General features: G+C 62.7%; 41 protein-coding genes, 1 tRNA gene and 4 pseudogenes. 31 read left to right on the forward strand and 15 right to left on the reverse strand.

The annotated features are described in order from the left end of the window. The 4 genes from NKH23_RS31470 to NKH23_RS31485 all read right to left on the reverse strand — a co-directional run. Positions 1-447, reverse strand: a 447-nt coding sequence (locus NKH23_RS31470) for an ABC transporter permease subunit (RefSeq protein WP_352916686.1), incomplete at its 3' end; no start/stop codon positions are given. Further along, positions 447-1178: an ABC transporter permease gene (locus NKH23_RS31475; protein ID WP_352916684.1), complete on the reverse strand. Its 732-nt coding sequence runs from the start codon at positions 1176-1178 to the stop codon at positions 447-449. The genes NKH23_RS31475 and NKH23_RS31470, both read right to left, overlap by 1 nt. A 125-nt stretch (positions 1179-1303) precedes the next feature. Beyond that, complete coding sequence (locus NKH23_RS31480) at positions 1304-2098, reverse strand: transporter substrate-binding domain-containing protein (protein WP_352721547.1); 795 nt, start codon at positions 2096-2098, stop codon at positions 1304-1306. A gap of 55 nt (positions 2099-2153) precedes the next feature. After that, a complete protein-coding gene (locus NKH23_RS31485; RefSeq protein WP_352721545.1) occupies positions 2154-2963 on the reverse strand; it encodes an ABC transporter ATP-binding protein in 810 nt (269 codons plus the stop codon). Between the two features lie 217 nt (positions 2964-3180). Here NKH23_RS31485 and NKH23_RS31490 point away from each other — a divergent pair, with 217 nt between their 5' ends. Genes NKH23_RS31490 through NKH23_RS31500 form a run of 3 tightly spaced genes read left to right on the forward strand, consistent with a single transcriptional unit; the run spans position 3181 to position 6371 of the window. Further along, positions 3181-4029: a dimethylarginine dimethylaminohydrolase family protein gene (locus NKH23_RS31490; RefSeq protein WP_352721559.1), complete on the forward strand. Its 849-nt coding sequence runs from the start codon at positions 3181-3183 to the stop codon at positions 4027-4029. Then, entirely contained in the window at positions 4026-5606 is a 1581-nt protein-coding gene (locus NKH23_RS31495) for a 5-guanidino-2-oxopentanoate decarboxylase (RefSeq protein ID WP_352721544.1), read from the forward strand. The genes NKH23_RS31490 and NKH23_RS31495 overlap by 4 nt, the downstream gene beginning before the upstream one ends. Before the next feature lie 57 nt (positions 5607-5663). Further along, positions 5664-6371: an SDR family NAD(P)-dependent oxidoreductase gene (locus NKH23_RS31500; protein ID WP_352721542.1), complete on the forward strand. Its 708-nt coding sequence runs from the start codon at positions 5664-5666 to the stop codon at positions 6369-6371. 105 nt (positions 6372-6476) lie between these two features. Here the strand turns inward: NKH23_RS31500 and rpsA are convergent, their stop codons facing one another. The 3 genes from rpsA to aroA all read right to left on the reverse strand — a co-directional run bounded on the left by rpsA (position 6477) and on the right by aroA (position 10661). Next, positions 6477-8174, reverse strand: a complete 1698-nt coding sequence (rpsA, locus tag NKH23_RS31505) for a 30S ribosomal protein S1 (protein WP_023676278.1) — start codon at positions 8172-8174, stop codon at positions 6477-6479. Between the two features lie 204 nt (positions 8175-8378). Then, complete coding sequence (cmk, locus tag NKH23_RS31510; protein WP_352721541.1) at positions 8379-9029, reverse strand: (d)CMP kinase; 651 nt, start codon at positions 9027-9029, stop codon at positions 8379-8381. Positions 9030-9302: 273 nt separating this feature from the next. Beyond that, positions 9303-10661: a 3-phosphoshikimate 1-carboxyvinyltransferase gene (gene aroA, locus NKH23_RS31515; protein WP_352721539.1), complete on the reverse strand. Its 1359-nt coding sequence runs from the start codon at positions 10659-10661 to the stop codon at positions 9303-9305. 195 nt (positions 10662-10856) lie between these two features. On the opposite strand from aroA, the gene NKH23_RS31520 reads away from it, so the two are divergent. The 3 genes from NKH23_RS31520 (at position 10857) to NKH23_RS31530 (ending at position 12651) form a co-directional block, all read left to right on the forward strand. Beyond that, complete coding sequence (locus NKH23_RS31520) at positions 10857-11246, forward strand: TIGR02300 family protein (RefSeq protein ID WP_352721538.1); 390 nt, start codon at positions 10857-10859, stop codon at positions 11244-11246. Between the two features lie 162 nt (positions 11247-11408). Next, positions 11409-11484, forward strand: a tRNA-Ala gene (locus tag NKH23_RS31525). 300 nt (positions 11485-11784) lie between these two features. Beyond that, positions 11785-12651 (forward strand): AlbA family DNA-binding domain-containing protein, encoded by an 867-nt coding sequence (locus NKH23_RS31530; RefSeq protein WP_502912397.1) that lies wholly within the window; start codon positions 11785-11787, stop codon positions 12649-12651. An 820-nt stretch (positions 12652-13471) separates the two neighbouring features. Here NKH23_RS31530 and NKH23_RS31535 read toward each other — a convergent pair. Both NKH23_RS31535 and NKH23_RS31540 read right to left on the reverse strand, forming a co-directional pair. Further along, positions 13472-13660: pseudogene (locus NKH23_RS31535) on the reverse strand (SOS response-associated peptidase); the annotation flags it as partial. Beyond that, complete coding sequence (locus NKH23_RS31540) at positions 13661-13951, reverse strand: DUF922 domain-containing protein (protein WP_353036355.1); 291 nt, start codon at positions 13949-13951, stop codon at positions 13661-13663. 1317 nt (positions 13952-15268) lie between these two features. Here NKH23_RS31540 and NKH23_RS31545 point away from each other — a divergent pair. Together NKH23_RS31545 and NKH23_RS31550 are read left to right on the forward strand one after the other, a co-directional pair. Beyond that, positions 15269-15514 carry a hypothetical protein gene (locus NKH23_RS31545; RefSeq protein WP_352721534.1) on the forward strand — a complete coding sequence of 82 codons (246 nt, stop codon included), beginning with the start codon at positions 15269-15271 and terminating at the stop codon, positions 15512-15514. Positions 15515-15615: 101 nt separating this feature from the next. Further along, on the forward strand, positions 15616-15813 hold the full coding sequence (locus NKH23_RS31550) for a hypothetical protein (RefSeq protein WP_352721532.1): 198 nt from the start codon (positions 15616-15618) through the stop codon (positions 15811-15813). Positions 15814-15875: 62 nt separating this feature from the next. Here NKH23_RS31550 and NKH23_RS31555 read toward each other — a convergent pair whose 3' ends face one another. Continuing rightward, positions 15876-16100: a hypothetical protein gene (locus tag NKH23_RS31555; RefSeq protein WP_352464442.1), complete on the reverse strand. Its 225-nt coding sequence runs from the start codon at positions 16098-16100 to the stop codon at positions 15876-15878. Positions 16101-16280: 180 nt separating this feature from the next. Here NKH23_RS31555 and NKH23_RS31560 point away from each other — a divergent pair, with 180 nt between their 5' ends. From NKH23_RS31560 to NKH23_RS31570, 3 genes are all read left to right on the forward strand, one after another. Continuing rightward, positions 16281-16499: a hypothetical protein gene (locus tag NKH23_RS31560; protein ID WP_352916677.1), complete on the forward strand. Its 219-nt coding sequence runs from the start codon at positions 16281-16283 to the stop codon at positions 16497-16499. Between the two features lie 977 nt (positions 16500-17476). Continuing rightward, positions 17477-17608, forward strand: coding sequence for a hypothetical protein (locus NKH23_RS31565; RefSeq protein WP_352464439.1), 132 nt, complete (start codon positions 17477-17479; stop codon positions 17606-17608). A 57-nt stretch (positions 17609-17665) separates the two neighbouring features. Beyond that, a complete protein-coding gene (locus NKH23_RS31570; protein ID WP_352464438.1) occupies positions 17666-17914 on the forward strand; it encodes a DUF6894 family protein in 249 nt (82 codons plus the stop codon). 387 nt (positions 17915-18301) lie between these two features. On the opposite strand, the gene NKH23_RS31575 is transcribed toward NKH23_RS31570, so the two are convergent. Beyond that, positions 18302-18613 carry a hypothetical protein gene (locus tag NKH23_RS31575; RefSeq protein WP_352721529.1) on the reverse strand — a complete coding sequence of 104 codons (312 nt, stop codon included), beginning with the start codon at positions 18611-18613 and terminating at the stop codon, positions 18302-18304. Positions 18614-18895: 282 nt separating this feature from the next. Here NKH23_RS31575 and NKH23_RS31580 point away from each other — a divergent pair, with 282 nt between their 5' ends. The 4 genes from NKH23_RS31580 to NKH23_RS31595 all read left to right on the forward strand — a co-directional run bounded on the left by NKH23_RS31580 (position 18896) and on the right by NKH23_RS31595 (position 29366). Further along, the gene (locus NKH23_RS31580; protein ID WP_352721555.1) at positions 18896-24607 is read left to right on the forward strand and encodes a HAMP domain-containing protein; all 5712 of its coding nucleotides are present in this window, start codon (positions 18896-18898) and stop codon (positions 24605-24607) included. A gap of 52 nt (positions 24608-24659) precedes the next feature. Further along, on the forward strand, positions 24660-26723 hold the full coding sequence (locus NKH23_RS31585) for a PAS domain-containing hybrid sensor histidine kinase/response regulator (RefSeq protein ID WP_352721527.1): 2064 nt from the start codon (positions 24660-24662) through the stop codon (positions 26721-26723). Between the two features lie 56 nt (positions 26724-26779). Continuing rightward, on the forward strand, positions 26780-27667 hold the full coding sequence (locus NKH23_RS31590) for an alpha/beta fold hydrolase (protein ID WP_352721525.1): 888 nt from the start codon (positions 26780-26782) through the stop codon (positions 27665-27667). 199 nt (positions 27668-27866) lie between these two features. Then, positions 27867-29366, forward strand: a complete 1500-nt coding sequence (locus NKH23_RS31595; RefSeq protein ID WP_353036357.1) for a helicase HerA domain-containing protein — start codon at positions 27867-27869, stop codon at positions 29364-29366. A 121-nt stretch (positions 29367-29487) separates the two neighbouring features. Here NKH23_RS31595 and NKH23_RS31600 read toward each other — a convergent pair whose 3' ends face one another. Further along, positions 29488-31074 (reverse strand): serine hydrolase, encoded by a 1587-nt coding sequence (locus NKH23_RS31600; protein WP_353036359.1) that lies wholly within the window; start codon positions 31072-31074, stop codon positions 29488-29490. Between the two features lie 675 nt (positions 31075-31749). Between NKH23_RS31600 and NKH23_RS31605 the strand changes: the two are divergent. Beyond that, positions 31750-32892, forward strand: a pseudogene (locus NKH23_RS31605) (ATP-binding protein); the annotation flags it as partial. A gap of 498 nt (positions 32893-33390) precedes the next feature. Further along, on the forward strand, positions 33391-35109 hold the full coding sequence (locus tag NKH23_RS31610) for an adenylate/guanylate cyclase domain-containing protein (protein ID WP_352721518.1): 1719 nt from the start codon (positions 33391-33393) through the stop codon (positions 35107-35109). Between the two features lie 220 nt (positions 35110-35329). On the opposite strand, the pseudogene NKH23_RS31615 reads toward NKH23_RS31610, so the two are convergent. Further along, a pseudogene (locus tag NKH23_RS31615) lies at positions 35330-35679 on the reverse strand (ABC transporter permease); the annotation flags it as partial. A 109-nt stretch (positions 35680-35788) separates the two neighbouring features. Between NKH23_RS31615 and NKH23_RS31620 the strand changes: the two are divergent. The 11 genes and pseudogenes from NKH23_RS31620 (at position 35789) to NKH23_RS31670 (ending at position 49068) form a co-directional block, all read left to right on the forward strand. Next, on the forward strand, positions 35789-36388 hold the full coding sequence (locus NKH23_RS31620; protein ID WP_352464414.1) for an ANTAR domain-containing response regulator: 600 nt from the start codon (positions 35789-35791) through the stop codon (positions 36386-36388). A gap of 2 nt (positions 36389-36390) precedes the next feature. Further along, positions 36391-37629, forward strand: a complete 1239-nt coding sequence (locus NKH23_RS31625; RefSeq protein ID WP_352721516.1) for a CmpA/NrtA family ABC transporter substrate-binding protein — start codon at positions 36391-36393, stop codon at positions 37627-37629. Positions 37630-37987: 358 nt separating this feature from the next. Beyond that, entirely contained in the window at positions 37988-39304 is a 1317-nt protein-coding gene (locus tag NKH23_RS31630) for a CmpA/NrtA family ABC transporter substrate-binding protein (protein ID WP_352916673.1), read from the forward strand. Between the two features lie 75 nt (positions 39305-39379). Then, the gene (gene ntrB / locus NKH23_RS31635) at positions 39380-40276 is read left to right on the forward strand and encodes a nitrate ABC transporter permease (protein ID WP_352721512.1); all 897 of its coding nucleotides are present in this window, start codon (positions 39380-39382) and stop codon (positions 40274-40276) included. A gap of 11 nt (positions 40277-40287) precedes the next feature. Continuing rightward, on the forward strand, positions 40288-41085 hold the full coding sequence (locus NKH23_RS31640; protein WP_352721510.1) for an ABC transporter ATP-binding protein: 798 nt from the start codon (positions 40288-40290) through the stop codon (positions 41083-41085). A gap of 250 nt (positions 41086-41335) precedes the next feature. After that, a complete protein-coding gene (locus tag NKH23_RS31645) occupies positions 41336-41572 on the forward strand; it encodes a hypothetical protein (RefSeq protein ID WP_352721508.1) in 237 nt (78 codons plus the stop codon). Positions 41573-41630: 58 nt separating this feature from the next. Beyond that, a complete protein-coding gene (locus tag NKH23_RS31650) occupies positions 41631-42932 on the forward strand; it encodes an MFS transporter (protein WP_352721506.1) in 1302 nt (433 codons plus the stop codon). 19 nt (positions 42933-42951) lie between these two features. Further along, positions 42952-45402 (forward strand): nitrite reductase large subunit NirB, encoded by a 2451-nt coding sequence (gene nirB, locus NKH23_RS31655; protein WP_352721505.1) that lies wholly within the window; start codon positions 42952-42954, stop codon positions 45400-45402. A 63-nt stretch (positions 45403-45465) separates the two neighbouring features. Then, entirely contained in the window at positions 45466-45795 is a 330-nt protein-coding gene (gene nirD / locus NKH23_RS31660) for a nitrite reductase small subunit NirD (protein ID WP_352721503.1), read from the forward strand. Between the two features lie 3 nt (positions 45796-45798). Beyond that, positions 45799-48478, forward strand: a pseudogene (locus tag NKH23_RS31665) (nitrate reductase). 104 nt (positions 48479-48582) lie between these two features. Then, positions 48583-49068: a hypothetical protein gene (locus NKH23_RS31670; RefSeq protein ID WP_352721501.1), complete on the forward strand. Its 486-nt coding sequence runs from the start codon at positions 48583-48585 to the stop codon at positions 49066-49068. Between the two features lie 25 nt (positions 49069-49093). Here NKH23_RS31670 and NKH23_RS31675 read toward each other — a convergent pair whose 3' ends face one another. Next, positions 49094-50125, reverse strand: a complete 1032-nt coding sequence (locus NKH23_RS31675; RefSeq protein ID WP_353036361.1) for a hydroxyacid dehydrogenase — start codon at positions 50123-50125, stop codon at positions 49094-49096. A 176-nt stretch (positions 50126-50301) separates the two neighbouring features. Between NKH23_RS31675 and NKH23_RS31680 the strand changes: the two genes are divergently transcribed. Beyond that, positions 50302-51738 carry an aldehyde dehydrogenase family protein gene (locus tag NKH23_RS31680; RefSeq protein WP_352721553.1) on the forward strand — a complete coding sequence of 479 codons (1437 nt, stop codon included), beginning with the start codon at positions 50302-50304 and terminating at the stop codon, positions 51736-51738. A gap of 38 nt (positions 51739-51776) precedes the next feature. Beyond that, complete coding sequence (locus tag NKH23_RS31685) at positions 51777-52358, forward strand: DUF1349 domain-containing protein (protein ID WP_352916669.1); 582 nt, start codon at positions 51777-51779, stop codon at positions 52356-52358. A 40-nt stretch (positions 52359-52398) separates the two neighbouring features. Here the strand turns inward: NKH23_RS31685 and NKH23_RS31690 are convergent, their stop codons facing one another. Next, a complete protein-coding gene (locus NKH23_RS31690) occupies positions 52399-53151 on the reverse strand; it encodes an SDR family NAD(P)-dependent oxidoreductase (RefSeq protein WP_352721497.1) in 753 nt (250 codons plus the stop codon). A gap of 317 nt (positions 53152-53468) precedes the next feature. On the opposite strand from NKH23_RS31690, the gene NKH23_RS31695 reads away from it, so the two are divergent. Beyond that, positions 53469-54740, forward strand: a complete 1272-nt coding sequence (locus NKH23_RS31695; protein WP_352916667.1) for an O-antigen ligase family protein — start codon at positions 53469-53471, stop codon at positions 54738-54740. Positions 54741-54839: the final 99 nt, after the last annotated feature.

Below are 54839 nucleotides of genomic sequence, written 5' to 3' on the forward strand. Positions count from 1 at the left end.
ATACGAGATCGTCAGAGAAAGAACGGCGTAGGGCCATGCCTGCCTTAGAATGGGCCAGAGGGACGACTCGCGTATCCAGGGAAATTGCGGAAACAGCGAGCCCAGTCCGTAGTAGAGCAGCCACAGCTGGAGCAGCAGCGGCGTGCCGCGAATAATCGTGCAGAACACCTTGGCCGGCACGCTCAAAATCGGCGGGCCGATCACCTGCGCAAGGCCGAGGGGAATGGCGAGCGCGATGCCCAGCGCCGACGTTACCACAAGCAGCCAGATGGTTCGCCATATGCCTTGCAAAGCCAGCGGCAGATAGGTGGGTAGCCAATCCCAGCGCATGAGAAAAATCGATGCCAGTACGACAACCAGCGCGATCAAGATCAGCGCTATGCGGTGCGGCCGCATCCAGAGCGAGGCCCGTGCGGCGGCGTCAATGACTGGAGTTTCGGCCGCCATCAGTGCGATCCAGCTATCGACGGCATGCCGCGTCGCGCCCAGCGCTCAACGCGCCCGATAACGACGTTGGAGACGAGGGTCAGAGCGAGATAGAGCGCGCCCGCCGCCATGAAGAAGGTGAAATAAGCCTTCGTCGCGCCGGCGGCCGTCCGTGTGGTTTGGGTCAGTTCATTAACGCCGACGATCGCGAGAAGCGCGGTGTCCTTGGTGGCGATCAGCCACAGATTTGCCAGCCCCGGAATGGCGAAGGGCAGCATCGCCGGCAGCGTTATGCGCCTGAGAAGCAGGCCGGGAGGCATTCCATACGCCCGCGCGGCTTCGATCTGGCCCTGCGGAATGGCGCGGATCGCGCCGCGCAAGACTTCGGTGGAGTAGGCGCCCTGCACGACCCCGAGCACGCCTATGCCGGCGACAACCCCGTTGATGTCGATCGCGGCATAGCCGAGCGCGGTAAGCAACTGGTTGATGAGGTCGGTACCAGCGAAATAAAGCAGCAGGATCAGCACCAGCTCGGGCACTGCGCGGACCACTGTGGTGTAAACTTCCAGCAGGTCACGGACCACCGGCCCGCCATAGAGCTTGCCATAGGCGCCGCCTACGCCGATCAAAAGACCAACCCCAAAGGAACCGAAAGCAATTCCGACGGAGTTTGCCAGCCCATGCAGAAGGCTGAGACCCCTGCCGTTCGGCGGTTCGAAGGACAGCAATTCCAGCGAACTGGCTCCGAACATGGTGGCGAGAACGTCGCTCAGCTTATGTCCCCTGGACTTGCGGGTTGAGGCGCCAATGATGCGTCACGCCGGACATGCCCACCGCGACGACGGCGGCTAGGCATGCCGGCTTGATGCCGTTGCCGTCAGTTGGACTGTGACTCGCCGCCGTAGATGTCGAAGTCGAAGTACTTCTTGGTGATTTCGGCATATTTGCCATTGGCCCGAATGGCCTTGATGGCGGCATTGATCTTGTCCTTTAGTTCCGTGTCGCCTTGGCGCATGCCGGCGCCCACGCCAGGCCCGAGCACTTCAAGGTCGGGCGCGACATAACCCTTGAGGTCGCAGCACGCTTTGCCTTGGTCCGATTTCAAAAACGCGTCGAGCGCGATCGAATCGGCCTGCGTGGCATCGATTCGGCCGGCGCCGAGATCCTGATTTGCCTCGTCCTGCGTCTGGTATTCCTTGATTTCGGCGGCGTCGGTGAAGTGCTTCTTGGCGTAGGCGGCGTGCACCGTGGATGCCTGAACGCCGACTATCTTGGCTTTCAGCCCCTCAGGTGTCGCATCGAATTTCTGATCCTTGGCGCCGATCACCGCTGTCGGCGTGTTGTAATATTTGTCGGAGAAGTCGATTTCCTTCTTGCGTTCGTCGGTAATGGACATCGAATTCATGATCGCATCGATCTTCTTGGTCTTAAGTGCCGGGATGAGGCCGTCCCATGGGACTGGCGTCAATACGCAATCCAGCTTGGCTTCGCCGCAGATGGCATTGACGATGTCGACTTCCCAGCCACCCCACTTGCCGGAAGCATCCTGCGAGTAAAACGGCGGATAGGCTTCAGGCGAAAAACCCACCTTGATCTGTTCGGCGCTTGCCGAAAATGCGCTCGACAATGCGATCAGCGTGGCCGCGAGCGCCGTTTTGAGAAAAGGTTTCATTTTTTCAGTTCTCCCGTTTTTTGGTTTTGACGTTCCCGTCTGCTTTTCTCGCAAGTCATCCAACATTGCGCAGAAACTGCTTCAGCCTTTCGGATTTGGGTGCGCCGAAGATCTGTTCCGGCGGCCCTTCTTCCTCGACCAGCCCGTTATGGAGGTAGACGACATGCGTCGCGACCTCGCGGGCAAACTTCATCTCATGGGTGACCAGCACCATGGTGCGGCCTTCGCGCGCCAGGTCGCCGATCACCTTCAGCACCTCGCCGACCAGCTCCGGGTCGAGCGCCGAGGTCGGCTCATCGAACAGCATGACGCGCGGATTGATGGCCAGCGCCCTGGCGATCGCGGCGCGCTGCTGTTGGCCGCCCGACAGATAGGCGGGATAGACGTCGCGTTTTTCGGCCAGGCCGACGCGGGCGAGCAATTTCTCCGCCTCGCCGATCGCCACATCGCGCTTGACGCCGAGCACATGCACGGGAACCTCGATGACGTTCTCGATCAACGTCATGTGACTCCACAGATTGAAGTTCTGGAAGACCATGCCGAGTTTGGAGCGGATGCGTTCGATTTGCTTGCGGTCGGCGGGCACGGTGTGGCCGTAGCTGTCGGCCTTCAGCTTTATCTCTTCGCCATTGACCCGGATGATGCCGCTGGTCGGGTTCTCCAGGCAGTTGATGCAGCGCAGCAGCGTCGACTTGCCCGAGCCGCTGCCGCCGATGATGGCGATCACCTCGCCATCGCGCGCCGACAGCGAAACGCCCTTCAATACATGCAGTTTGCCGAAATTCTTGTGCAGGTTCTCGACGTGGATGGCTTCGGCAGCGCCGTTCTGCGCCGTATGCTTCAGGGCGGTGGCCGGCGCTGTCATCGTCGCGGTGCCCCGCGGAGCAGCCGAGGCAGTCCTTGCTGGAATTTTTTACCCATTACCCGTCACTGGACAGCGTTCCGATTCTCAAGATGGACCGTTCCGCTTGCCTCCGTCAACCGCAGTTTTTGGACCATTGATCACGGCCAGCCGAGTGGCTATTGGCAGGGCGGGCGCGTTTCAGGAGAATTTAGTGGGCAAAGCATACGGGTCTCAGTCGATGGCCGGGCCGCTGCAGCGTGTGCTGATGCGCTCCGCCGCCAGCGCCATGCATCGAGCCAAAGCACTGGATTGGCACTATGGCCCGGGCTTCGATCCGCAAAAGGCGGCGGCCCAGCACGAAGCGTTGGCCAGGCTGATTTCGGCCTCAGGCGCCGAGATCGAATGGCTGAGCGACGCCGATGACGGGCTTGCCGATTCTGTCTTTACCCACGATCCCTCGCTGATGACCGATCATGGCGCGGTCATCCTTGCCATGGGCAAGGCGCTGCGCCGGCCCGAGCCCGGCCTGCACGAGGCAGCCTACGGGCGCATGGGCATCCCCGTCCTCGGCCGTATCGAGGCTCCCGGCCAGGTCGAGGGCGGCGACTGCGTGTGGGTGGATGCAAACACGCTGGCCGTTGGCCGCGGCGTGCGCACCAATCAGCACGGCATCCAGCAGCTCTCCAACCTGCTTTCACCCAAGGGCATCCAGGTCTACGGCTTCGACCTGCCGCTCTGGCAGGGCGAGGAGGCCTGCCTGCACCTGATGTCGGTGATCAGCCCGCTCGCCGACGATCTGGCGCTGGTCTATGCGCCGCTCCTGCCGGTCGCCTTCCATCAGATGCTGCGCGAACGTGGCATTCGGCTGGTCGAGGGCGACGCCGACGAATTCTTCGCCTCGAATGGGCTCAGCCTGAACGTCCTGCCGACCGCGCCGCGCCAGGTTATCGCCGTTGCCGGTTTTCCGAAGACGGCGGCTGCCATGCAGGCCGCTGGCTGTACGGTCTCGACATTCGAGGCCGATGCGCTGTGCGTTGCCTGCGAGGGCGGCCCGACCTGCCTCACACGCCCGGTGTTAAGACAATGACGACGATCGGCGAAGCGCTCATCACCTTGCTCGAAGCGCACGGCGTCGACACCGTCTTCGGCATTCCCGGCGTGCACACGGTCGAGCTCTACCGCGGGCTGGCGCGGTCGAAGATCCGTCACGTCACGCCGCGCCACGAGCAGGGCGCCGGCTTCATGGCCGACGGCTATGCGCGCGCCAGCGGCAAGCCGGGCATCGCCTTCGTCATCACCGGGCCGGGGCTGACTAACACCATCACCGCCATGGGCCAGGCGCGCGCCGATTCGGTGCCGATTCTGGTAATCTCGGGCGTCAACGCCACACCGACGCTGGGCAAAGGCCTTGGCCATCTGCATGAACTGCCGGACCAGCGCGGCATGATGGAGAAGGTGGCGCTGTTTTCGCACCGTGTCACCGAGGCCGGCGAACTGCCCGGCGTGCTCGCCCGTGCCTTTGCGCTGTTTTCATCCTCGCGTCCGGGTCCGGTGCACATCGAGATCCCGACCGATGTCATGAGCCTGCCTGCCAACGGCATCGTGCCGCTGCTGCGGAATTCAGCGCCGCCCGAGCCGGATGTGGCGGCGATTGCAGAGGCGGCAAGGCTATGCGCGTCTGCCCGCCGGCCGCTTATCCTGGCCGGCGGCGGCGCCAAAGCTGCCGAAGCGCCGTTGCAGCGCCTGGCCGAGAGGTTGGGAGCGCCGGTCGTCCAGACCGCCAATGCGCGCGGCCTGCTCTATCGCCATCCGCTTGGCGTGCCGGCCAGCCCCAGCCTGAAGGCGGTGCGTGCGCTAATGGCCGATGCCGACCTGGTCATTGCCGCCGGCACCGAATTCGGTCCGACCGACTATGATGGCTATGGCGACGGCGGTTTTGTCCTGCCCGCCAATCTGATCCGCATCGACATCGGCGCCGACCAGCTTGCCCGCCGGCCTGCGCGGATTTCGATCCAGGCCGATTGCGGAGCGGCGCTCGACGCGCTGCATGCCGAACTCGGCACGGGCGAGGCGCAATCGGGCGACGGCGCCGCTCGCGCCGCCGCGACGCGGCAAGCGGCCTTTGCCGAGATTGGCCCGGCTATGCAGGCGCAATTGCGCGCCGTCGAGACGATCCGTGATGCACTGCCTGGCGCGATCATCGTCGGCGATTCGACCCAGCCGGTCTACGCCGCCAACCTCTACTACGATCACGACCGGCCGGGCGGCTGGTTCAACGCCGCCACCGGCTTCGGCGCGCTCGGCTATGGCCCGCCGGCGGCGATCGGTGCCGTCCTTGCCAGGCCTGAGGCGCCGGTCGTTTGCCTCACCGGCGATGGCGGCTTCCAGTTCACCCTGCCGGAACTGGGCGCCGCGCTCGACGCGGCGGCGCCGGTGATCTTCACCGTCTGGAACAATCGTGGCTACCGCGAGATCGAAACCTCGATGCTCGACGTCGGCGTCGAACCGGTCGGCGTCTCCCCGGCACCGCCGGATTTCTGCAAATTGGCCGAAGCCTATGGCATTGCCGCCGAGCGGATTTCCGGCGCTGGCGGCTTGGCGGACGCGCTTGGGCGCGCGCGGGCGACTGGACGACCTTACGTCATCGAGATTTCGGTTGAGTGATCGCGCGAAAGGCGCGACCTTCCGCATCGGCGGCGCGCAATGACGGAGCGGTCGAATATGACGGAAACACTGGACGGCAGACATATCGTGGTGACCGGCGGCACCGGTGCGCTTGGCGGCGCGGTCGTAGGGAAACTGCTGGAGCAGGGCGCGATCTGCCATGTGCCCAATGCCCATGCTGCCGCGCCTGCGCATTTTCCCTTTCCGGCGCATGACCGCGTCAGGCTGGCGCACAATGTCGACCTTGCCGACCCTGCCAAGGTCGACGCCTTCTATGCCAGCGTTCCAGATTTATGGGCATCGGTGCATCTTGCCGGCGGCTTCACCGCCGCGCCGGTCGAGAAGATCGAGCCCGCCTCCTTTGCCGAGATGATGGACACCAACGCCCGCACCACCTTCCTGTGCTGCCGCGCGGCGATACGCTCGATGCTGGAATCTTCCGTGTCGGGCCGCATCGTCAATGTCACCGCGCGAGCCGGGCTCGATCCGCGGCGCGGCTCCGGCAAGGTGGCCTACGCTGCCGCCAAGGCGGCGGTCGCCGCGATGACCGTGGCGATGGCCGAAGAGCTGAAGGGCAACGGCATCCTGGTCAATGCCGTGGCGCCCTCGACGCTCGACACACCGGCCAACCGGGCTGACATGCCGAACGCAGATTTCAGCAGATGGGTCAGCCTTGAAGCGGCGGCCGAAGCCATTGCCTATCTTGCCTCGCCGGCCAACATGGCCATCAGCGGCACGCTGGTGCCACTTTACGGCAGGGCCTAAGCCTGCGGCTCGTCACAAGCAAAAGGTCACAAGCAAAAGCCCCGCCGGATCGTTCCGGCGGGGCTTTTTATTTCGTTTATAACCCGCGCGAGGCGCGGTGTTGGCTTAGCTGCCCTGCTTCTTCAGCGCGGCACCCAGGATGTCGCCCAGCGAAGCGCCGGAGTCGGTCGAACCGTATTGGGCGACCGCTTCCTTCTCTTCGGCGATTTCCAGCGCCTTGATCGAGACCTGCAGCTTGCGGGTCTTCTTGTCGAAGGCGATGACGCGGGCGTCGACCTTCTGGCCGACGGTGAAGCGCTCGGGGCGCTGCTCGTCGCGGTCACGGCTGAGGTCGGAGCGCTTGATGAAGGTCTCGATGCCGCTGTCGACCAGCCGCACTTCCAGACCGCCATCCTTCACGCCGATAACCTCGCAGGTCACGACCGCGTTCTTGCGCAGTTCGCCTGACGTCGCGGCTTCGCCGACCGTGTCCTTGGCCAGCTGCTTGATGCCGAGCGAGATGCGCTCCTTGTCGATGTCGACGTCGAGCACCTGCGCCTTGACCATGTCGCCGCGATTGTACTCCTCGATCACCTGCTCGCCCGGACGGGTCCAGTCGAGGTCGGAAAGGTGGACCATGCCGTCGACGTCGCCTTCGAGGCCGATGAACAGGCCGAACTCGGTCTTGTTCTTGACCTCGCCCTCGACCTGGCTGCCGACCGGATGGCTGCGCGCGAAGGCCTCCCACGGGTTCTCCAGCGTCTGCTTGAGGCCGAGCGAGATACGGCGCTTGGCCGGATCGACTTCGAGCACCACCACGTCGACTTCCTGCGTTGTCGACAGGATCTTGCCAGGATGCACGTTCTTCTTGGTCCACGACATTTCCGAAACGTGGATGAGGCCTTCGATACCCGGCTCCAGCTCGACGAACGCGCCGTAGTCGGTGATGTTGGTAACGGTACCCTTGATCTTCTTGCCGATCGGGAACTTGGTGCCGATCTCGGACCACGGATCGCTCTCGAGCTGCTTCATGCCGAGCGAGATGCGGTGGGTTTCCTGGTTGATGCGGATGATCTGCACCTTGACCGTCTGGCCGATATTGAGGATTTCGGTCGGATGGTTGACGCGGCGCCATGCCATGTCGGTGACGTGCAGCAGGCCGTCGATGCCGCCGAGGTCGACGAACGCACCATAGTCGGTGATGTTCTTGACGACGCCTTCGACCACCTGGCCTTCTTCGAGGTTCTGCACGATTTCCGAACGCTGTTCGGCGCGGCTTTCCTCAAGCACGGTGCGGCGCGACACCACGATGTTGCCGCGGCGGCGATCCATCTTGAGGATCTCGAAGGGCTGCGGGTTGTGCATCAGCGGCGAGACGTCGCGGATCGGGCGGATATCGACCTGGCTGCGCGGCAGGAAAGCCACCGCACCGTCGAGGTCGACGGTGAAGCCGCCCTTGACCTGGTTGAAGATGACGCCTTCGACGCGTTCGCCCTTGGTGAACTTCTCTTCGAGACGGACCCAGCTCTCTTCGCGGCGAGCCTTTTCGCGCGACAGCATGGCTTCGCCAAGCGCGTTCTCGATACGCTCGACATAGACCTCGACCGTGTCGCCGACCTTGAGCGTCGTGTCCTTGCCCTTGACGCCGAATTCCTTCAGCGGCACGCGGCCTTCGACCTTGAGGCCGACGTCGATGATGGCCATGTCCTTCTCAATGGCAGTGATGATGCCCTTGACGACCTGGCCTTCGCCGGAATGGCCGGCGGAAAATGATTCTTCGAGCAGGCTCGCGAAATCGTCGCGAGTGGGATTTGCAACTGACATAGTTTCTCCTGGAATGCCCCGCAATCTGTCGCGGGGCGGCGCCGTGGGTTAGCGTTGCGTTGGCCTGCCGGCGTTCCGGGGCAAAAAGCCCCTGGCCGCCCTTGAGCGGCAATTCCGGCGCATGAAGAATGCTGGCAGGCTGGTTCACGCCCAATATGGGAATTCTTTTGTCGCCGGCAATCGGCGGCGGCAGGAAAACCCGGCTCAGGCTTCGTTTCTCTTAGCCAGGACGTCGTCGATGATCGCCTGAGCTGCCAGAAACGCGGCCTCTATAGCCATTTCCGACGTGTCGAGCAAGTGCGCATCGGCGGCCGGCTTCAAGGGCGAGTCCATGCGGCCCATGTCGCGCTCGTCGCGGCGCACGATATCGGCAAGGATTTCATCGAAATTGGCAGTGCCGCCGATGCTCTCGATTTCGTCCAGCCGCCGCTTTGCCCGCACCTCGGCGCTGGCCGTGACATAGAGTTTTACGTCGGCATCGGGACAGACGACAGTGCCGATGTCGCGGCCGTCGAGCACCGCACCCGGCGGGGTTTTTGCGAAGGCACGCTGCTTGTCGACCAATATGCGCCGGACCGACGGGATGACAGCCACTTTCGAAGCCGCCTCGCCGATCGCGTGTGCCGAAAGCACGGCGCGGTCGAGCTTTGCCAGATCGACCTGACGAGCCGCGGTTTCAGCGGCAGAGACATTGTCGAGCGGCAGGCCGAGCCGGAGCAGCGAATGCGCCACCGCGCGATAAGTAAGGCCGGTGTCGAGCAGGTTCAGCCGGTAGTGATCGGCCAGCCGCCGGGCAAGAGTGCCCTTGCCGGCGCCGGCGGGACCGTCGATGGCAATGGTGAAGGTTGAGGTCATTGGCCGCCCACCGGAATCGAAAAGCGCAATGATCCAGATTGGCGTAGCGATCCTTCGCGCCCCCCTCTGTCCTGCCGGACATCTCCCCCACTTGGGGGGAGATCGGCGGCCATCGCGGCTTTCGCCAATTGTCTACGTCGCAGGATTGAGCGGAGCGCCGAAGCTGCCAATCTGCCTCCTTGTGGGGGAGATGTCCGGCAGGACAGAGGAGGGCGCTGTCCCGCCGACGTTCCAGTTTGGCCCCAACCCCCAAGGCTAGTGATTGCCATCAAGCTACTCGATCTCCGCACCGAGCCCCTTCATCAGCCCCATGAATTCCGGAAAGCTCGTTGCGATCATCGCCTGGTCGTCGATGGTCACCGGCTTTTCCGTCGCCAGCCCCATCACCAGAAAGCTCATGGCGATGCGGTGGTCGAGATGGGTCTGGACGATGGTGCCCTGTCCGTTGGGATGCTGGCCGAGGCCCTTGCCGCCGGGTTTTCCGCGCACGACAAGCGAGGCCTCGCCTTCGCTGCAGTCCACGCCGTTGAGCTTCAGCCCTTCGGCCACTGCCGACAGCCGGTCGGATTCCTTCACGCGCAGCTCTTCCAGGCCAAGCATCAGCGTTGCGCCCTCGGCGAAGCTGGCCGCCACGGCAAGCACCGGATATTCGTCGATCATGGTCGGCGCCCGTTCGGGCGGTACGGTGACGCCTTTCAGCTCGGAGTAACGCACGCGCAGGTCGGCGACGTCTTCGCCGCCTTCATTGCGGCGGTCGAGAATGTCGATCCGGGCGCCCATTTCCTGCAGCGTCAGCAGAAGACCTGTGCGGGTCGGGTTCATCAGCACGTTTTCGATGGTGATGTCCGAGCCCGGCACGATCAGCGCCGCCACCAGCGGAAAGCCGGCCGAGGAGGGGTCGCCAGGCACCGCGATCGTCTGCCCCATGAGCTTGCCCTGGCCTTCGATGAAAATGTGGCGCACGCCGCGCTCGTCGGTCTCGACCGACAGATTGGCGCCGAACCCCTTGAGCATCTTTTCGGTGTGGTCGCGCGTCATCACCGGCTCGATGACGGTCGTAATACCCGGCGTGTTCAACCCGGCCAGCAGCACCGCCGACTTGACTTGTGCCGAGGCCATCGGCACGCGGTAGGTGATCGGCGCGGCGTGCTTGGGCCCGTGCAGCGTGATCGGCATGCGGTCGCCAGGCGTCGCCTTCAGCACCTGCACGCCCATCTGGCGGAGCGGTTCGAGCACGCGGCCCATCGGCCGGCCCGACAGTGAGGCGTCGCCGATGAAGGTGGTTTCCATGTCATAGGTGCCGACCAGGCCCATGGTGAGGCGTGAGCCCGTGCCGGCATTGCCGAAATCGAGCGGGCCTTCCGGCTGCAGCAGCGCGCCGTTGCCGGTACCGCGGATCACCCACTCAGCGCCATGCTTCTCGATATGAGCGCCCATGGCCTTCATGGCAGCGCCCGTACGCATTACGTCCTCGCCTTCCAGCAGCCCGGTGATGCGGGTTTCGCCGGAGGCCAGGCCACCGAACATGAACGAGCGGTGCGAGATCGACTTGTCGCCCGGCACCCGTGCCGCGCCTGAAAGGCCAGATGATTTGCGGGCGGTGGCCTGCTTCGGGGCGGCAGTGTGCGACATGGTTCTTTCCTGGGAAACGCCGGCGGCCGGCCATTTTCGTCTGGTTTGCGCGGTCTCCTATCATGGCGGACCGAAATGGTCATCCCCTTGGTATGAAGGCCTTCGAATTCAAGCTTTTTGGGACGCCGGCTTTTCGCTTTGACAGCGCCGTAAACTCTGGTTAAGGGGACCAAACTTTCATCGACGAGGCTTGCTGTGGCAAAACCCGAACTTGGCACCAAACGCATCGACCCGGAGACGGGTCGAAAATTCTATGACTTGAACAAGGACCCGATCGTCTCGCCTTACACGGGCAAGAGCTATCCGCGCTCCTATTTCGAAGAAGGCAAGATCGCCGCCCTCGAGGAGGAAGAGGAAGTTGCCGAGAAGGAAGTAGACACCGAGGAGGAAGAGGGCGTCGAGGTCGTCTCGCTCGAAGAGGCGGACGAGGACGCGAAGGCCGACGAGCTTCCCGATCTCGGCGATGACGAGGACGACGTTGACCTTGGCGATGACGAGGATGACACATTCCTCGCCGACGAGGAGGAAGAAGATGATGACGTTGCCGACATGATCGGCGTCGGCGAAGACGACGACGAAGTCTGAGCGAACCGCATTCGCCGGCTTTCGCCGCGCCGCCTAGAAAAAGCGGTTCTTGAAGGCTTGATATTGACTGAAGGCGGGGTTAGAAGCCGCCTGCACTAACGGCGCGGTCTCAACCCGCGCCGGATCTCTTCGCCGGAAACGGCGCCGGCGAACTGCCGGAGTGGGGCCATAGCTCAGTTGGGAGAGCGCTTGAATGGCATTCAAGAGGTCGTCGGTTCGATTCCGATTGGCTCCACCAGTTCTTCCTACAAGGAAATCAACAACTTAGTTGATGTCCGGTTTCGGGCCATTCTGCTAAAAATCCCTTGGGGCACCGCCAGACTCCTTTTCGACCTAGAAAAGAGTTTGCCCCGCTGGGGGCGTTATTATTTACACTGCTCCTCGCCGGGGGTGATACACAATGACTTTCGATGAGTGGATGTCTGGTGGCGAGGTCCGACTGGCCGAAGCAATCCAGCAAGCTGCGTAAGAAACTCTGCAGCTCGACTTTAAAGGTTCGGCTGCCGGGAAGCCCGGCGCACTGTTCAACGACGGCAAGCTGACAAAGGACGGGCGGCGAGCTATCGGAAAAGTGCTTTCGGCGTTTAGCAACTCGGCTGGCGGGGTGGTGTTAATCGGCGTGGATTGCAGATCGATTGGGGAGGGGGCGGACGTCGCTCAAGCGCTCGATCCTGTACCAGTCTGGGAGACGGCCTTGAGCGCGGTAAGCTCGGCCGTTGGAGACCTACTACAGCCGAAGAACGGTGGCATTCGAGTGGCCGGATTTCCGTCTATGAATGATAATTCCGTTGGTTACCTATTAATCGACGTCCCTCGTTCGGAACGACGTCCGCACATGTGCAACATGGCGAAGCAGTATTTTAAGCGATCTGCTTCGAGCAGCTATGCGATGGAGCATTTCGATATCGAAGACGCTTTTCGCAGAAACGGCTCTCCGGACCTGGATCTTGTATATGACTTCACGGAGAACATGACCTCCGGACCGCTGGTGAACGCCTCAATCAGCTTAGCGATAAAGAACGAGGGCCTAGCGACAGCTAAGCATGTTTCGCTGACCGTTATTGAGCGGTCGGGGGTTAGGACAAAAAATGGCAGCCCATATGGCGCCGCGCTGACCAAGGTTCAACAATTCGGAGAGAGTCTTCGCCTAATCGGCCCAGAGGGTTTCGTGGTGAACCCTGGTGATACGCAAATCTTCGAGCATTTCGCAATCCAGTTCAACTTCGAAGGGCCGGTTTTCAAGGCAGGCGGAATGCCAATCGACGCCGCGACCTTTCTTTCGCGGTATTCACTCAGCGCCGAAAACATGCGCCCGAAACAAGGAACTTTAGTCTTGGGTCCTGCTGATTTCGATCGTGGGGCCCGCCTATTGAAACCAGGCAACATAAAGATGAGCCCACCATGAGGCGGGGTGCTCTGAAGGGACTGTTTGCCCGCTGTTTTCAAGCATGAATCCCTGTTGGCGCGGCTCACTGCTCCTCCACTGTTCTCAGTGGGGAACGGCCGCCGGACGCTGTTCCGCCGCTGTTTTCAGCGAGCGTGCTAACCGTTCCCCAACTGTTTTCAATTGCAGCGGTTAATCCGGAATCCCCGAATTAAATTCGGCTCAAGCCCTTGGCGGCACCACTCAAACGAATGGCAATTATCTGTCTGAATGCGTTTAGGGTCCATTCGCGGAGGCCCACGCATCCGTCGCGTGGGGGACACAGTAACTTCCCCTTTAAAGGCGTCGAGATGCCACGAGCACCGAAAAGTCAGTTCCTTAGACCTAAAGATCGAGCGATCTGCCAGCGGGTTGTCGACCAGATAGCCGCCGACGCCAAATCGTACAGCACCTCGATAGACAGCCAGATTCTCGCGTCGACCACACTGTCTCTCTTTCAATCGGGGGTCGTCAATGAAGTGAATTTGCTGGCACATGTTCGCGCGCGTCGCCATGACTTCACCAAGCAGGCCGGCACTGCGTCGCAGGTCGCTTCTTGACGCCCTCAGGAGCTGGCCGGCATGCACCGGCACTCGCCACCTTGCCCGATAGCGAGTGAAAAAATGGGTGGCCTGAGGCGCTCACCCACTCTGACGAGTAGCATGCTGTTCCGACGCTGTTCTGAGCATCCGACTCAACCGGGTGTGCCAGTCCGTTTTGAGAATCCGGTAACGAACCGCTCCCTCACGGCGCTTCTCGCTTCATCCTGTCGATGATCTCTATTATCGTAACCGCTGTTCTCAGGCCACGGCATTCCCCAGTGGAGATTGGCAAGCTCGCGCGCGCGGTCCTGCGCATTGCGGACTACAGGCCCGAATTGGTTGGGATAGATGTCAATGGAGGGTTCAAGGTTGCCTACGACATCGCGCAAGGCGCGGGTCCATTGGCGGATCGCTTCGTGCGACGTGGTGATGTTGTAGAGATTGCTCAACTATGGTTCTCGATAAAATTCTGTCGTGGCTTTTCCAACCGCACCGTTGGGTCCGTTTTGCTCGTCAACGTATTGCTGGTTCACTTTTTTGAATTTTTGATCGATGGAATGCAACCGCTGAGCAACAAAGCTCCTGAGACGATTACAACTGCGGTCGTTCTTCATCGACAGGTTAGCCGTTAACTCATCCATGGCGTTAGTCGTTTGAATGGCCCACTGTCGCGTTTTCGCGTCACTAGCGACCACTGTGGATAGGAACGCGTTCCAACGCTTTCGCAATTTCGGCGACACCTTGCCCTCTAGCCGCGGCTAGGTCGTAATAAGATACAGCGTATAATCCGCCTCCCTGACATAGCAAGTGGATGGCTCCGAATGGGCAAACTCAATCTCGCGTCTTATGGTTGCCGTCAGCTTGGCTCCCCCACGTCGGGTCAACTGTCGGCCGATTTCCTTGCTGGAGATTCCCGTAATTCCGTAGGGGGTATCCTTTGGGATGACTTTGACACCGGCCTGCGCAACTGAAGCACAAATCAATGTTCCAGCCATCGCCAAAGCGGCGAACAAGTTGGATGCTGCCGATGCTGCTCGCATATAGCCCCCACTAACGTTTACCAAAAATTGGCCACCGACTTGTCCCGGCAGCTAAACTTGCCGCCCGTACCCGAGTCCTTGATGCTTCCGTTGCAGAAGCGGCCGTTGGAATATGTTACTCGTACAGGACAACTGGTGGTCAGGTGTACCCCGCTCACGCGCAAATCGCCAACTGCCGAGGCCGCGCCAGACAGCTTGCAGGCAGCAAATACCCCTAATTCCACGCTGCGTTACCCAGCCAAGCGGACAGCATCACCGATCAGCGGCCGAAAATTTGGATAAGCGCCCTAAGATCTCGCCGCCCCTTCCATCACAGACGAAAATGTCTGCCCTTGAGCATCAGGATATTCGGATCATCTTCCTCGTCTTCATCGGGCTCCTAAGCGGCCGGTGCCTCCAGCAGGTCGATGGCGGGCATCATTGAAAACAACGAAATGTAGGCGCGACTGCGGAGTGCTTAGTTTGATTTGACTCGCGTAATGCACCGGCAGTTTAATCTCCTGTCAGGGCAAAGAGGGGCCACGAACAGGGAGAAAACAATGGCCGTGCAAAAGGAAGACTACCGAACGAACAGAGCCGACTTTGCCATCGCTGCTATGCATAGTCGAGCGACCGCTGAGGACGACCGTGCCGAGCTAGTCGCATCAAGAAAGTCCCTTTGGCTCAGAGATCGGCGATCTGCAATATTGGTTGCAAACCCGTCAGAAAGCACCCCTCAACCGAAGGCTAAACCGCGCGGTTAGCGGGTCAGGTCGTAGCCACTTCCTCCTGCTATCGTCAATCGCGCCCTTGCGAGGGCGAAGCTTTTGACGTTGCGTGTGAGTAGGGGGATATCACATTGCGCAAACACCACACCTTCGCGGCGGCGGGGGCCGCGATTATCCTTTTGAGCGGATGCTCTGGTTCCGGGCCCAAGGATGCCGGATGGGGGTTCGCCAGGCCGAGGCAGCCATCGCATTGGTTCTGTTTTGAACACCGTGCCGACGGAGAAGCGTATCTTAAGGGGCACGTCGAAAAATGATCAGCCCGCCAAGACGACAGGGCGAATATGCCGATCGCGAAATCGATTGCCAGGAGGCAATGGAGCCGGGCTTTCAGGCGATCGTCGACCTGCATGATCGATGCGGGCTGGGCGCCCGGGGAGGTCATGCGGTCGCTCAAGAGGCTCATCGCTGCCGACAACATGATGCAGAAGGAAAAATGCCAAGAGTCGAGGCGCAACTCGTCATTGCGCGCGCCATGATGCGCTTCGGCCGGCCTTGACGATCGACAGCCCAGCGCCAGTATCCTGGCGATGGATGGGAACGATATCGGCCCCCATGTGTTAGAAATCCATGGACACTATGGAACCCCAGGGCCACGGGATGGCGGCCGATATTTTGACATCGGAAGTTGCCAATGCCAGGCAGCGCATCCACCGGACCGAGCTCGCGCTTCAACGCACTGAAGAAATGCTGGCCGAGAATCTTGCGCTGTGCAGCAGGATACGAACTGCGGTCGAGGCCGCAGACCGCTTGGTGGAGATCGATCCCGCCAGCGTTGAAGGACGCCGCGCGGGTTGACCTGGGCTGGCGTTTCATTCGTCGCGACCTTCAGGCCACCGGCGCCCAGGCCACCGGCGTCATCACCGTGCGAACAAGCCGGAACCAACGGCGACCACAAGCGGTTTACCAATCGAAGGGACCGCAATGGATTCGGAATAATGGAATTTTTGGATATGGAACTGGCGAGAGCCCGACAGCGGCTTAACCGGGCCGAGCGCTCCCTCGAACGTGCAAATGAAATGCTGGATGAAGGCTGCGGTGTCGGCATCAATATCGCGCTGTGCAGCAGGATCCGGGCTGCGCAACGACGCGTGGCCGAGGCGAGATTGCGGTTGACGAAGATCGAGCCTGGCCAGCCTGGCCGCACGGAGCAGCTCACAAGGTTTGAGCCTATTGGCCGATAGCCGCACAGCGATCTAGCGGCAGAGCGATAGGTCTGGCTCATGCGAAGCGGATGCGGCGTGGGCTGAACCGGCCTGCAGCTCGTGAGCCTGGCGATCGAGCTGACCTGCCCGGCCGGCGTGCTGCCGAGCGAGGAGGCAGTCAACTTGCTCTATGGACCGTTGCCGGTGCATGAGGGCGAGGCGCTTGCAAAGGCCATCATCGAAACCGTCGACCGACTGACCCGGTGCCGAGACCAAGTCAGTGACCAAGCCCTAAAGCTTCGGCCGCAGATCGAGGGTCAACAGACGCGCTTCTCTTAGGATCGAGGCACGATCGAGCCCGATCAGAGATGCGATGTCACGTATTTGCTGCTCAGTGGCACCGGACTCCCGTGCAAGCGCGCGTAGATTTTCGTCCGTCAGGCCTGCCGGCCTTGATTCTTTTTTCGGCCATCACACCAATGCCTCCGGTTGGGGCAGGAGTGCGATGGTCGCTCCCAAGCGTCAGCGCCCATGGTGCGTAGCTGGCGATCTTTCATAGTACGTTCTCGCGCCGATTTTAGCCAGTGGCCTTCGTTTTAGGCAGTGTCTCGGGTGACACTACCTTCTTTTAGTGGTCCTGATCCTCGTCGTCGAAGGCCAGCAGCGAAGCGTGGCGTACCATGATCATTTTATTAAATTAGCAATGATGCATGAACGGGCGTATAATCCGCTCCAGCTGGGGGCGAACGCTCTCAGCCGGTACGCCCAGCGGCCAAATCGCCCCTCCAACTGCCGTCGCGCTATCAGGTTATGATGGGTGACGACGTGAGACGGGATAAGCACAATCCGCCAACTATGAAGGGCAAAATCCACGGGTCGCCGGACAACGACGAACCGGGGCATTTGGAGTTCTGCCCAATTTGCGGCCAGACATTCGACAAGCGAAACCTTGTCGAAGTGCTGCATCATCACCTTCCCGAGCATGAGCCGTTCGCGACGGATAGGTGACAGAGGTCGAAGCCGCCTCGGTATTCCGCGAATTGGATAAAAAGTCCCGCCGCACATGCCAGGACGGCGGGATCCGATCAAGTGGCTTGCACCAGGCTGGGGGGATGCGGGGGTTGGGCTTGCCCGGTGCACGGGGACCGTCCGGAACTTTAGGCCCATCATCTGCAATGCGTCCACCAACCGTCGGTGGAAGAAATTCGGCTACCGACAGATCGGTCATCCCGGATCGCTGTGGCCAGCAACTCGTGCCAGTGACGGCATCTCGTGTGAAAGCCTTTGTTGAAGAAACTAAGGAACGGCTCACGCGCATGGCCGAGGAAGGCGGCAAGGTGACAATCGACCTTGGAACGCTTATGACGATTGATATCGACCAGGTCAGGCTGGTCGAGAAGTACAGGGCGCCGAAGCGCAAAAAGCCCCTGCGGGACATGCTGAATTAGCTCTTTGTATGTAAAAAACAGACATTGAACATTTTCCGGCAATCCTAGTTAGGATGGATGCCGCGCTATTTCTTCGACTTGTCCAGCAATGGAGAGACCTTCCCAGACCCTGAAGGTTCAGAGCTTCCGAGCCTGGAATCTGCGGAGGACGAGGCAGCAAAAACGCTGCTTGAAATCGCAAGAGAAAAGCTGTCCGATGGCACCTACCACGAGGCTGGCATTCAAGTCCGCGACGAAGCAGGCAACCAGCTAGTCCAGATCGTGGTCAAATTCGAACTGAACCGCATAGCGCCCATCAGACAATGAATCGATGGGAACCTGATCGTCTTCACCTTGAAGGTGCCCGGTTATGCCAAGCGCGGGCGTGGCGTCATGTGGACGACCTTCATTCGACTATCGAAGAGACGCGTCGGACAATCGAAGCATCGCGCCAGTTGCTGGCCCAGCTAGCCGCCAAAGAGGACCGGCCCCTGATAACTGATCAAGAAGAACGGCCACCCGTCCCGGACTGGCCGCCGCCTATCGCGGAACCTAGCTGAGACTAGTGTAATCGGCCGCCCGGCCTGGGCTCGCCCTTCATCCAAAAATGGCGCACCCGTGCCCGGTCAGTGCACGTTTCTGCCTGTAGTTTGAACCGCGAGCACCGGGACTCGACCAGGCAGCGGGCTGAAATGACCGCTGAGCAAAACTCCGTTACTTGTTGCAGTTCTGCATATCCGACGTCATAGCCCCGCTGGGGGTGTTGTTGTCGGCATCGTTGCCCGCCGTATCCTTGCAGCGGTCCTCCATACCGTTTGTCTGCGGCGTGGTGGCATTCGTTGCGTTCGGATCGATCGTGTTCGGGGTAGTTGCGCTGCCAGTCCCGGTGTTGCCGCCGGAAGTGCCTGTGTTGACGCCGGTATTGGGGCCGTTACCCGTTCCGCCGGTCCCGGAGCCCATCGATTGTGCCATGGCAGATGTAGCCAGACCGATAGCAAGTAGGGATGCAGAGAGAATTTTGATCATCTTAGTGTCTCCATCGAGTTGCATCGCGCTATCGCGATCTATACCCAACGAGAGTTTTTTCGAGATGTTCCGTTGGACAGAAATAGTGATCGATACAATCACTATGGACCTTTGTTGCTCGTCGTTTCATGAATGCGACGCCGAAATTCCTGCCGCATAGCGGCAATTTCGTCTGGAACCAAATCGAGCATGCCGCGTTGTTGCGCTTGCGGGGAGTTGTGTCGGGCCGCAGGGGATACCAGGACATTCAAGAAATCCGTGAGCTGGGAGGGCGCTGTGAGCGTGCTTGCATCCACAAGGCAATTGGATCGCCGTCAAATACTGAACGCACTGAAGGCTTTTCGGAGCGGTGATTTCTCCGTTCGCATCGACAATGTCTACGCCGGCCTCGATTCCGAGATCGCCGATACCTTCAACGAAATCGTAGAGCTCAACGATCAGGTCACGCGCGAGTTCGAACGCCTCAGCAAGGTCGTCGGCAAGGATGGCCGGATCGGCGAACGCGGCCGTGTCCGCAACGCCACCGGCAGCTGGGAATCGAGCGTCCGTTCCGTCAACGATCTGATCGAGGACATGGTTCAGCCGACGGCCGAAGTGGCGCGCGTCATCGGCGCGGTCGCCAAGGGCGACCTGTCGCAGACGATGATGGTCGAAATCGACGGCCGGCCGTTGCGCGGCGAATTCCTGCGCATCGGCAAGATCGTCAACACCATGGTCGGGCAACTGGCCTCCTTCGCCTCGGAGGTGACGCGCGTGGCGCGCGAGGTCGGCACCGAAGGCAAGCTCGGCGGCCAGGCGCGCGTGAAGGGTGTGGCCGGGACCTGGAAGGACCTGACCGACAACGTCAACGCGATGGCGACGAACCTGACCGGACAGGTGCGCAACATCGCCGAGGTGACGACCGCCGTCGCTTCCGGCGACCTGTCGAAGAAGATCACCGTCGATGTGAAGGGCGAAATCCTCGAGCTCAAGAACACCATCAATACGATGGTCGACCAGCTGAATTCCTTTGCCTCGGAAGTGACACGCGTTGCGCGCGAGGTCGGTACAGAAGGCAAGCTCGGCGGCCAGGCGCGCGTCGAAGGTGTCGGCGGCACCTGGAAGGACTTGACCGACAACGTGAACCTGATGGCCGAAAACCTGACCGGCCAGGTGCGCAACATCGCCGAGGTGACTACGGCTGTGGCGCTTGGCGACCTGTCGAAGAAGATCACGGTCGACGTCAAGGGCGAGATCCTCGAGCTGAAATCGACGATCAACACCATGGTCGACCAGCTGAACTCCTTTGCCGGCGAAGTGACGCGCGTCGCCCGCGAAGTCGGCACCGAGGGCAAGCTTGGCGGCCAGGCTCAGGTGCGCGGCGTTGCCGGCACCTGGAAGGACTTGACCGACAACGTCAATTCGATGGCCGAGAACCTGACCGGCCAGGTCCGCAACATCGCCGAGGTGACGACCGCCGTCGCTTCCGGCGACTTGTCGAAGAAGATCACCGTCGCCGTGCAAGGCGAAATCCTCGAGCTCAAGGACACCATCAACACGATGGTCGATCAATTGAACTCCTTCGCGTCCGAAGTGACGCGCGTGGCGCGCGAGGTCGGCACCGAAGGCAAGCTCGGCGGCCAGGCCGAGGTGAAGGGGGTCGGCGGCACCTGGAAGGACCTGACCGATAACGTGAACCTGATGGCCGCCAACCTGACCGGCCAGGTGCGCAACATCGCCGAGGTCACCACCGCAGTGGCGCGCGGCGACCTGTCAAAGAAGATCACCGTCGACGTCAAGGGCGAAATCCTGGAGCTCAAGGACACCGTCAACACGATGGTCGACCAGCTGAACTCCTTCGCCTCGGAAGTGACGCGTGTGGCGCGCGAAGTGGGTTCGGAAGGCAAGCTCGGCGGCCAGGCGCATGTCGAGGGCGTCGGCGGCACCTGGAAGGACCTGACCGACAACGTCAACGCCATGGCCGGCAATCTGACCGTGCAATTGCGCGACGTCTCCAAGGTGGCGACGGCAATTGCGACCGGCGACCTGACCCAGAAGATCACGGTCGATGCGCTGGGCGAGATCCTGCAGATCAAGGACGTCATCAACACGATGGTCGACCAGCTGAATTCCTTCGCCTCCGAGGTGACGCGCGTGGCGCGCGAGGTCGGTTCCGACGGCAAGCTCGGCGGCCAGGCACAGGTGCGCGGTGTTGCCGGTACCTGGAAAGACCTGACCGACAACGTCAATGCGATGGCCGCCAACCTGACCGGCCAGGTGCGCAACATCGCCGAGGTGACGACGGCAGTGGCGCTGGGCGACCTGTCGAAGAAGATCACGGTCGATGTGCGCGGCGAGATCCTCGAGCTCAAGGACACCATCAATACGATGGTCGACCAGCTGAATTCCTTTGCCTCCGAAGTGACGCGTGTGGCGCGCGAGGTCGGCACCGAAGGCAAGCTCGGCGGCCAGGCGCAGGTGCGCGGCGTTGCCGGCACCTGGAAGGATCTGACCGACAATGTGAATTCGATGGCCGAGAACCTGACCGGCCAGGTCCGCAACATCGCCGAGGTGACGACGGCTGTGGCGCGCGGCGACCTGTCGAAGAAGATCACCGTCGACGTCAAGGGCGAGATCTTGGAGCTGAAATCGACGATCAACACCATGGTCGACCAGCTGAACTCCTTTGCCGGCGAAGTGACGCGTGTCGCCCGCGAGGTCGGCACCGAGGGCAAGCTCGGCGGCCAGGCGCGGGTCGAGGGCGTCGCCGGTACCTGGAAGGACCTGACCGACAACGTCAACCTGATGGCGACGAACCTGACCAACCAGGTGCGCGGCATCGCCGAGGTCGTGACCGCGGTCGCGCAAGGCAATCTCAAGCGCAAGCTGACGGTCGATGCCAAAGGCGAGATCGCCTCGCTCGCCGACACCATCAACGGCATGATCGAGACGCTGGCGACCTTCGCCGACCAGGTGACCAACGTCGCCCGCGAGGTGGGCATCGAAGGCAAGCTCGGCGGTCAGGCCCGGGTGCCCGGCGCTGCCGGCCTTTGGCGCGACCTGACCGACAACGTCAATCAGCTCGCCGCCAACCTGACCACCCAGGTGCGCGCCATCGCCGAGGTGTCGACTGCGGTGACCAAGGGCGATCTGACCCGCTCGATCAGCGTCCAGGCCTCCGGTGAGGTGGCGGCCCTGAAAGACAACATCAACGAGATGATCCGCAATCTGAAGGACCAGACGCTGAAGAATGCCGAGCAGGACTGGCTGAAGACCAATCTCGCCCGGTTCTCGCGCATGCTGCAGGGCGAGCGCGACCTGGCCACGGTCTCGCGTCTGATCATGTCCGAACTCGCCCCGCTGGTGAATGCGCAATATGGCGTGTTCTACGTGACCAACCGCGACGAGGATGAATTCTATCTGGAGCTCGCCGCCTCCTATGGCGCCGAAAGCAAGGCGGAGATCAAGCAACGCCTCGATCTGCGCGAAGGCCTTGTCGGGCAAAGTGCCGCCGACAAGCGCGCCATCATGCTGGACAATGTGCCGCCGAATTTCCTGCGCGTCACCTCCGGCCTTGGCAATGCCGCGCCGGCGAACGTGATCATTCTTCCGGCTCTGTTCGAAGACGAGGTGAAGGCCGTCATCGAACTCGCCTCGTTCAGCGAATTCCGCGACACGCACCAGTCGTTCCTCAACCAGCTGATGGAATCCGTCGGCATCGTTCTCAACACCATCGCCGCCACCATGCGCACCGAAGGCCTCCTCAAGCAGTCGCAGCTGCTGACGTCGGAGTTGCAGGCGCGTCAGACCGAGCTGACCAAGAAGCAGGAGGAGCTGCACGCCACCAATGAGGAGCTGCAGGAAAAAGCGCAGCTGCTCGAGAACGAAAAGAAGCAGGTGGAGAACAAGAACCTCGAAATCGAGATGGCGCGACGGGCGCTGGAGGAGAAGGCCGAGCAGCTGGCGCTTACCTCGAAATACAAGTCGGAATTCCTCGCCAATATGAGCCACGAACTGCGCACGCCGCTGAACTCGCTGCTCATCCTTTCAAACCTGCTCGCAACCAACCAGCAAGGCAATCTCAACGACAAGCAGGTCGAGTTCGCGCGCACCATCAATTCGGCCGGCACCGATCTTTTGAGCCTCATCAACGACATCCTCGATCTGTCGAAGATCGAATCGGGCACCGTCTCGATCGACATCAACGACATGCCGGTGGTGCATCTTCGCCAGCATATGGAGCGAACCTTCCGGCAGCTGGCGACCGACAAGGGACTTGGCTTCACCATCAATGTCGACCCCGAGCTTCCGGAGACCGTTCGCACCGACGAGAAGCGATTGCAGCAAATTGTGCTCAACCTTTTGTCGAACGCGTTCAAATTCACCTCGCAAGGCGAGGTCCGCTTGAATTTCCGGGCCGAAAAGACGGGCCGTCACAACGGTTCGGCGCAACCGATGGAGGCGCTCGCGATCGTGGTCAGCGATACCGGCATCGGTATTCCGCAGGACAAGCAGAAGCTGATCTTCGAAGCCTTCCAGCAGGCCGACGGCACCACAAGCCGCAAATATGGCGGCACTGGGCTTGGGCTCTCGATCAGCCGGGAGATTGCCCGGCTGCTCGGCGGCGAATTGCGGGTCGAGAGCACGCCGGGCAAGGGTTCGACGTTCACGCTGGTCATTCCATTCGATGGACCCCGGATGGCGTTGGCCCCGCAAGCGGCGCTGCTGCCGGCGATGGAGGTGGCCGCAACGACAGCGCAGCCGAGCCCGCCGTCCTCCGAATTGCTCGATGACCGCGACACGATCTCACCGGAAGATCGGGTCGTGCTGATCGTCGAGGACGACCCGACCTTCGGCGGTCTGCTGCTCGGCCTCGCACGTTCGGCCGGGCTGAAAGGCGTCCTGTCGACCGCGGGCTCCGGCACGCTGGCTTTGGCGCGCAAGCTGGTTCCCGATGCTATCACGCTCGATCTCGGACTGTCGGATATCGACGGCTGGGTGTTGTTCGATCTGCTTCGCCACGACCCGAAAACCAAGGACATTCCCGTCCATGTCATTTCGGGCGCCGAGGATATCGAGGTGCTTGCCCGCAGGGGTGCATCCAGCATTTCAACCAAGCCCGTATCGTCGGACGAACTGATGAAGGTCTTCCAGGACATTCACTCCAGAAAGCTCCGCGTCCAGCGCCGCGTCCTGATTGCCGATACCGATCCCGAGCGCCGCCTTTCGCTGATCGACGCGATCCGCGACGGCGTCACCTCGGTCACCGCGATCGGCCGCGTCGCGGCGAATGCGGACGATATCGGCATCGCCAACTATGATGCCGTTGTGCTCGGCTTTGGCCGCTCGGCCAGGGACAACGCCCAGATGCTGGATGAGATTGCCGTTCTGTTCGGGCAGTCGGTGTCGCTACTGCTGTTCTTTGCGCCTCATCCGGAAGCGCTGCAACAGTCGCTCGCCTTGCATCCGGCATTGGCGGATGTTCCGCGGGCGGAGAATTTCGCTCAGCTGGCTCTCGTGATGTCGGCAACTCTCCCCGGGCGTGGACATGAAAACGATGATGCCACAGCCGAACAGCCGGACAATGTAGTTCTCGCCGGCGCAAAGGTCCTCATCGTCGACGACGACATCCGCAACATCTATTCGCTTACCAGCGTTCTCGAGACCTATGACATCCAGGTGCTGCATGCGGAGCGCGGCCGGGAAGGTATCGCGCTTCTGGAGCAGAGCCCGGACATCGACGCCGCACTGATCGATATCATGATGCCGGAAATGGATGGCTACGAGACGATGCGGCAGATCCGCGGCATGCCGGCGATTGCCCATATCCCGTTGATCTCGGTTACCGCCAAGGCAATGAAGGGCGACCGGCAGAAGTGCCTCGACGCCGGCGCCTCCGACTACATCGCCAAGCCTGTCGACCTCGATCTGCTGCTGGCATTGCTGCGTGTCTGGATCGGCCGCTCGCGATCCCGTGTCCATGGTCCGGAAAAGACGCTCATGGCAGTGAACTGACGGCCGCTCGATGCAGAAACTGTCGAGGCACGGAGCAAGAAAGCTGGGGGTCATGGCGCCGGCAGCGGGGCCGGCAAAGGCGCGCATCCTGGCCGTGGATGACGACGAGCGCAATCTGCTGGCGATCGGCGAGGTTCTGGCCCCTATCGGTGATGTCGTCTGCGTGCAGTCGGGCGAAGAGGCGTTGCGCGCTCTGCTGAAGGAGGATTTCGCCGTCATCCTGCTGGATGTGCTGATGCCGCGGCTGGACGGCTACGAGACGGCGGGCTTGATCCGCCAGCGCGAGCAATCCAGGCGAACGCCGATAATTTTTCTCACCGCCATCAACAAGGAAGACGCCCACATGCTGCGCGGCTATGACGCCGGCGCGGTGGATTACGTGTTCAAGCCTTTCGACCCGGCCATGCTGCGTTCCAAGGTCGCCGTGTTCGTCGAGCTTCATGAGAAGACGCTGGAAATCCAGCAAAAGGCGGCTGCCGAGCAAGGGCTGCTGGCCCAGGCACTGCAGGCGCAGAAGGAAAAGCTCGAGGCCGAGCAGGCGCTGCGCAGCGCCCAGGAGCGGCAGCATGCCATTTTGAGCTCTCTTCCGGTCTGCTTCCACGCGCGGGCGGCGGAGCCGCCGTTCGGCGCCAGCTTTGTCACCGAAGGGGTCGAACGCTTGACCGGCTTTCCTGCCGAACGGCTGACCTCCGATCCAGGCTTCGGCCTGAGCCGCGTTCATCCCGACGATCTGCCGAGAGTGAGGCAAGCCCTGCTCGCAGCCAAGGCCACCGGCTCCTACACCTGCGAATTCCGCTGGCAATGCGCCGACGGCAATTACCGGATTTTTCTCGACCAGGGCGTCCTGTCGAACGGCTCCGACAGCCAAAAGCCAGAGATCCTCGGCACATTGCTGGACATTACCGAGCGGCGCGAGCTTGAGAACCAGCTGCTGCAATCGCAGCGCATCGACGCGATCGGCAAGCTTACCGGCGGACTGGCGCATGATTTCAACAATCTGCTTGCCGCAATTCTCAGCGGATTGGGATTGCTCGAGCGCCACGCCGAGTTCGATGGACAGGCCAGGCAGGTTCTGGAACTGACACGCCGGTCGGCAAAACAGGGCGCCGAACTCGTCAACCGCATGCTTGCCTTCTCGCGCCGCCAGACACTGAGGCCGCAGGCCGTGCGCCTTGCCGCGCTCGGCGATACAATGAACGGGTTGGTGGCCCCGGTCCTGGGAGGCCTGATCCGTTTCGATTGGCTTGTCGACGACACTGTGTGGCCGGCGCATGTCGATGCCAGCCAGCTGGAGCTGGCGCTGATGAACCTGGTCTTCAACGCGCGCGATGCCATGCCGTCCGGCGGCACGATAATCGTGGAGGCGCAAAATCGAACGCTAGGCCGTGCAGCCGAGGATATTTCGGCGGGCGACTATGTCGTGGTCACCGTCAAGGACACGGGGTCGGGCATACCGGCCGACATTCTCGCCAAGGTCGTCGAACCGTTCTTCACGACAAAACCGGTCGGCAAAGGCACTGGCCTCGGTCTGAGCACGGTGCATGGCTTCGTCAAGCAATCGGGCGGCACGCTCCGCATTGAAAGCACCGTCGGCAGTGGAACAGCCGTCCAGCTCTGGCTGCCGCGTTCAATCGAGCGCCCGGTCGAAATCGCCGAGACGTCCGATGCCGACGACACCGTCGTGAATGCCGGCGAGGACTATCCATCGGTCCTGCTGATCGACGACAGCAATGTACTGCGGGAACTGACGGCGCAATCGCTTCGCCAACACGGCTTTGCGGTTACCTGCGCCGGGGGTGGCGCGGAAGCGTTGGCGATGATCGAGCGGGCGCCGTACGACTTCGACGTCATCGTCACCGATTTTGCCATGCCGCTCGTCTCGGGCCTGGAGGTCATTCGGTTCGCCCGCAATCTGCGGGCCGATTGGCCGGCGGTGATGATAACCGGATATGCCGACGCCGACGCGATCGCCGACCGGCCCCCCGACGTGCCGCTGCTCGGCAAACCACTGCGCGAAAAGGACCTGATGGAGAGCATTCTTGCGGCGGCTGCGCGCACCGGCTCGCAGAGGGCCAAGCAGGCCCAGCCGGTGAAGAAGCGGACCATTGGAACCTGACGTACAGGTTGTCGTTGGATAGGTCGCTGGCTGCGTTAGGATCGGAGGAAAGACTGATGGCGACAGCGGACTGGCCTCTTCCTGAACGCTTCACCTTTCAAGGGAACTCGATCGCCTGGGGCGCGATGGGCGAGGGCTCACCCGCGGTATTGCTGCATGGCACGCCTTTCTCATCGTCGGCATGGCGTAGAATTGCGCCTTTGCTCGGCCAACAGAGGCGAATCTATTGCTTTGACATGCTCGGCTATGGTCGATCCGACAAACCCGACAGCGACGTGTCCCGTGGCATGCAGAACGAGCTTTTCGCGGCCCTTTACGATCATTGGGGCCTGCGTGACCCCGATATCGTTGCGCATGATCTCGGCGGCTCAACAGCGTTGCGCGGTCATTTGCTCAACGGGCTCGACTACCGGTCGCTGGTGCTGATCGATCCGGTCGCAATCAGCCCGCAAGGCTCACCACTTGTTCAGGCCGCCAAGAAACACGAGACGGTCTTTTCCGGCCTCCCGCACTACATTCACGAAGCGATCCTGCGCGCCTACATCGGCGGCGCCGTAGCGAATGCGCTACGCGAGGAAGAGATGGCGCTTTACCTCGCGCCGTGGCTGGGAGCCGAAGGCCAAAAAGCCTTCTGGCGCCAGGTCGCTCAGATGGATGACAAATACTCGCAAGAGGTCGAGTGGCGATACGGTGAGATTCGTTGCCCCGTTGCCATCCTGTGGGGCGAGGACGACCAGTGGATTCCCATCGCCGACGGTCGCGAGCTCGCGCGCCGCATTTCGAGCGCTTCCTTCCACGTCGTGCCGAACGCGAAGCATCTTATGCAGGAGGACGCGCCGGAAGCGATCGTGGCGACAGTGCTTGGCTTCTGGCGAGACCTGGAGGAGCGGGCAAATGCCCGCAAAAAATCGGCTTCGGCCGCTCGATCTCCACCGCGTCAATGACCGCGTCGGGCGCCTCTATCCGGTAGCCGATGCCATGGACAAGAATCCACTCCTTAGTGGCAGTCTTGAATCGAAACGGTACGTTTCGTATCGTTTACCTGGCAGCATCCAGCCTGTGCGCAACACCGAGCGCCGGCCATGGCGCGCTCGACGGGCTGTGATGCGGTTGATAAGCCCTCTCCGCAAGGAGAGTCGAGATATGACCGTTGCGATCGAGATGGGCCAGACGAGCGCAGGCGCCCCGGCGGCGCTGGATCTTGAGGAACTGCTGGCGACGCGGCTTCTGGTGCAGGGGAATTCGGGCTCCGGCAAATCCCATCTGCTGCGCCGGCTCTTGGAGCAGAGCGCGCCCTGGGTGCAGCAGACCATTATCGACCCCGAGGGCGACTTCGTGACGCTCGGCGACCGTTTCGGCCATCTGGTGATCGATGCCGAGGAGCATACCGCGCGCGGCCTGCAGAGCGCCGGCGAGCGGGCGCGCATCCACCGCGTCTCCACGGTGCTCAATCTCGAAGGGCTCGACGCCGAGAACCAGATGCGGCGCGCCGCCGCCTTTCTCGGCGGGCTGTTCGAGGTCGCCCGCGACCACTGGTACCCGATGCTGGTGGTGGTCGACGAGGCGCAACTGTTCGCGCCGGCGGTTGCCGGTGAGGTTTCGGACGAGGCGCGCAAGCTCTCGCTCGGCGCCATGACCAATCTGATGTGCCGTGGCCGCAAACGCGGGCTTGCCGGTATCATCGCCACCCAGCGGCTGGCCAAGCTCGCCAAGAACGTCGCCGCCGAGGCTTCCAATTTCCTCATGGGCCGGACCTTTCTTGATATCGACATGGCGCGCGCCGCCGACCTACTCGGCATGGAGCGGCGCCAGGCTGAGGCTTTCCGCGACCTCGAGCGCGGGCAATTCATGGCGCTCGGCCCGGCGCTGTCGCGCCGTCCGCTCGGCTTGCGCATCGGCCCGACCGATACGAGTCCGCGCAACGCGACCCCGCGCCTGATGCCGCTGCCGGAAGCGGCACTGGAGGATGCTCGCGCCATCATCCTGGCGGCGCCGCCGCCGGAAACCGTCCGGCCGCAGCGCCGCTCGTCGCCGGACCTGCTCGATCAGCTGATGGCGGCAAAATCGGCGGCGCTGGAAATCCGCCCCGAACCGGCGGAGCCGCCGATCAGCGCTGAGGATCTGGCGGAGCGGCGCGAGCGCGTCGACCGGGTGCTGCGCGCCGTGCTGGCGCAACCCGATGCCGGCTTCCGTGTCATCGGCGTGCTCTATCAGGAGTTCGTGGTCCGCTGCCGCATCGAGGGCCTCGCCTCGGTCGTGCCGGACCTGCCGGAGTTCCGCCGCATGCTGACGCGCGCCCGCGCCGGCCTCGGCTCCGACATGGCCGGCGGTGACGCATGGCAGGACGTCTCGGCGCGCGCCTCGCTGCTGCCCGAGGATATGCAGGGCGTGTTCATGATGATCGCCCGCGCGGCGAAGGAAGGCTGGCCCTGCCCGAGCGACGCGGCGATCGCCCGCGCCTACGGCTCGCACTCGCTACGCCGCGCCCGGCGCCTGCTGACTTACATCGAGGAGCAGGGGCTGATCGTGTGTCAGCTCGACGGGGTTGGCCGGCGGACGGTGACGCTGGTGGAGCTGGCCTGGGCGACGGCGCCGGGGGATCCCAATGCCGAGGAGGCGGAGCAGGGGAGGCTGGCGGGGTGATGGCTGCTGCGGTTTAAGCGAAAGCTGACGTCGCTCAACATCACCAAAGCGCCAAGAGCGCTCATTGCCGAACCACTACTCAGACGTCGCGTTTTGAGCTGAGCACCCGACGCCTCCACCCCTACCTCTGAAAATGCCCCAACCCGTTCTCATTCAGATAGTCCACCGTCATCACCCGCGCGTGAATGCTGCCGGGGGAACCGACGAACGTCACCGATGACAGCGAGCCGATCGGCGCGTTCTCGCCGCGGGGGGTGAGGGCATAGGTGTCGCCGTCCCAGTGTTCGAGCGTGAATCGCATGGGCTTGGGGCCGAGTTCGAGCACCAGCTTTTCGCCATCAGCCAGCACGTTGGCGGTGTCGAAATAGTTGCTCGTATATTCGCCGGCGTAGAAGGATGGACTGCGCGCCTTGGCGGGGTTCGTCGGCTTGTCCTTGCCGGCGAGGTCGCCCACTGGCTTGTAGTAGCCCATGAACCGCGGCTTGATGTAGGGATACCAGTCGCGGGTCACCTGGCCATATTGCACGATGTCCATAAAGCTGGCGGCGACCACCTCGGCGGCGCCGACGGGGGAGCCGTTGGTGAGCACGACGATACCGACATCGGCCGAGGGCAAGACCTGGAAGGTGGTGCCGGCGCCGAGCAGGAAGGCGCCGGAATGGCCCATGGTTGTGCGGCCATTGGCGTTCACCCCCACATTGAAGCCATAGCCATAGGAGCTGGCCCGCGTATCGGGCGTCTCGCCGCGGTAGGTCACGATCTGCGGTGTGATGGCCGGCTGCAGGATCTTCGGGTCGATCATGGGCTGGCCGTTATACGCGCCGTCGGCAAGCAGCAGGATCATCCACTTGGCAAGATCCTGGGCGCTGGAGGAGACGCCGCCCGCCGGCGCCTGCTGGTCGGGATCGCGGTCGTAGAGCGGCTTGAAGACATTGTCCGCGACGCGCGCATGCAACAGGGCGCGGTCGTTGCCGGCGGCAATGAAGTCCTTGTGCAGGTAGCTGCTCGAACGCATGCCTAGTGGATCGAACAGCAGGCTCTTGGCCAGCGGCTCCCAAGGCTGTTTCTCGGCATGGGCCACCGCCTCGGCGCCGATCGTCGTGCCGAAGTTGGCGTAGTGATAGGAGATGCGGAAGAGATCGAGCGGCACCATCCATAGGCTGCCGACGATCTGCTTGCGTTGGAAGCCGAGATCCTCGAGCTCGTCGCCCGCCGCCATCGGCAAGCCCGAGCGATGGGCGAAGAAATCGCCGATGGTGGCGTTGCCCGAGACATAGTCGAGATTGAGGCGGAAGCCATCCCAGATCTTGCCGACCGGGGTATCCCAGTCGAAGCTGTGGTCCTTCGTCATGGCGATGGCGGCCACCGTGGCCGAGATCGACTTCGACACCGAGGCGACCTGGAAGATGGTGGTGCTGCTGACCTTAGAGGTGTCGTCCCGGTTGTCGCGAAGGCCATAGCCTTCGTCAAAGATCATCTTGCCGCCATGCACCACCGCCACGGCGAAGCCGGGAACGTTGGATGCGTCCGCGACTTTCTTGACGATGTCCGGCAGGGCGGCCACCGCCTTCTCGACGCCGTCGGGATACAGCTGCATAGCATCCTGCGGCGGCGATGGCCCAAGCTCCGGCACGTTGGACTGCGCGGCTGCCATGGCGGGCAGCATGGTAACGAGAGAAAGTACCAGGAGAGCAGCGACTTTCTTCATTGCATGTCCTCAAACTTGCACCGATGATCGGACCATACGCGGCAAGATGAAAGATGGTTACGGCTATTTTCTACCGATATGTTTAAGTTCCAAAGATCAGACAGAGACGGCGGCTGCGCGTCATGTGATTTCGGGACCTGGTGAAGTATCCGCGTTACCTACGCGGGCGGCAATTGGACGGCGGGAGAACGTCAACATTCCAAGCCCGGGCGGCATCCAATCAGGAGTTGTTCGCCAACGGGCTGGCGGCCAACCAGAAAGTCATCGAAAGCCAATTACATGGCCCATCGCGAGGTCTACGGCCTGCTGCATGGGGTCCTGATGGTCAAGGGGCCGGGACGCTTCGTCTTGACCGATCTTGCTTGCGGCAAGTGGGCCGAAAGCTGCCCTTCCGCTTTCGGGACGAACGCCTGATTCAGATCCAAACTATTGCACCAAGCCACTCCCGCCCTGCTGCTACTTCTTGCTTAATCAGAGATCTGACCGTGCCCGCATAAGGTTTTGTGCGTTGTCCCATTGCCACGATGAGTTCTAGATTCTCCTTGTAGCTGAGGCGGGCAAAGTTAGCCGCTTTCACCTCGCCCTCGGCCTCCGCAGTATTAAGCCGTCGATACCAAGCTTCGCAGCGCTCGACCAATTGTACAAGTTGTGCACAGATTTGAGAACGTGCTCGCACTAGGCGGGATGATTGAGGTCGCCCGCGACCACTGGTACCCGATGCTGGTGGTGGTCGACGAGGCGCAGCTGTTCGCGCCGGCGGTTGCCGGCGAGGTTTCAGACGAGGCGCGCAAGCTCTCGCTCGGCGCCATGACCAATTTGATGTGCCGTGGCCGCAAACGCGGGCTTGCCGGTATCATCGCCACCCAGCGGCTGGCCAAGCTTGCCAAGAACGTCGCCGCCGAGGCTTCCAATTTCCTCATGGGCCGGACCTTCCTCGACATCGACATGGCGCGCGCCGCCGACCTTCTCGGCATGGAGCGGCGCCAGGCGGAGGCTTTTCGCGACCTCGAGCGCGGGCAATTCATGGCGCTGGGCCCGGCGCTGTCGCGCCGTCCGCTCGGCTTGCGCATCGGCCCGACCGATACGAGTCCGCGCAACGCGACCCCGCGCCTGATGCCGCTGCCGGAAGCGGCACTGGAGGATGCTCGCGCCATCATCCTGGCGGCGCCGCCGCCGGAAACCGTCCGGCCGCAGCGCCGCTCGTCGCCGGACCTGCTCGATCAGCTGATGGCGGCAAAATCGGCGGCGCTGGAAATCCGCCCCGAACCGGCGGAGCCGCCGATCAGCGCTGAGGATCTGGCGGAGCGGCGCGAGCGCGTCGACCGGGTGCTGCGCGCCGTGCTGGCGCAACCCGATGCCGGCTTCCGTGTCATCGGCGTGCTCTATCAGGAGTTCGTGGTCCGCTGCCGCATCGAGGGCCTCGCCTCGGTCGTGCCGGACCTGCCGGAGTTCCGCCGCATGCTGACCCGCGCCCGCGCCGGCCTCGGCTCCGACATGGCCGGTGACGACGCCTGGCAAAGACGTTTCGGCGCGCGCTTCGCTGCTGCCCGAGGATATGCAGGGCGTGTTCATGATGATCGCCCGCGCCCCCAAGGAAGGTTGGCCCTGCCCGAGCGACGCGGCGATCGCCCGCGCCTATGGCTCGCACTCGCTACGCCGCGCCCGGCGCCTGCTGACCTATATCGAGGAGAGGGGCTGATCGTGTGCCAGCTCGACGGGGTCGGACGGCGGACGGTGACGCTTGTGGAACTGGCCTGGGCGACGGCGCCGGGCGATCCCGGTGCCGCGGAGGCGGAGCAGGGGAGTTTGGCTGTGTGATGGGGGCGGGGCGGTTTGGGCGAAAGCTGACGTCGCTCAAGATCAGCAAAGCGCCAAGAGCGGTCATCGCCGAACCACTACTCAGATGTCGCGTTTGGGCCGACATCGGAAGATCCGCTTTCGGGATGATTGGGCTAAAGAGCCGACCTTCGTGTCTTAGTGCGGACCGCTTTGCGCCGTATCGCGACCTCCGCGAACGCCGTTGGGACTGTCATGTATCGACCCCTTTTCAGGCCTTCAAACGAGCACGGCCTAAGGGAAACGTTTGAGCCAAAGGGGTCACAGTCCGGTCGCGAGGCAACTGCCGCGAACAAACGGCGGGATAGGTGGGACTCGCTCGTCAGGGGCGCCGCGGCAGGTGAGCCAAGGCGTCGCGCGAGCCATAGTCTCAAGAGGCGTGATCTGTGGTATAGAGGCCGGTGAGGGCACGCCGGAAGCGCCGGCCCTACTTGCCTCTGGCGTGCGGCCTGCGTGTCGCGAACCTTCACTGAGGCTCACATGGAGCGGAAGCTCGCTGCCATCCTTGCCATCGATGTCGTCGGATACTCGGCGCTCATGGAGGCGGATGAGGCCGGCACCTTCGACCGGCTAAAACGTGGCCGCAAAGAGCTGTTCGAGCCGGAGATCGCGACGCGACATGGGCGAATCTTCAAGCTAATGGGGGACGGCCTGCTGGCGGAGTTCGGCAGCGTCGTGGATGCGGTCGAATGCGCGGTCACGCTTCAGCGCGGAATGGCAGAGCGTAACGCGAGCGTCGCCGAAGACCAGCGCTTCGAAGTCCGGATCGGAATCAACCTTGGAGAAGTGATCGTCGAAGGGGACGATCGCTATGGCGAGGGCGTGAACGTGGCGTCGCGCCTCCAACAACTCGCCGAGCCCGGTGGCATCTGCGTTTCAGAGAAGGTGTCCAAGGAGGTCAGGCAGAAGTTGGCGTTTGCGTTCGAGCCCATGGGCGAGCAGCGGGTAAAGAATATAGCCGAGCCGATATACTGCTATCGTGTGAACCTGCAGCTTCCGAGAGCCGCTCCGGCCGGCCGACTGACATCGCTGGAATTGCCCGACAGGCCCTCGATCGCGGTCTTGCCTTTTACCAACATGAGCAACGATCCGGAGCAGGAAACCTTTGTCGACGGCTTGACCGAAGACCTGATCACCGATCTCTCTCGCTGCGCTGGCCTCTTCGTAATCGCGCGCAACTCGACCTTTGCCTACAAGGGACGGCCGGTCGATGTGCGTTTGGCCGCGCGTGATCTTGGGGTGCGCTATGTGGTTGAAGGCAGCGCCCGGCGCGCCGCGGGGCGCGTGCGCATCAATGCGCAGCTGATCGACGCGGTCGGCGGCGATCATATCTGGGCCGAGCGCTACGACAGCAGCCTCGAGGATATCTTTGCAGTGCAGGACGAGGTCACGGCCAAGATCGTCGAAGCCCTTGTCGGCCGATTGGCCGGACAGCCGGCGCGCAAACGGCCGACGAGTCTCGAAGCCTATGACCTCTGCGTCCGAGCCCGCGGCGTCAGTTTTCAGACCGGGTTAGGCGCGCGGGAAGCGCGCATGCTCCTGGAAAAGGCGATCGGACTCGATCCCGACTATGCCGAAGCACATAGCTTGCTGGCCCTCAATCTTTGGCTCGGCTGGCTGTTCTGGAACGAGCCGAAGGAAACCAACCAGCCTCGCGCGCTCGCGGAAGCGCAGCGGGCAGTGGCGCTCGACCCTAACGATGCCGGGAACCGCTGGTTGCTGGGCATCATACTTGGTCACGAACGGCGCTTCCGGGAATCGGATGCCGAGTTCGAGGCGACCTTCAAGCTCGATCCCAATCATGCCGATGCCTGGGCGATGCGCTCGGATCTCATCACCTTAAGGGGCGACGCGGTCAAGGGCGTCGAATTCGTGAAGCGGGCGTTGCGGCTCAATCCGCACCCTCCAGGGTGGTACTATTGGATGGCGGGCCAAGCCTATTATGCGCTCGGCGACTATCAATCTGCGGTCGATGCCTTACGCAAGCCGGAAACCTACCGCACCACGTCGCGGCGCATCCTAGCGGCAGCCCTCGCGCAGCTCGGGCGCCTTGACGAAGCCCGTCAAGAGGCGGAATTCTTCCTGATGAGCGATCCCTATTTCAGCATCAGGCACTGGGCAACATCGCAGCCATTCGACGACGAAGAAGTGCTCCAGCGCTTCGTCGAAGGTTACCGCAAGGCTGGCCTTCCCGACTAAGGAGCGCATCGCTTTGGATCGCCGACTTGCTCTCGTCAGGACATACGCTCGTCTTTTGGCTATGAGGGCGATGCCAGTGGGTTCCATCGATCAATGACCGTTGATAGCGCAAAGCTGCCTTAGCGATGTCCGCTCTTGGTGAATCGACGGGACCGTAGGAATGACTGCCGTGCGGCGCAAGCTGTCATGCACGGCTCCGTTTGCGAGAGTCTGCTTCGGGTCAAAAGCAGCTGCTCGCGTCAGCCCCCTGCCGATCCTCAATAATCCGCAAATAAGCCGCCGTGACAAACAGCATGATCAGCCCAAACAAAATCCGCCGCGCTCCTTCCGGCATCTGCAGGATGGTCAGCAGCGTCGTCAGCACGGTGAGGATCAGCGCCCCAATGATGGTGCCGGTGTAGCCGCCGCGGCCACCGAAGGCAGCACCAGCGGTTCGACGAGCGACAGCGCCTTGATCAGGCGATGTAGAGCAGTGCCGGCGAGTACGCTCGAGATGACGTAGAGTGCCGTGATCACCCGCCAGTAGCGGACGCCGGACAGGCGCGTTGCCCATTCGTAGTCGCCGACGGCCGCCCGCGACGCTGGCCGTCGCATCCAATGCTCAGGCGGCGCCCGGCTTTGTTTGCGTGAATCTCGCCATGCCGCATTGCACAATCGCCTCGCCTGCGCAAAATGCGGCATGATCCGCAAATCCCTCACTGTCCTGGTGATCGATGAAAACCACATCCGCGCTTCGATAATCGAAGCAGGACTGCGGGAGGCCGGCCATCAGCAGGTCACGGTCATCCACGACGTCACCGGCATAGCGCGGCGGATCGCCGAGATCGAACCCGACGTGATCGTCATCGACCTCGAAAATCCCAACCGCGACATGCTCGAAAACATGTTCCAGCTCTCGCGCGTGGTGAAGCGGCCGATCGCCATGTTCGTCGATCGCTCGGACCAGGCGTCGATCGAAGCCGCGGTGGAAGCCGGGGTGTCGGCCTATGTCGTCGACGGCCTGCGCCAGGAGCGCGTCAAGCCGATCCTCGATATGGCGATCAGCCGCTTCAACGCGTTTTCGCGCATGGCGCGCGAACTGGAAGAAGCCCGCAGCGAATTGGAAAGCCGCAAGGTGATCGATCGCGCCAAGGGCATATTGATGAAGTCGCGCGGCCTGTCGGAGGACGCGGCCTATACGCTGCTGCGCAAGACCGCCATGAACCAGAACCGCAAGATCGCCGAAATCGCCCAGAGCCTGGTGACGGCGGCAGGCCTTCTGGATCCCGAGGAGAGTTGAGAATGGCGGCCGAGCACCGGATCAATGCTGGCTTCATGCCGCTCTTCGACAGCGCTGTCCTTGTCGCAGCGAAGGAAATCGGCTTCGCCTTGCGTGAAGGCATCGATCTGACGCTCAACCGGGAAACGTCCTGGGCCAACATCCGCGACCGCATCGCCATCGGCCATTTCGATCTGGCGCATATGCTGGGGCCGATGCCGATCGCCTGCAACCTGGGGCTGACGCCGCTCGCCTCCGACACGGTCGTGCCGTTTTCGCTCGGCCTTGGCGGCAATTGCGTCACGGTTTCGAACGCCGTCTGGGCGGGCATGGCCGCGCACGACGCCCGACCCGACCTCGATCCGGCGCGGGCCGGCAAGGCGTTGGGGGCGCTGATCCGCGAACGGGCGAATGCCGGCGGCGATCCGCTTCGCTTTGCCGTCGTCCATCCGCACTCCGGGCACAATTACGAACTGCGCTACTGGCTCGCCGCCTGCGGCATCGACCCGTCGCATGAGATCGAAATCGTCATCGTGCCGCCCCCCTTCATGGCCGACGCGCTCGCGGCCGGCAGGATCGACGGCTACTGCGTCGGCGAACCCTGGAACAGCGCCTCTGTCGTCGCCGGCACCGGCCATATCGCCACGGTCAAGGCGGCCATCTGGAAGACCAGCCCGGAGAAAGTCGTCGGCGTGCGCAAGGCCTGGGCGGAAAAACAGCCGGACGCGCTTTCGGCCCTGCTGCGCGCGCTGCATCATGCGGCGCGCTGGTGCCAGGATCCGGCAAACCGCGACGAACTCGCGGCCTTGATGGCGCAACCGGCCTTCCTTGGTCTGGCGCCGGCGCTGCAGATGCCGATCCTCAGCGGCCATCTTGCGCTCGGCGGCGGCGCCGAACTCAGCGTCGGCGACTTCTTTCTGCCCTTCGACAAGGCGGCGAACTTCCCATGGAAGAGCCATGCGCTGTGGTTCTACACGCAGATGGTACGCTGGGGGCATGTCGCGCATACGCCGGAAAACCTCGCTGTTGCCCGCGACTGCTACCGCCCCGATCTCTACCGCTCGGCGTTGAAGCCGCTTGGCGTGGCGCTTCCCGGTGCCAATGCCAAGGTCGAGGGCGCGCTGAAGGCCGCGACTCCAGTTGGTTCGGCGGGGGCAAGCCTGGTGCTCGGTCCCGACGGTTTCTTCGATGGCCAGATATTCGATCCCGACGAGATCGACGCCTACATTGCCGGCCAGAAATTGGCGCGCGCCGAAGCCTGATCATTTCCGCGGCATTCTTGTGCGCTGCACAAAAAATGTGCGTGCAAATGCGCTAATGAACAATCTTTGGCTTGCTCGCCCAGCGGGCCGGCGCGCCGACGATTTTGGCATGCCGTTGATCTCATTGATGTTTGTCGTCCATTCCGAAACTGGCACGGTTCCTGCTTTGTAATAGGCAGACTCTTCTCGGAGTCACGGAATGCGCGTCCAATGGCGGGCGCTACAGGCAAAGCTGCCGCTCAGGTCAACACGCGATCCCGGATGGACGGACGCGCGAGGCCTGGCCGGCGGCTTTTTTGTTTGGTCGAACACGCAATCGACGGCGCCGATCCCAAGCCGCGCCCAACCGGAGATGACGATGACGAAACGCATCAAGAGCCATTCCGCCCAAACGGCGATCAGCCGCCGGGATTTCCTGAGGATCAGCGCGGCCACCGCGGCAACGCTGGCGGCGGCGCGTGCGCTGCTGCCCTCCGGCGCCTATGCCGCGGCGGCCGCGCCGGAAGTCACCGGCGCCAAGCTCGGCTTCATCGCGCTGACCGATGCGGCACCGCTGATGATTGCCAAGGAAAAAGGCCTGTTCGAAAAATTCGGCATGCCCGATGTCGAAGTGCTCAAGCAGGCGTCGTGGGGGGCAACGCGCGACAATCTGGTGCTCGGCGGCGAAGCCAACGGCATTGACGGCGCCCATATCCTGACGCCGATGCCCTATTTGATGCACACGGGCAAGGTGACGCAGAACAAGCAGCCGCTGCCGATGGCGATCGTGGCACGGCTCAACTACGACTGCCAGGGCATTTCCGTCGCCCAGGAATATGCCGGCACCGGCGTCGGCATCGACGCCTCAAAGCTGAAGGAAGCCTTCGCTGCCAAGAAGGCCGCAGGCAAGGAGGTGAAGGCCGCCATGACCTTCCCGGGCGGCACGCACGACCTCTGGCTGCGCTACTGGCTGGCCGCCGGCGGCATCGATCCCGACAAGGACGTCTCGACCATCGTCGTGCCGCCGCCGCAGATGGTCGCCAACATGAAGGTCGGCAACATGGACGTGTTCTGCGTCGGCGAGCCGTGGAACGAGCAGCTCGTCCATCAGGGCGTCGGCTTCACCGCCGCCACCACCGGCGAACTGTGGAAGGGCCATCCGGAAAAGGCGCTCGGCCTGCGCGCCGCCTTCATAGACAAGTACCCGAACGCCACCAAGGCGATCCTGATGGCTGTCATGGAAGCCCAGCAATGGTGCGAAGCAAAAGAAAACAAGGACGAGATGGCCGCTATCATCGGCAAGCGGCAGTGGATGAACGTGCCGACCGCCGACATCATCGGCCGCCTCAAGGGCGACATCAATTACGGCAATGGCCGCGTCGCCAACGGCACCGACCTCTATATGAAGTTCTGGCAGGGCGGCGTGTCCTATCCCTTCAAGAGCCACGACAGCTGGTTCCTCGCCGAGAACATTCGCTGGGGCAAGTTCGCGCCGACCACCGACATCAAGGCACTGGTCGGCCAAGTCAACCGTGAGGATCTGTGGCGCGAGGCGGCCAAGGACCTTGGTGTCGCCGCGGCCGATATTCCGGCGTCTACGTCGCGCGGCCCCGAAACCTTCTTCGACGGCAAGATCTTCGATCCGGAGAACCCGTCGGCCTATCTCGACAGCCTGAAGATCAAGGTGTCGGCCTGAGCCTGACATAGACGCGCGGCAGGCGGTGGCAGCGCCGCCTGCCTTTCACGTGCCGCCAAGGAGTTTTTCGAAACAATGTCTATCCAAGCCATCGAGGACAGCGAGGTGAAGCCGTTCCCCGCACCGGCCAAGCCCGCCGAGGTCATCGCTTTCACCGCCAGGGCGCGGCGTCGCTTCGACCCGGCCGCGATCGCCGGCAAGCTGGCAAGCACGCTGGTGCCGCCGGTCATTGTTATCACCATCATGCTCGTCGTCTGGCAGGTCGCCTGTTCGTCGCCCACAGCCAGCCTGCCACCGCCAAGCCAGGTGTGGAACGAGGCCTATGACCTGATCGCCCACCCGTTCTTCGACAATGGCCCGCAGGACATCGGACTCGCCTGGCGGGTGCTGATGTCGCTGCAGCGCGTCGCCATGGGCTTCGGCCTGGCGGCAATCGTCGGCGTCGCGCTCGGCGCGCTCGTCGGCCAGTCGATCTGGGCGATGCGGGGCCTCGATCCGGTCTTCCAGATCCTGCGCACGGTGCCGCCGCTCGCCTGGCTGCCGCTGTCGCTGGCGGCGTTCCGCGATTCCAGCCCGTCAGCGATCTTCGTCATCTTCATCACCTCGATCTGGCCAATCATCATCAACACTGCGGTCGGTGTCCGCAACATCCCCGAGGACTACCGCAACGTCGCCCGTATCCTCCGGCTCAACCAGCTCGAGTTCTTCGTGAAGATCATGGTGCCGGCGGCCGCGCCTTACATCTTCACCGGATTGCGGATCGGCATCGGCCTGTCGTGGCTGGCCATCGTCGCCGCCGAAATGCTGACCGGCGGCGTCGGCATCGGCTTCTTCATCTGGGACGCGTGGAACTCGTCCCGCCTGCCCGACATCATCGTCGCGCTCGCCTATATCGGCGTCACCGGCTTCTGCCTCGACCGCCTGGTCGCGGCAGTCGGCGTCTTCGTCACCCGCGGCACAACGGCAAAGTGAGCAGAGGGACGATGACGGCCTATCTGAAGCTCGACCATATCGACAAATCCTTCGCCCGCGGCAGCCAGGTCAGCGACGTCCTGAAGGATATCCGGCTGACCATCGACAAGGGTGAATTCGTCTCGATTATCGGCCATTCTGGCTGCGGCAAGTCGACCTTGCTCAACCTGATCGCCGGCCTGACCAAGGTCTCCGCCGGCGCCGTCCTGCTCGAGGACAAGGAAGTCGACAGCCCTGGCCCGGAACGCGCCGTGGTGTTCCAGAACCACAGCCTGCTGCCATGGCTCACCGTCTACGAAAACATCAATTTGGCAGTCACGAAGGTCTTTGGCCGGAGCAGGAGCCGGGCCGAGCGGCATGACTGGATCATGCGCAATCTCGATCTCGTGCAGATGGCGCATGCCAAGGACAAACGTCCGGCCGAGATATCGGGCGGCATGAAGCAGCGCGTCGGCATCGCCCGGGCGCTGGCCATGGAGCCGAAGATCCTGCTGCTCGACGAGCCCTTCGGCGCGCTCGACGCGCTGACGCGCGCCCATCTTCAGGACGCGGTGATGGATATCCATTCGAGGCTCGGCTCGACGACGATCATGATCACCCATGACGTTGACGAGGCGGTGCTGTTGTCCGACCGCATCGTGATGATGACCAACGGTCCGGCGGCCACCATCGGCGAGGTTCTTCCCGTGCCGCTTGCCCGGCCGCGCCGACGCATCGAGCTTTCCTCCGACCGCACCTTCCTGCGCTGCCGCGAGGCGGTGCTGAAATTCCTCTACGAACGCCACCGCTTCGTCGAAGCCGCGGAGTAAGGCAATAACCGGAAACTCGTCATCATCATTGGCAATCTGCATCGGCAATGGGCAATCTACCGCATTGCACAAACATTATGCTGCTGTGCAAGGCATTCTGACTAATCTTTGATCCGCTGCCGAGCTTGGTCAAGAGTCGCGCGGCTGCGGTTCACATTGGTTTCATTAGATAATTCTGAGCGCTGTCGAATTGGCACGCTTCCTGCTTTTCAAAATGTAGGTCCGCAAGGGCCAAGTGACACGGCGTCCAATGGCGGGCGCCACAGGCAAAGCTGCCGCTCAGGTCCACACGCGCTCCCGGAACCCCGGACGCGAAGACCTGGCCGGCGGCTTTTTTGTTTTGACGCAATCGACGGCGCTGGTCCCAAGCGGCGCCCAACCGGAGACGACGATGATGAAACGGATCGGAACTGGGGCGTCCCTCGCGGACGTCACGCGCCGCGATTTTCTGGCCAGCAGCGCGCTGACGGCGATGCCGCGCCGCTGACAGTCGCGAACGAACAGACAAGGGCGGTGCCTCCCACGCCGCAAATCGGAGCCAGAAAATGACCGCAAATCTCCCAGCCGCGCCCAGCCAGGACAGTGCTCCCCGGCAGGCGCTTGTGATGTCCACCATCGCCTTCACCGTCTGCTTCGCGGTGTGGACGATCTTTTCAATCATCGGCGTGCGCATAAAGCAGGAGCTGGGGCTGAACGAGACGGAGTTCGGCCTGCTGGTCGGCACGCCGATCCTCACCGGCTCGCTCGTGCGTATGGTGCTCGGTGTCTGGACCGACCGTTTTGGCGGACGGCTGGTATACACCGCGACCATGCTTGCGGCGGCGGTCGCGACCTTCCTGCTCGCTTTTGCGCACACCTACGGGCAGATGCTGGTCGCTGCGCTTGGCGTTGGGCTCGCCGGCGGTTCCTTCGCCGTCGGTGTCGCGTATGTCTCGCGCTTCTTCCCGGCCGGCAAGCAGGGTACGGCGCTTGGCATTTTCGGTGTCGGCAATGTCGGCGCCGCGGTCACCAAATTCCTGGCACCGTTTGTGCTTCTCTCCTGGGGCTGGCAGTCGGTCGCGCTGATCTGGGCGGCAGCACTCGTCGTCATGGCCGCCGTCTTCTGGTTCACGACCGGCGACGATCCGGTCATTCGCGAGCGCCGCCACGGCAAGGCTGCACCCGCGGGAAGCTTCTTGCAGGAATTCGCGCCGCTCAAGAACCTGCAGGTCTGGCGTTTCGCCTTCTATTATTTCTTCGCCTTCGGTGCATTCGTGGCGCTCTCGCTGTGGCTGCCCCGCTACCTGATCGGCGTCTACGGCTTCGGGCTTGCGACCGCCGGCATGATCGGCGCGGCCTATTCAATTCCGGCAAGTATTTTCCGCGCCTATGGCGGCGTGCTGTCCGACCGGATCGGCGCCCGCACCGTGCTCTACTGGACCTTCGCTGTCAGTGCCGCCGCGACTCTCGTTCTGTCTCTCCCCTCGGCAGACTACGTCGTGCGCGGTGTCAGCGGGCCGATCGCCTTCCATTTCGAGGTCGGCCCGCTCGCCTTCATAGCCGTTGCCTGTGTGCTCGGCTTCTTCATGAGCCTTGGCAAGGCTGCCGTCTACAAGCACATCCCGGCTTACTATCCGCAGAGTGTCGGCGCGGTCGGCGGCGTTGTCGGCATGATTGGCGGGCTCGGCGGCTTTATCCTGCCAATCGTCTTCGGCGCGCTCAACGACCTCACCGGCGTCTGGTCGAGCTGCTTCATGCTGCTCTTCGTCATCGTCGCCACCTGCTTTGCCTGGATGCATTTTTCCATCCGGCGGATGGAGCGCACGGCGTCTGACGAAGCTTCAGGCCTTTCCTACGCGGCTGAGTGAGACCGGAGTGGATCAGGACATGACCGAGAAACTCGTTATCATCGGCAACGGCATGGCCCCTGGGCGCATGCTGGAGCACCTCCTGGAAAAGGCGCCTGGGCGCTACCAGGTCACCATCTTCAACGCCGAGCCGCGCGTGAACTACGACCGCATCATGCTGTCGCCGGTTTTGTCGGGCGAAAAGGCCTATGAGGAGATCATCATCCATGGCGACGGCTGGTACATCAAGCACGGCATCACCCTCTACAAGGGCCACAAGATCGTCGCCATCGACCGGCAGGCAAAGTCCGTCACCTCCGATCATGGCGTGACCGAGCCCTACGACAAGCTCGTCATCGCCACCGGCTCAGTGCCGTTTATCATTCCGGTGCCAGGCCATGATCTGCCCGGCGTGCTCACGTATCGCGATCTCGACGACGTCCGGGCGATGATGCTTGCCGCCCAGTCGCGGGCCAAGGCCGTGGTCATTGGCGGCGGCCTGCTCGGGCTCGAGGCAGCCGCGGGCTTGAATGCGCAAGGCATGGACGTCACCGTGCTGCACGTCATGCCGACGCTGATGGAGCGTCAGCTCGATCCGGCCGCCGGCTATCTCCTGCAGCGCGCCGTCGAGCAGCGCGGCATCAAGGTCATCACCAAGGCAAACACCCAGGCGATCACCGGCAACGGCAAGGTCGAGCGGGTGGAGCTTGCCGACGGCACCATCATCCCGGCGACGCTCGTCGTCATGGCGGTGGGCATCAGGCCGAATGCGGCGCTGGCGAAGGAAGCCGGCATTGCCGTCAATCGCGGCATCGTCGTCGACGCCGGCATGCGCAGCAACGATCCCGATATCTACGCAATCGGCGAATGCGCCGAGGTCAACGGCCAGGTCTACGGACTGGTCGCGCCGCTCTACGAGATGGCGCGCGTCGCCGCCAACCATCTGGCCGGTAATGAGGCGGCGGCTTTCGTCCACATGGACACGCCGACCAAGCTAAAGGTCACCGGCATCGAGCTGTTCTCGCTCGGTGACTTCGCCGAGGGCGATGACCGCCAGGAGATCGTGCTGCGCGATGCTGCGGCCGGCGTCTACAAACGCCTGGTGCTCAAGGACGACCGCATCATCGGCACCGTGCTCTATGGCGAGACGGCGGACGGCGCCTGGTTCAACGACCTCAAGAAGAAGCAGACCGACATATCCGAGATGCGCGATACGCTCATCTTCGGCCAGTCCTACCAGGGAGGCGCCCCCCTGGACCCTATGGCGGCCGTTGCAGCCTTGCCGGATGATGCGGAAATCTGCGGTTGCAACGGCGTATGCAAGGGAAAGATCACCGGCGCGATCACGGCCAAGGGCCTGACCTCGCTCGATGACGTGCGCGCCCACACCAAGGCGTCGGCCTCCTGCGGCTCCTGCACCGGGTTGGTCGAAAAGCTCATGGTGCTGACCATCGGCGACAAATACAACCCCGCGGCGGTCCAGCCGATGTGCAGCTGCACCGCGCTCGGCCATGACGAGGTCCGCCGGCTGATCAAGGCCAAGGGCCTGAAGACCATTCCCGCCGTCATGCAGGAGCTGGAGTGGAAGACCTCCTGCGGCTGCGCCAAGTGCCGGCCGGCGCTCAACTATTATCTCGTCTGCGACTGGCCCGACGAATACGCCGACGATTACCAGTCGCGCTTCATCAACGAGCGCGTCCACGCCAACATCCAGAAGGACGGCACCTACTCGGTGGTGCCGCGCATGTGGGGCGGGGTCACCAACGCCGCCGAATTGCGCGCCATCGCCGACGTCGTCGACAAGTTCGAGATCCCGATGGTCAAGGTCACCGGCGGCCAGCGCATCGACATGCTCGGCATCCGCAAGGAGGACCTGCCGGCGGTGTGGGCCGATCTCGGCCAGGCTGGCTTCGTCTCCGGCCACGCCTATGCCAAGGGACTGCGCACGGTGAAGACCTGCGTCGGCTCGGACTGGTGCCGCTTCGGCACGCAGGATTCGACCGGCTTGGGCATCCGTATCGAAAAATTCATGTGGGGCTCGTGGACCCCGGCCAAGGTAAAGATGGCGGTGTCGGGCTGTCCGCGAAACTGTGCCGAGGCGACCTGCAAGGATGTCGGCGTGATCTGCGTCGACAGTGGCTACGAAATCCATTTCGCCGGCGCCGCTGGCCTCGACATCAAGGGCACCGAAGTGCTCGGCCTGGTCAAGACCGAGGACGAGGCGCTGGAGCATATCGTGGCGTTGACGCAGATGTATCGCGAGCAGGGCCGCTATCTCGAGCGTATCTACAAATGGGCCAAGCGCGTCGGCATCGCCGAGATCAAGCGCCAGATCATGGACGATGGCGAGAAGCGCAAGACCTATTTCGACCGCTTCGTCTTTTCGCAGAAATTCGCCCAGGTCGATCCGTGGTCGGAACGTGCTTCCGGCAAGGACAAGCATGAATTCCGGCCGATGGCTTCGGTCGGCTTTGCGCAGGCGGCGGAGTAGGCGCGTGTTCCCGAGTGGAATGCGGTTTTCGGACAAGAACACGCGCAAAAGAGGAATGGCCACATGAATTGGGTATCAATTGGCACGCTCTCGGACATTCCGCGTCGCGGTGCGCGCTGCGTAGCCACGCCCGAAGGCAAGATCGCCGTCTTTCGCACGGCCGACGATCAGGTCTTTGCCATCGACGACCATTGCCCGCACAAGGGTGGGCCACTCAGCCAGGGCATCGTCCATGGCACGGCGGTGACCTGTCCCTTGCACAATTGGGTGATCTCGCTGGAGACAGGCAAGGCGCTCGGCGCCGACGAGGGCGCGGTGCGCACCATTGCGGTCCGGATCGACGGCGAGCGGCTGTTCATAGCGCTGGAAGCGCTGGCCAGCTGCGCGGCGTGAACCATGCAGATTGATGAAGCGCGCGAGGTGAGGACCACCTGCCCCTATTGCGGGGTGGGTTGCGGCGTGCTGGCGAAGGTCGCCGCGGACGGCGAAATAACCGTTCGTGGCGACCCGGACCACCCGGCGAATTTCGGCCGGCTCTGCTCCAAAGGCTCGGCGCTGGCCGAGACCATCGACCTCGACGGCAGGTTGCTATACCCGGAGATCCACGGTCGCCGCACCGACTGGGACGAAGCGCTCGACCTTGTCGCTTCGACCTTCTCGCAAACCATTGCCGAGCACGGCCCTGACGCGGTCGCCTTCTACGTCTCCGGCCAGTTGCTGACCGAGGACTATTACGTCGCCAACAAGCTGATGAAGGGCTTCATCGGCTCGGCCAATATCGACACCAATTCGCGCCTGTGCATGGCCTCGTCGGTCGCCGGCCACCGCCGCGCCTTTGGCTCGGACACCGTTCCGGGAAATTACGAGGATCTGGAACTTGCCGACCTGATCGTGCTGGTCGGCTCCAATCTCGCCTGGTGCCATCCAGTGCTCTACCAGCGCATTGCCGCCGCCCGGGAAAAGCGGCCCGAGATGAAGGTGGTGCTGATCGACCCACGCCGCACCATGACCTCAGATATCGCGGACATGCATCTGGCGATCGCGCCCGATGGCGATGTCGCTTTGTTCACAGGGCTGCTCGCCTATCTCGGCCAGCACAACGCACTGGACCGCACCTATATCACGGCGCACACGACCGGCTTCGGGCAAGCGCTTTTCGCCGCCTCGGCGCTCGATCTTGCCGGCATCGCGGCTGCCACGGGTCTCAGTGAGGACGAACTGGCCCGCTTCTACAGCCTGTTTGCCGCGACGGCGAAGACGGTGACCGTCTACAGCCAGGGCGTGAACCAGTCGTCTTCGGGCACCGACAAGGTCAACGCCATCATCAACTGCCATCTAGCCACCGGCCGCATCGGCAAGCCCGGCGCCGGGCCGTTTTCGGTGACCGGCCAGCCCAATGCTATGGGCGGCCGCGAGGTCGGCGGCATGGCCAACATGCTGGCCGCCCACATGGAGATCGAAAACCCCGAGCACCGCAACCGCGTGCAGCGCTTCTGGAATGCCCCAACCGTCGCCGAAAAACCCGGCCTGAAAGCGGTCGAGATGTTCCAAGCGGTGGCCGACGGACGCATCAAGGCGCTGTGGATCATGGCGACCAATCCGGTCGATTCGATGCCGGATGCCGATGCGGTCGAAGCGGCGATCAAGGCCTGCCCGTTTGTCGTGGTGTCGGACGTGCTGGGCGAGACCGACACGGTCCGCCATGCTCATGTCCGGCTGCCGGCGGCGGCATGGGGCGAGAAGGACGGCACCGTCACCAATTCGGAGCGCCGCATCTCGCGCCAGCGGGCTTTCTTGGCCAGGCCCGGCGAGGCAAGGCCAGATTGGTGGATCATCGCTGAAGTCGCCAAGCGGATGGGCTTTGGCGAGGCGTTTTCGCATGTGTCGCCGGCCGACATCTTCGCCGAGCATGCCGCGTTGTCGACATTCGAGAATGACGGGGCGCGCGATTTTGATATAGGCGCGTATGGCGATATCGGTGCAGAGACCTATGAGGATCTTCTGCCGTTCCAATGGCCAGCGCCGAGCCAAGGCACCCCCCTCTGGCCTGCCGGAGGGCAAAAGCACCCGCTTCTTCGCCAACGGCGGCTTCTACACGCCCGACGGCAAGGCACGCTTCATTGCCATCCGCCCAGCCGCACAAACCCGCACCAACCCGGACTACCCGTTGGTGCTCAACACCGGGCGAGTTCGCGACCACTGGCACACCATGACGCGGACCGGCAAGAGCCCGCGCTTGTCGCAGCACATGGCCGAACCGTTCGTCGAAATCCACCCGGCGGATGCGCAGCACTATGGCATCGGCGATGCCGACATCGTCCGCGTCTCCACGGCTTATGGCGAGGTGCTAGTCCGCGCGCTGGTGACGGTGCGCCAACGCCGAGGCTCGGTTTTCGTGCCGATGCACTGGACCGATCAGTTCTCCGGCCGCGCGCGTATCGATGCACTGGTCGCGCCGACGACCGATGCGATTTCAGGCCAGCCGGCCTCGAAGAACGTTGCCGCCCGCATCGAGCGGTTCGCCGCCACGGCCTTCGGATTCGCCGTGCTTGCCGAACGGCCCGCATCCATCGACGCCGATTACTGGAGCCTCGCTCGCAGCCCCGCCGGCTGGCGCCTCGAAATTGCGCTGCGGTCCGGCCGCGACTGGACCGGGTTTGCCGCCTCCCTGTTAGGCATGGAAGGCGAGACGCTCGCCTATCACGACATCGCCGGCGGGCACCATCGCTTCGCTCGTTTCGCGGGCAGTCGGCTGGTCGGCGCGCTCTATCTTGCGCCGACCCCGGTAGCGGTGTCGCGCGGCTGGGCGGTCGAACAACTGGGTGCCGACCATGCCGATCGGCAGGCGCGGCTGGCGATTGTCGCCGGGCGGCCGGGCGGCAGGAGCGTCGACCGCGGTGCCATCGTCTGCGCCTGTTTCGGGGTCGGTGCCAACCAGATCGCGGAAGCGGTGCGCGGCGGCTGCACCAGCGTCGCGGCAATCGGCGCCGCGCTTCACGCCGGCACCAATTGCGGCTCTTGCCGCGCCGAGATCAAGACCATTATCGACGGTCGGCGTCTTCAAGCTGCGGAGTGAATGTGCCGAGGAACTCTGCCGCGCCGCTGCATGATGCTTACTAGCAATTTACAAACCATGGGCTACCAACGTTCTGACTTCGATTCGTTCGGAACGGGAACCCCATGAGCAAAGCCCTGACCTCATTCGCGCTTGCCGCCGTGCTGGCGGCCTTGCTGATGGCGCTCAGCCTGACGGTGGCCAGGCATGGCTATCCCTATGGCGCGATCGGCGCCAAGCGCTTGAGCGACGTCGCCGATGCGGGGACGTTCATTCCGCTCGCGGCGATCTATTTTTTCAGCGCACTGCTGATGATGGTTCTGCCGATCAGGCTCGCTGGCATCGTCCTGACACATGCCGCCGATGCGATCTTCTGGACGGTCATCGTGTTGTTTGCGGTCATCGTTGGATGTCTCGCCGCGAGATTTGCTTTCGGTCAGCGCGATGTGCTCTCGGCGCTGCTGAACTGGCGGTTCCTGTTTGTCGCAGCCGTCGTCGGATGCCATCTCTTCATCAACGAGCTGCGCCACAACATCCTGTTGAGAAGCCTGTTCTTCGTCGTCTTTGCCGCAGCGACACTGGCCTGCCTGTTTTGGTCCTTCACCGTCTGAGCATGTGCGACCGTCGGCAGACGGCTTAATTCTTGTCGACCGGTTTTGAACGCATTCGCGAAACGGTCTCACGCTCGGCCCGCTTCGAACGCATCGGCGGCAGGCCGCGGTCGATCAGGTCCATGTCTTCCAGCACCATGTCGCCCATCCGCTTGAAGGCGATGTCGAGCGCGCCGGCCCGGTGGGCGGAGCGCAGGAATCCCGGCAATGTGCGGACCGGGTGATCCTGGGCCAGAGGCTCCTCAGGAAAAACATCGCTGGCGGCGACGATATGGCCGCTGCGAACGGCGTCCATCAGTGCCGGAAAATCGACCACTCCGGCTCGGCTGAGCAGGATGAAAGCGGCTCCCTTGTGCATCCTGGCAAACGCCTCGGCACCAAGGAAACCCTGGTTTTCGCTGGTCACCGAAGCGACGACGAAGATGAAATCGCTGTTCGACAGAACGTCGTCGAGAGAGGCCGGCTCGACGCCGTTTTCGATCAGGATCGACGGCGGCAGCCACGGGTCGAAGGCTTTTATCTGCGTGCGAAAGCCCGACAGTAGCCGGTTGAGCGCACGGCCAAGATCGCCGAAGCCGATGATGCCGACATCCGCACCGGAAAGAAGCCGCGCCGTCCGGTTGCCGTCGCCGCCCCACAGCTCCTTGCCCTGACGAAAAGCGAGGTCGGCATCGACGATGCCGCGGGCAAGGTTGAGCGCCATGGCAAGGCCGAGCTCGGCCACCGGTTCGGCAAAGACCAGCCCGGTGGTGACGACATGGATGCCGCGCGAAAACAGCGTCTCGTAGGGCATGTTGTTGATGAGGTTGCTCTCGACATTGAAGATGCAGCGCAGCGCCTTCATTTTTTCCAGCGTCTCCGGCGCGATAGGTGGCTGGCCGACGATGTAGCGGGTCTCGGCAAGCACATCGGCCGGCAGCGCCGCGACGCCTTCGGGCGATGTTTCGACGATGCGGTATTTCGATCGAAATTTCGCCAGCGCAGCCGGCGTGAAGATCAGGTCGAGCGTGCGCGGTTCGGGTGCGCTGATCACCAGCGGCAAGGCGCTGTCGGACATGATACCTTTCCTCCCGTGCGATCCGCGTCGCACCACACTAGAATCGTCTTTCCCGCCCCGACACCTATCACATGCCTGTCGAGGAGGAGAAGTTTGCCTGCCTTCGGCCTTGCGGTGCGGCGGTCGGTGGTCCAGATAGACGGCGATCGAAGGACGACAAGGAAGACAGCGACATGATCCCGTTTCGAAAGAACCTCATCGATGGCGAGTGGGTGGGCGATGCCGGCTCCCGCAACATCAACCCGTCCAATCTCGACGACGTGGTCGGCGAATATGCATCGGGAGGCGCCGAGCACGCCCGGCAGGCCATCGCGGCGGCGAAGGCGGCATTTCCGGCATGGTCGCGATCGGGCCTGCTGGCACGCCACGCGGTGCTGAGGAAGGCGTCGGACGAGATCACCGCGCGGAAAGATGAAATCGGCCGGGCCTTGGCGCGCGAGGAAGGCAAGACGCTGGTCGAGGGCATCGGCGAGACTGTCCGTGCCGCCCAGATATTCGACTTCTTCGCCGGCGAGACGCTGCGCCTGTCGGGCGAGCTGGCGCCAAGCGTGCGGCCCGGCGTCGGCGTCGAGATCACCCGCGAAGCGGTCGGCGTCGTCGGCATCATCACGCCGTGGAATTTCCCGATCGCCATCCCGGCTTGGAAAATCGCTCCGGCGCTGGCCTACGGCAACACCATCGTCTTCAAGCCGGCGGAACTCGTTCCGGAGAGCGCCTGGACCATTGTCGACATCCTGCACCGCGCCGGACTGCCCAAGGGCGTGCTCAACCTGGTGATGGGCAAAGGTTCGGTGGTTGGCCAGGCTATGCTCGACAGCCCTGACCTCAACGCCATTACCTTCACCGGCTCTGTCGGCACCGGCAAGCGTGTCGCCGCCGCCAGCGTCGAGCACATGCGCAAGTTCCAGCTCGAAATGGGCGGCAAGAACCCGCTTGTCGTGCTCGACGATGCCGACCTTGCCGTCGCGGTCGACTGCGCCATCAACGGTGCCTACTTCTCGACCGGCCAGCGCTGCACGGCGTCGTCCCGCCTGGTGGTGACGGACGGCATCCACGACCGCTTCGTCGAGGCGCTCAAGGACCGCATGGCCAAGCTGGTCGTCGGCGACGCTCTCGATGCCAAGACCCAGATCGGACCGGTTGTCGACCAGAGCCAGTTGAAACAGGACGAAGACTATATCGCCATCGGCCGTCAGGAAGGCGCGGACCTTGCATTCGGCGGCGAGCGGCTCGATCGTGAAACCCGCGGCTTCTATTTGCAACCGGCGCTGTTCACCGAAACCACCAACGCCATGCGCATCTCGCGCGAGGAGATTTTCGGACCGGTCGCCAACGTCATCCGCGTCAAGGATTATGATGAGGCGCTGACTGTGGCCAACGACACGCCGTTCGGGCTGACGTCCGGCATCTGCACCTCGAGCCTCAAGCATGCCACGCATTTCAAGCGCAATTCGGAAGCCGGCATGGTCATGGTCAACCTGCCGACTGCCGGCGTCGACTTCCACGTGCCTTTCGGCGGGCGCAAGGGATCGAGCTACGGCCCGCGCGAGCAGGGCCGCTATGCCGCAGAGTTCTACACCACGGTGAAGACCGCTTACACGTTTGCCGGCTAAGAAAAGGCGGCAGACCAGCCAGGCAGGCGAGCAAGTCGATGACATCTGAGAATACCGACCTGACCTGGCTCAATCCGCCGCCGCACCATGCCTTCGGCAACAATACGGTGCATGTGCGGACCGGCAAGGAGACCGACTTCTGGCGAGAGACGTTCTACGGCTTCTGGCGTGATAATGGCCATTTCCTCTATCGTGAGGTCGAGGGCGATTTCAGCGCCGAAGTCACGGTCAAGGGGCACTATGAGGTGCTTTACGATCAGGCCGGGCTTATGGTCCGCCTGAGCCAGACCCATTGGATCAAGGCCGGCATCGAATACACCGACGGGCTGATGTATTTTTCCGTCGTCGTCACCAACGATGCCTCCGACTGGTCGCTGGCCAGCATTCCGGCCGATCCGGACGGGGTCAGGATCCGCCTGACCCGCCATGCCGAGACGATCCGTGTCCAGTATCTGGACGCGACCGACAAGCACTGGAAACCGGTGCGGCTTGCCTATTTCCCGCCGTCGAAAACGGTCGATGTCGGCATGATGTGCTGTTCGCCGCAGCGCGAGGGCTTCGAAGTGACATTCAGCGATTTTTCGATCGGCCCGCCGATCTCGCGGGAGCTTCACGACTGAGGCGCCGCGATGCGGTCGGGCGGTTTGCGTCCGGCCTGCCTCAGTAGGTCGCTCGGCCGCCGGAGACGTCGAAGACGGCAGCCGTCGTGAACGAGCATTCCTCGGACGCGATCCAGCAAATCAGCGCCGCCACCTCCTCGACCTCGCCGAACCGCGCCATCGGTATTTTGGACAGCATGAAGTCGATGTGCTGCTGGCTCATCTGCTGGAAGATTGCGGTGCGCACGGCCGCCGGCGTGACGCAGTTCACCGTCACCTTGGTCTTGGCCAACTCCTTGCCGAGCGACTTGGTCATGCCGATCACCGCCGCCTTGGAGGTGCTGTAGGCCGAGGCGTTCGGGTTACCTTCCTTGCCGGCAATCGAGGCGATGTTGACGATCCTGCCGTAATTGCGTTCGAGCATATGCGGGACCAGCGCTTTGTTGCAGAAGAAGACGCCGTTGATGTTGATGTCGATGACCCGGCGCCAATCCTCCACCGAATACTCCCAGGCCGTCATGTTCGGTCCGGTGATGGCAGCGCTGGTGACAAGCACATCGACTGCGCCAAGCGCTTTGATCGTCTCTCCGGCGGCGGCTTCGACCGCTAGGGGGTCGGCGACGTCGAGGGTCACGCTGTGCAGGCCTGGAACACTGGCCTTGGCCTGCTCGATCTGGGCGGCATCGCGATCCCAGACCGAAACACGCCCGCCTTCGTCAGTGATCCTTTGCGCGACCGCCAGGCCGATGCCTGAGGCGCCGCCGGTGATAACAGCAGATCGTCCGGCAAATCGTCCCGCGAAACTCATCGGCATGTGGTCTTCCTCCCAATTGGCGGCGAATGTGAAGTCAACGGCCGACAAGTTCAAGCGCGGACTTGCAACCTCAGAACAGCTTGTGATGGGCCAGCACCGGGCAATTGGACGGGACTGCCTCCTGCCCAAATCGTCTCGTCCCGTACTGAGAGAACTGCAGGAACGACGCGCCCGGTTGGCATCCGGGTGACAGGCGGCGCCGGATGGGTTATATTGCACTGCACAATGCGAGCGCCTGCAGGCGAGCCTCCCATCGATCCGATGAATCGGCCCATGAAATCGGCATTGAGCTGCAAGGACGGAAAACCGCTACCGAGATGAAGATTCCAAAATCTCTGTTGATCGATCCGGACAAGAACACGGTCTATGGCAGCTTTGCCGTTGCCGTCTCTATCTGGGCGTTCTCCTACTCGACCATTTTCGGCCAGGCTATGATCCTGGCCTACTATGCAGTCTGGCTGCCGCTCATCCTGGTCGACTACCGGAAGATATTAAGGCACGCTTCCAGCGCCTGGCTTCCGCTGGCCTTTGCGACCTATGTCTGCTTCTCGGTGTTCTGGTCGGCAGCTCCCGGCACCACGGCAAGGACAGCCGTCCAATATTGCTCCCACATCGCCTGCGCCTATATTGCCGCGCGCACCGTCAGCGTCCGGACCTTGACCATAGGCGCCCTGATCGGGATTTTCGTCGTCCTGCTCTACTCGCTCAAGGTCGCGAGTTATTCCTATGACGTTCTCGATGGCACGTATAATTTCGTCGGCGCGTTCAGCTCCAAGAACCAGATTGGCTTTGTCGCATCGCTTGGCATCTATTTCTGCGTTGTCTACCTCGCCTTTCTCAGGCGCGGCAGGATAAGCTTTTTGTTGATCGTACCGATTGTCCTTCTGTCGGGCTATCTGCTGGTCGTGTCGCATTCGGCCACTTCGATGGCATCGACCCCAGCGGTTCTGGCTCTGGTCGCCCTGCTTTCCATCGGCAAGCTGCTTTCGCTCCGACATCGCCGGGTGATTTTCATGATCGGTGCGGGCGCGCTGGTCGCCTGCACCGTGATTGCGCTGAATCTCGGGCTGATGGATTTTGTCCTTGGCCTTTTCGGCAAGGATTCGACGCTCACCGGACGAACCTACCTCTGGCAGCAGGGCTGGAATGCCGCGCAGCAAGCGCCCATCCTCGGCGTCGGCTACGCGGCCTATTGGGTGCAGGGCTTCTCCGAGGCCGAGCGGCTGTGGAACGAATTCTACATCGCCGCGCGAAGCGGCTTCCACTTCCACAACACCTACATCGAGACCTTGGTGGAACTCGGCTTCGTCGGTGCGACACTGCTTTCGCTGATCATCCTGCGCACGCTCTGGGGTCACGTCTCGGCGCTGATATTCAGGACATGGCAAGCCGACTCGGTGATTCTTGCCGGCGTCATGGTGCTTCTGTTCATCCGCTCCTTCGTCGAGGTCGAGACCCTCAACCCCTACATCATGGGATCGTTCCTGCTGTATTACAGCTACTTCAAGCTGGTGAGGGTGCCGGCCGTTGCTCCTTCCCGGTGGAGCGCCGTGAACCATCTCGAGGAACCGGACGCCGTGCGAGGCTAGAGTCTTTCACGTTTTGACGGAAGCGTATCCGGCGTTTGCGAAGTAGTTTTTGCATTCGCCGGGTTCGATCGTCGCAACGAGGTGGCCGATGTGGCGCCA

It is taken from the genome of Mesorhizobium sp. M1328, assembly GCF_040318075.1.
Classification (GTDB): domain Bacteria; phylum Pseudomonadota; class Alphaproteobacteria; order Rhizobiales; family Rhizobiaceae; genus Mesorhizobium.

Excerpts from the sequence above, each read along its gene's own strand:
- NKH23_RS31620 (WP_352464414.1), top strand. The coding sequence starts at position 35,789 with ATGATCCGCAAATCCCTCACTGTCCTGGTGATCGATGAAAACCACATC.
- nirB (WP_352721505.1), top strand. The coding sequence starts at position 42,952 with ATGACCGAGAAACTCGTTATCATCGGCAACGGCATGGCCCCTGGGCGC.
- NKH23_RS31695 (WP_352916667.1), top strand. The coding sequence starts at position 53,469 with ATGAAGATTCCAAAATCTCTGTTGATCGATCCGGACAAGAACACGGTC.
- NKH23_RS31485 (WP_352721545.1), bottom strand. The coding sequence starts at position 2,963 with ATGACAGCGCCGGCCACCGCCCTGAAGCATACGGCGCAGAACGGCGCT.
- NKH23_RS31670 (WP_352721501.1), top strand. The coding sequence starts at position 48,583 with ATGAGCAAAGCCCTGACCTCATTCGCGCTTGCCGCCGTGCTGGCGGCC.
- NKH23_RS31550 (WP_352721532.1), top strand. The coding sequence starts at position 15,616 with ATGGCGGCCGATATTTTGACATCGGAAGTTGCCAATGCCAGGCAGCGC.
- NKH23_RS31545 (WP_352721534.1), top strand. The coding sequence starts at position 15,269 with ATGATCAGCCCGCCAAGACGACAGGGCGAATATGCCGATCGCGAAATC.
- NKH23_RS31600 (WP_353036359.1), bottom strand. The coding sequence starts at position 31,074 with ATGAAGAAAGTCGCTGCTCTCCTGGTACTTTCTCTCGTTACCATGCTG.
- NKH23_RS31590 (WP_352721525.1), top strand. The coding sequence starts at position 26,780 with ATGGCGACAGCGGACTGGCCTCTTCCTGAACGCTTCACCTTTCAAGGG.
- NKH23_RS31690 (WP_352721497.1), bottom strand. The coding sequence starts at position 53,151 with ATGCCGATGAGTTTCGCGGGACGATTTGCCGGACGATCTGCTGTTATC.
- cmk (WP_352721541.1), bottom strand. The coding sequence starts at position 9,029 with ATGACCTCAACCTTCACCATTGCCATCGACGGTCCCGCCGGCGCCGGC.
- NKH23_RS31565 (WP_352464439.1), top strand. The coding sequence starts at position 17,477 with ATGGCCGAGGAAGGCGGCAAGGTGACAATCGACCTTGGAACGCTTATG.
- ntrB (WP_352721512.1), top strand. The coding sequence starts at position 39,380 with ATGTCTATCCAAGCCATCGAGGACAGCGAGGTGAAGCCGTTCCCCGCA.
- NKH23_RS31645 (WP_352721508.1), top strand. The coding sequence starts at position 41,336 with ATGGCGGGCGCCACAGGCAAAGCTGCCGCTCAGGTCCACACGCGCTCC.
- NKH23_RS31675 (WP_353036361.1), bottom strand. The coding sequence starts at position 50,125 with ATGTCCGACAGCGCCTTGCCGCTGGTGATCAGCGCACCCGAACCGCGC.
- nirD (WP_352721503.1), top strand. The coding sequence starts at position 45,466 with ATGAATTGGGTATCAATTGGCACGCTCTCGGACATTCCGCGTCGCGGT.
- NKH23_RS31475 (WP_352916684.1), bottom strand. The coding sequence starts at position 1,178 with ATGTTCGGAGCCAGTTCGCTGGAATTGCTGTCCTTCGAACCGCCGAAC.
- aroA (WP_352721539.1), bottom strand. The coding sequence starts at position 10,661 with ATGTCGCACACTGCCGCCCCGAAGCAGGCCACCGCCCGCAAATCATCT.
- NKH23_RS31490 (WP_352721559.1), top strand. The coding sequence starts at position 3,181 with ATGGCCGGGCCGCTGCAGCGTGTGCTGATGCGCTCCGCCGCCAGCGCC.
- NKH23_RS31610 (WP_352721518.1), top strand. The coding sequence starts at position 33,391 with ATGGAGCGGAAGCTCGCTGCCATCCTTGCCATCGATGTCGTCGGATAC.
- NKH23_RS31575 (WP_352721529.1), bottom strand. The coding sequence starts at position 18,613 with ATGATCAAAATTCTCTCTGCATCCCTACTTGCTATCGGTCTGGCTACA.
- NKH23_RS31630 (WP_352916673.1), top strand. The coding sequence starts at position 37,988 with ATGACGAAACGCATCAAGAGCCATTCCGCCCAAACGGCGATCAGCCGC.
- NKH23_RS31685 (WP_352916669.1), top strand. The coding sequence starts at position 51,777 with ATGACATCTGAGAATACCGACCTGACCTGGCTCAATCCGCCGCCGCAC.
- NKH23_RS31480 (WP_352721547.1), bottom strand. The coding sequence starts at position 2,098 with ATGAAACCTTTTCTCAAAACGGCGCTCGCGGCCACGCTGATCGCATTG.
- rpsA (WP_023676278.1), bottom strand. The coding sequence starts at position 8,174 with ATGTCAGTTGCAAATCCCACTCGCGACGATTTCGCGAGCCTGCTCGAA.
- NKH23_RS31625 (WP_352721516.1), top strand. The coding sequence starts at position 36,391 with ATGGCGGCCGAGCACCGGATCAATGCTGGCTTCATGCCGCTCTTCGAC.
- NKH23_RS31650 (WP_352721506.1), top strand. The coding sequence starts at position 41,631 with ATGACCGCAAATCTCCCAGCCGCGCCCAGCCAGGACAGTGCTCCCCGG.
- NKH23_RS31640 (WP_352721510.1), top strand. The coding sequence starts at position 40,288 with ATGACGGCCTATCTGAAGCTCGACCATATCGACAAATCCTTCGCCCGC.
- NKH23_RS31500 (WP_352721542.1), top strand. The coding sequence starts at position 5,664 with ATGACGGAAACACTGGACGGCAGACATATCGTGGTGACCGGCGGCACC.
- NKH23_RS31595 (WP_353036357.1), top strand. The coding sequence starts at position 27,867 with ATGACCGTTGCGATCGAGATGGGCCAGACGAGCGCAGGCGCCCCGGCG.
- NKH23_RS31570 (WP_352464438.1), top strand. The coding sequence starts at position 17,666 with ATGCCGCGCTATTTCTTCGACTTGTCCAGCAATGGAGAGACCTTCCCA.
- NKH23_RS31585 (WP_352721527.1), top strand. The coding sequence starts at position 24,660 with ATGGCGCCGGCAGCGGGGCCGGCAAAGGCGCGCATCCTGGCCGTGGAT.
- NKH23_RS31495 (WP_352721544.1), top strand. The coding sequence starts at position 4,026 with ATGACGACGATCGGCGAAGCGCTCATCACCTTGCTCGAAGCGCACGGC.